Here is a 57671-nt window from a genome sequence, read left to right as displayed (position 1 = left end):
GTCCAAGCTTTGTATCGCGTGTTTCTGATTCATATTCTTCAAGGTGGACAGATGTGTAGACATCGTCTTTAACCAAGCGTTCGCTCATGATAACGGCATCCTCGAAGTTGTAACCTTCCCAAGTCATGTAGGCAACGATTGGGTTTTGTCCAAGCGCCATTTCTCCATTTTCCATAGAAGGTCCGTCAGCGATGAAATCGCCTTTTTCAACGACATCGCCAACTTTAACAAGCGTACGTTGGTTGTAAGCAGTACCTGAGTTTGAACGACGGAATTTTTGGATGTGGTAAACGTCCAATGAACCATCTTCACGGCGTACTTCTACCTTGTCAGCATCTGCGTAAGTAACTTTACCATCATACTGAGCAATCACAGCCGCTCCTGAATCGTGGGCTGCTTGGTATTCCATACCAGTACCAACGTAAGGTGCTTTAGGATTAATCAATGGTACAGCCTGACGTTGCATGTTGGCTCCCATGAGGGCACGGTTGGAGTCATCGTTTTCCAAGAAAGGAATACATGCTGTCGCAACAGCAACTACCTGTTTTGGTGATACGTCCATGTAGTCAACAACATTAGCTGGATACTCTTGGTTGACCCCTTGGTGACGTCCCATGACAACTTTCTCAGCAAATGTTCCATCTTCATTCAGACGAGAATTAGCCTGTGCTACAGTAAATTCATCTTCTTCATCGGCTGTCAACCAAACGATTTCATTCGTAACAACACCTGTTTCACGGTCAACCTTACGGTATGGTGTTTGAACAAAACCATATTTGTTCAAGTGTCCGTAAGATGACAAGTTATTGATCAAACCGATGTTAGGTCCTTCAGGTGTCTCGATTGGACACATACGGCCGTAGTGAGTGTAGTGCACGTCACGGACTTCATATCCAGCACGGTCACGAGTCAAACCACCAGGTCCTAAGGCTGATAAACGGCGTTTGTGAGACAACTCAGAAAGTGGGTTGTGTTGGTCCATGAACTGTGACAACTGTGATGAACCAAAGAATTCTTTAACCGCAGCTGTTACAGGACGGATATTGATAATTTGTTGTGGTGTCAAGACTTCGTTGTCCTGAACAGACATACGTTCACGGACATTACGTTCCATACGAGAAAGTCCAAGACGTACTTGGTTAGCAAGCAATTCACCAACCGCACGGATACGACGGTTTCCAAGGTGGTCGATATCATCTACACGGCCAAGTCCTTCAGCCAAGTTGAGGAAGTAGCTCATCTCAGCAAGGATATCTGCAGGAGTGACGATACGAACCTTGTCATCTGGATTAGCATTACCAATGATTGTTACGACGCGGTCTGGATCAGTTGGTGCAACAACCTTGAATTTTTGAAGAACAACTGGCTCTGTTACTACAGCAGCATCATTTGGAATGTAGACAATCTTATTCAAGTCACCATCCAAATGGCTTTCAATGCTTTCAATTACACTACGAGTCATGATTGTACCAGCTTCGACCAAGATTTCTCCAGTTTCAGGGTCTACCAATGGCTCTGCAATGGTTTGGTTGAGCAAACGTGTTTTAACATTGAGTTTTTTATTGATCTTATAACGACCAACTGCTGCCAAGTCATAGCGACGTGGATCAAAGAAACGAGCCACAAGCAAGCTACGTGAGCTTTCAGCAGTCTTAGGCTCACCTGGACGAAGGCGTTCATAAATTTCTTTCAAGGCTTCGTCTGTACGAGAGTCCATTGGGTTCTTGTGGATATCTTTTTCAACAGTGTTGCGAACCAATTCGCTGTCACCAAAGATATCAAAGATTTCATCATCACCTGAGAAACCAAGCGCACGAACCAAGGTCGTAAATGGAATCTTACGAGTACGGTCGATACGAGTGTAGGCGATATCTTTTGAGTCGCTTTCAAGCTCCAACCAAGCTCCACGGTTAGGGATAACAGTTGAACCGTAGCCCACTTTACCATTTTTATCAACTTTATCGTTAAAGTAAACACCTGGTGAGCGGACCAACTGAGATACGATGATACGTTCACCACCATTGATGATGAAAGTCCCCATTTCTGTCATGATTGGGAAATCACCAAAGAAAACTTCTTGGGTCTTGATTTCGCCTGTTTCTTTATTGATCAAGCGGAAGGTTACAAAAATTGGTGCTGAGTAGCTAGCATCGTGGATACGAGCTTCTTCTAGCGTGTATTTTGGTTCCTTGATTTCATATCCAACAAATTCCAACTCCATTGTGTCTGTGAAGTTTGAAATTGGCAATACATCTTCAAACACTTCCTTAAGACCGTGGTCTAGGAAAGCTTTGAATGAGTCAGTTTGAATTTCAATCAAATTTGGTAAGTCAAGAACTTCTTTAATTCTTGAAAAACTACGACGGGTACGATGTTTCCCGTATTGAACGTCATGTCCTGCCAAGATGATTCTCCTTTGTAAATAAGTTCCAAGCCTTGTCAATCAGGCTTTCTAATCGTCATATGGTTGTAAAACCCCTATCACCGTGTCCCTTTGATAAATTTTCAGAATCTTTAAGTCTTTGTTACAAGTACTCAAAATCCTGAAAAAAAAGCACAAAAAGAGCAGCTAAATCTGACTTTTTCAGAAGATTTAACTGCTGTGAGCCTTGTCTGGACAATATTTCAGACAAAACCTACGACAAATGATTACTCATATTATACCCTATTTAGCTAGATTTTTCAAGGGGATTAACGATTTTTTGACAAAATCTTTTCCTATAAGAAATACTGGCTAAATCGTAGCAAAACCTGTTGCGATTTTCTTTTATTTTAATTTCGAGAAAACGCTTGCATATTATTTTACTACATGCTATACTGATATAGAAATTTATTGATTGGAGAATCATCATGAGAAAAACACCAGCTCAAACTGAGAAAAAAATGGTCTACAGCATCCGTTCCCTCAAAAATGGAACTGGTTCTGTCCTTATTGGAGCAAGCCTTGTCCTACTTGCCATGGCTACACCAACTATCTCAGCCAACGAAAATACTACAACCACTAACGCAAGTAATAGTGAAACTACTACTGCCCTTGCCCAACCTCTTACTGATACAGCAACGAGCTCTGGTAAGAAAGAAAGCGATTTTTCTTCACCTAATAATGCAAACGCTTCCCTAGAGAAAACAGAAGAAAAACCTGCAACAGAGCCAACAACTCCTGTTGCAAGCCCAGCCGATTCAGCACCACAAACTGGACAAGATCGTTCAAGTGAGACAACTACTTCTACGAGTCCAGTAACGACTGAAACTAAGGCAGAAGAGCCAATAGAAGACAACTACTTCCGTATCCATGTCAAAAAGCTTCCTGAAGAAAACAAGGATGCTCAAGGACTATGGACTTGGGACGATGTTGAAAAACCTTCTGAGAACTGGCCTAACGGAGCCTTGTCCTTCAAGGATGCCAAAAAAGATGACTACGGCTACTACCTAGATGTCAAATTAAAGGGAGAACAAGCCAAGAAAATTAGCTTCCTCATCAACAATACAGCTGGGAAAAATCTAACCGGCGATAAATCGGTAGAAAAACTGGCACCAAAGATGAATGAGGCTTGGTTGGACCAAGATCACAAGGTTTTCTCTTACGAGCCACAACCTGCAGGAACTATTCGCGTCAACTACTATCGTACAGATGGCAACTATGACAAGAAATCTCTCTGGTACTGGGGAGATGTGAAAAATCCAAGTAGTGGTGAATGGCCTAACGGAACAGACTTTACGGCTACAGGCAAATATGGTCGCTATATCGATATTCCACTCAAAGATGCAGCTAAAGATCTTGGATTTTTATTACTAGACAGAAAGAAACAAGGAGACGATGTGAAAATCCGTAAAGAAGATTATAAGTTCACAGATTTGAAAAATCATAGCCAAATTTTCCTAAAAGATGATGACGAAACCATCTACACCAACCCCTACTATGTGCACGATATCCGTATGACAGGTGCCCAACACGTAGGAACTTCTAGCATTGAAAGTAGTTTTTCAACACTAGTCGGTGCCAAAAAAGAGGATATCCTCAAACACTCTAACATCACTAATCACCTAGGAAACAAAGTAGCTATTACTGATGTCTCAATCGATGAAGCTGGCAAGAAAGTGACCTACAGCGGAGATTTCTCTGACACAAAACATCCTTATACCGTTAGCTACAACTCTGACAAATTCACTACCAAAACAAGCTGGCGCCTGAAAGATGAGACTTACAGCTATGATGGTAAACTTGGAGCTGAACTCAAAGAAGAAGGAAAACAAGTTGATTTGACCCTTTGGTCACCAAGTGCCGATAAGGTTTCTGTCGTTGTCTACGACAAGAATGACCCTGAAAAAGTGGTTGGAACTGTCGCTCTTGAAAAAGGGGAAAGAGGAACTTGGAAACAAACTCTAGATAGCACAAACAAACTAGGAATCACAAATTTCACTGGATACTATTATCAATACCAAATCGAGCGTCAAGGTAAAACTGTTCTTGCACTCGATCCTTACGCTAAATCCCTCGCTGCTTGGAATAGTGACGATGCTAAGATTGACGATGCCCATAAAGTGGCTAAAGCTGCCTTTGTAGATCCAGCTAAACTAGGACCTCAAGACTTGACTTATGGTAAGATTCGCAACTTCAAATCGCGCGAAGATGCTGTCATCTATGAAGCTCATGTGCGTGACTTCACTTCAGATCCTGCCATCGCAAAAGATTTGACTAAGCCATTTGGTACTTTTGAAGCCTTTATCGAAAAACTAGACTACCTCAAAAACTTAGGTGTAACCCACATCCAGCTCCTTCCAGTCTTATCTTACTACTTTGTCAATGAGTTGAAGAACCACGAACGCTTATCTGACTATGCTTCAAGCAACAGCAACTACAACTGGGGATATGACCCTCAAAACTACTTCTCATTGACTGGTATGTACTCAAGCGATCCTAAGAATCCAGGAAAACGAATCGCAGAATTTAAAAACCTCATCAACGAAATCCACAAACGTGGCATGGGAGCCATCCTGGACGTAGTTTATAACCATACAGCCAAAGTCGATATCTTTGAAGATTTGGAACCAAACTACTATCACTTTATGGATGCTGACGGAACACCTCGAACTAGCTTTGGTGGTGGACGTTTGGGGACAACTCACCATATGACCAAACGCCTCCTAGTTGATTCTATCAAGTATCTAGTTGATACCTACAAAGTTGATGGATTCCGTTTCGATATGATGGGAGACCATGATGCCGCTTCTATCGAAGAAGCTTACAAGGCTGCACGCGCCCTCAATCCAAACCTCATCATGCTAGGTGAAGGTTGGAGAACCTATGCTGGTGATGAAAATATGCCTACTAAAGCTGCTGACCAAGATTGGATGAAACATACCGATACTGTCGCAGTCTTCTCAGATGACATCCGTAACAACCTCAAGTCTGGTTATCCAAATGAAGGCCAACCTGCCTTTATCACAGGTGGCAAGCGTGATATCAACACTATCTTCAAAAATCTGATTGCTCAACCAACCAACTTTGAAGCAGACAGCCCTGGAGATGTCATCCAATACATCGCAGCCCATGACAACTTGACCCTTTTTGACATTATCGCTCAGTCTATTAAAAAAGACCCAAGCAAGGCCGAGAACTATGCTGAAATCCACCGTCGTTTGCGACTTGGAAATCTCATGGTCTTGACAGCTCAAGGAACTCCATTTATCCACTCTGGTCAGGAATATGGACGTACCAAACAATTCCGTGATCCAGCCTACAAGACTCCAGTAGCAGAGGACAAACAACCAAACAAATCTCACTTGTTGCGTGATAAGGACGGCAATCCATTTGACTATCCTTACTTCATCCATGACTCTTACGATTCGAGTGATGCTATTAACAAGTTTGACTGGACTAAAGCTACAGATAGAAAAGCATATCCTGAAAATGTCAAGAGCCATGACTATATGAAAGGGTTGATTGCCCTTCGTCAATCTACAGATGCCTTCCGACTCAAGAGTCTTAAAGATATCAAGGATCGTGTCCACCTCATCACTGTTCCAGGTCAAAATGGTGTGGAAAAAGAGGATGTAGTAATTGGCTACCAAATCACTGCTCCAAACGGTGATATCTACGCAGTCTTTGTCAATGCGGACGAAAAAGCTCGCGAATTTAACTTGGGAACTGCCTTTGCACATCTAAGAAATGCTGAAATTTTAGCAGATGAAAACCAAGCAGGACCAGTCGGAATTGCCAACCCGAAAGGGATTGAATGGACTGAAAAAGGCTTGAAATTAAATGCCCTTACAGCCACTGTTCTTCGAGTCTCTCAAGGCGGAGCCATCGTTGCCCCAGTTGTGGAAGAAAAACCAGAATTTGATCTTTCTAGCTTAACACAAGAGCAAGGTCAAAATAACGGCCAAGACAATATTCCAAACCGAGTAGTCAAACCTGAGCAGCAAACTCCAGCTCCACAAACTAAACCTGATTCTACAAAACCAGATGCAAAAGTAGCGGATGAGGATCATAAACCTAGCCAAGCTACAACTGATTCACAAGCTGAACAACCAGCACAAGAGGCATCTGTAAAAGAGGCGGTTCAAAACGAATCGGTAGAAAATTCTATCAAGGATAATACACCTGCACCCCTAGCTAAACAAGCTGAACTTCCAAATACAGGAACCAAAAAAGATCACAAACTCCTGTTTGCAGGAATTAGTCTCCTCGCCCTTCTAGGTCTCGGTTTCTTACTAAAAAACAAAAAAGAGAACTAAACTAGCCCTCCTATAGAAAAATCCCCCAAGCATTATAGCTCGGGGGATTGATTTTTGCCCTAATAAGCCTATCTATCAAATCATATATTCTACACTATAGGTCGCATCCGAGAGTATTCGTGCCAAAAATTGCTTGGTTCGTTCTTCTTTTGGACGACTAAAGAACTCATGGGCATTATTTTCTTCAACAATTTTCCCACCATCCATAAAAATGACATGGTTGGCTACATCTCTAGCAAATCCCATCTCATGTGTCACTACTACCATAGTAACCCCTTCTTTAGCTAACTGTTTTAAAACATCTAAAACATCCCCTACCAACTCTGGATCCAAGGCCGATGTTGGCTCATCCAATAAAATGACCTCTGGTTTCACAGCGATGGCGCGCGCAATACCGATTCGTTGTTGCTGGCCTCCCGAAAGCTGAGAGGGATAGTAATCTTTATAAGCTAGTAAACCAACTTTTTCTAAGGCAGCTTCCGCACGTTTGATGGCTTCTTCCTTAGGAATTTTCCGAGCAATCACCAGACCCTCTAAAATATTTTCCAAGGCTGTTTTATTGGCGAATAAATTATAATGTTGGAAAACGAAGGCGGTCTTCTGGCGAATTTCTAAAATATCTTTTTTGGTCAATTTGCCAAGATCGTAGTCTTTATCAGCAAGCTTCAAAGAGCCACTATCGGCCTTTTCTAAATGATTGAGACATCTGAGAAAAGTCGTTTTACCTGATCCAGATGGCCCCAATATTACAACCACATCCCCTTGGTTGACCTTGAGATTAACATCTTCCAGGACTTGTCTGTCTCCAAATTTTTTTGCAATATGTTCTACTTGTAACATTGTCTCCTCCTATGCTAAACCTGTACTGGGCACTAGTTGTCCCTTTTCTCTTCGAATATAGCGTTTCTCTAAGATTGAAAAGCCCCATTGAATCAACCCGCAAATAAGAATGTACTGTAAAAAGATCACAAAATAGGATTCAAAATACTGATAACCATAAGACGCTTCAACACGGGCAATGGCTGTAATATCCTTAATGGTCATCACAAAGACCAAAGAGGTTCCTTTCACAATATTTATAACTAGATTAGCCAGATTGGGCAGGGCTGATCGCAAGGCCTGTGGAAAAACAATCCTCACATAAGCCTGACTAGTGGTTAAACCAATCGCTTGTGCAGCTTCTAATCGTCCCTTATCCACAGTCAAAATAGCCGAACGTAAGATTTCTGATAAACTACCTGTTGTCATCAGGTTATAGATAATAAAAGCATAATAGATAGGATTGAGTTTAAAGATGTCAACATCACTTCCTATGCTTTTGAGAAATTGATTGAGCAAACTCGGAAACAAACTATAAAAGAAAAGAATCAGCAAAATCGGAGGTGTTGCTCTTATAAAAGCTAGATACACGAGAGAGAAAGTTCGAACACCTTTTACTTTATATATTTGTCCCAGAGCTAAAAACAAGGCTGGTAGAAAACTTAAGACCATGGCTACAATCATGATAATCAAGGTGGTCGGTACCCCTTTTAAGGTCTCTAAAAAGGTTTTTGCAATATAGTCTAAATCCATATCCTATCTCCCTTTCGTTTCCAAAGATTTTTCTAACAAGCGACTCAAGAAGGAAACAGCCAAGGCCACACCCCAATAAAGAATGGCAACCGCTGTATAGGTTTCAAGAGAGTAATTCCCCAAATTGCGACTGATTAAGAGATTCCCAGCCCCCATGACATCTACAAAACCAATCGTATAGGCTAGGGCAGCGTCCCGCATCAAATTTAGAATGGCGGTCGTCACATTTGGAAGGGCCACTTGAAAAGCCTGAGGAAAAATGATTCTCCAAAATGTCTGACTAGGTGTCAGACCAATACTGACTCCAGCCTCCATCTGACCTTTGGGAATTGCCTGATAAGAAGCCTTAAACACTTCTGCAATGATAGCCGCAAATAGCAAGACCATGGTAAATAAGACGAAGACCGTTTCAGACCAGTTGTTGATATCTAAATTCAGCCACCATTTTAAAAATTCAGGTAAACCATAAAAGACTAAAAACAGTAAGACAATGGGAGGAGTACAGCGAAGAGTGAAAATATAGGCCTTGGAAAAACCTGCAAAAGTCTTGTCTTCTCCCACTTGAGCCCAAGCCAGTAAGCCACCGAAAAGGGAACCGAGGATTGTAGTAAAAAAGAGAATGGACAAGGTCATAGGAAGTGCCTGCCATAAGGTGGGTAAAAATTGGAACACTCTTGAAAAATCATATGAAACCATGTAAACCTCTTTCTAACATGCCTGATTGCTCATCTAATCTTTATCAACATAACTAAAGACATCTTCTTTAAAGTATTTTTGAGAAAGTTTAGCTAGAGTACCATCTTCTTTTAATTCTTTAATAGCCTTTTCATACTCTTTCGCAAACTTCTCACCCTTTTCATCACGGTGAATCAATGGATAGGTTGGTATTCCTTTATAAGGGAACCAGCTAAGTTTGTCCGCATATTGGTGGTAAGAACCATCCTCTGCTGTTACTGCTTTTTCAAAAGACAACTTGATGTCAAAGAAAGCATCATAACGTCCTTCTAAAACCCAAGCATAAGCATCTGCCACTTTGAAGGATTCAGCAGCTGTCAACTCAATCGGTGTATCCTTGTGTTTCTCATTATAACTATTGATAACATTCCACTGAGCATTTTGAGGAGAGATGGGTACTAATTTTCCTTTGTTTTTGGCGAAATCATCAATATTCTTATATTTGGCTTCATCTTCTTTTCTGACAGTAAAACCAATAATACTGGCTCCTACTGGTTCAGATGGAATAATGAATTTCTTAGCCCGTTCATCTGTATACCAAGCACCTTTCGTTCCAATATCGTACTTGCCAGACTCAAGTCCAATCAAGAGATCATCATCACTAGTTCCAGTATACTCAAATTTATAATCTGCTAATTTTTCATCAACCGCCTTTAAAACAGCGACTTCATAACCATCTGATTCCCCTTTTTCGTCAATAAAATCATAAGGGACATAGTTTTGGGTATGGGCAACTTTTAAAGTTGTTACTTGTCCAGACGAAGCTGCATCCGCACCTTTAGCAGATGCTCCTGCTAAAGTTCTACCAATAATTGTTGCTCCAAGCACTGCCACAACCGCAACTCCACCAATAATCCATGTTTTCTTACTCATATTCTTCTCCTTTATTTAGCTAATGCTTCTCTCACCCACTGGATACGCTCCACTGCAATATCGCTCGGAATGGTACAATCTGCTCCCAGTATGAGGCCCTCTTTGCCTGTTTCTTCTATCAATCGTTTGGTTTCAGCTTGGATTTCTTCCTTACTGCCTCGATAGAGAAGACCTTCTTTTCCATTTTCAAATCCTCCCAAAACAGTACGCCCCTTGAAAATCTCACAGCCTTCTTTTAAACTAATCCCTTCTGGACCAACTGCCCAGTTAAAAACATGAGCTGGATAGTCGGCAAAGATATGAATATCGTTTCTAGCTCCTTCATAGCCACAGATATGAAGGATATTTACCCCACCAACCGACTTAGCTGCATTTAAAACAGTCAGTTCACTCGGTGCAATAATCTCCTGATAGGCTTCAACAGAAACACGCGCATCCTGAATACTTTGCACACTGAGATAGATACCGTCTGCTCCTGCATCTCTAATAATGGCTTGACTCAAGCTAGCGATATCTTGCGCAATCACATCGAGGACTTTTTTCAATTTCTGAGGATCTTGAACTAAGAAATCTGCAATGAGATCATCTCCACCAGATACTTCCCCAAGCAACCATTTGAGGTAGGTCACAGGTGCAAAAATATTGTAAATGGCAACAATATCTTCCGTAAACTCCTGCTTAATTTTCTTCACTAACTCTACTTGCTCTCTAATCCACGGATGATCTTCTCCCAGAGGTTGAATCTCTGCCAACTCTTGGAGTGATTGCCCTTTGGCAATAGCTGGATTTGGATAAGCAAAATAGCCATCACTCATCAACTTGATAAAGTCGGGATTTAATTCACGGATAAATTGTTTGTGACCTTGTATATTCTTTTCAATAATCACGGGATTTGAAAATCCCTTTAACCATTCCTCTTCTGATGTAAAGTGGTGCCAAAAACCTACAGGTACACGGTCAACCACTTCTCCTCTAAATGCTTTTAAAACCCATTCTCTTTTTTCTGACATCTCTATTCTCCATTTCTTTCTTTTTCAACTAATAAAACACTGGCAATATCGTTGGTTTGAATAAAGGGAAGACTTCCCTTCTGAAAATCCTGAACTCCATGACATCTTGGCCCTTCCTTACAAGTAAGTCCCTCTGTAAAACTAAACGCAAGTAAGATGATAAAGCCGAGGGCCGTCCCTACCAATAGCCACTTTTTTCTTTTCATAAGGCCCTCCTATTTTAAAACAGCAGCCTGACGAATCCAGTCCAATCTTTCTAATTCAAATTCATCTGGAACCGTGCAATCCGCTCCAAGAAGGACTCCTCTAGTCCCAGCCTCAGCTAACAAGCGTTTGGTTTCCTCTTGTAGTGCAGCCTTTGTACCTCCATAAAGCATGCTCTGCTTCCCATTTTCAAAACCACCCAAGACCGCTTTGCCATGAAATAGCTCCTGACCTTGGGGTAAACTGACTGCTTCATGGTGGGTTGCCCAATTGAAAACCTGGGCTGGATAATCTTTGAAAATAGTCACATTGTTACTGGCACCTTGGAAACCGCAGATATGCAGGATATTTACCCCACCTACCTGATTGGCAGCTTCTAAAACCTTTATGTTGCTTGGCTCAATATAGGTCTGATACAATTCTGCTGTGATGCGCTCATCCTGAATTTCTTGAGTACTGAGATAGATTCCATCTGCTCCACCATCCTGAATGATTTTTTTAGTTAGGATAGCGATATCCTCTGCTATCACGTCTAAAATCTCCCTGAATAACTCTGGATTTTCAAGAAAAAGATCTGCAACCTCCTTATCACCTCTAGAAGCCTCTGTACGAAACCACCTTTTCAAGTAGGAAATCGGAGAAAAGATATTGTAGAATGATGCAATGTCCTCAGTGAAGGTTGCTCGAATAGCTTGTACCACTTCTACTTGTTGCTGAATCCAAGGATGGTTTTCACCAATTGACTCAATAGAAGCCAACTCCTGAATACTTGCAACCAAAGGACTATAGACATTACTTGGATAAATGAAAAAGCCGTCACTCATTATTTTGACAAAGTCAGGATGAATTCTTTCAACGTACTTCCGATGTCCCTCTACACTTTTTTGGAAGATACGTGGATTATTTAAACCTTGCCCTTTTTCCTCCAGTGTTACAAAATGAAACCAAAAGCCTACAGGAACCCGTTCCACTTCTTCTCCTCGGATGGCTCTAAAAACTAGCTCTCTTTTACTTGTCATACTTTTCTCCTTCCATTTGGATTGAAACCATCTTACCACTCCTTTTTGCATTTTCCCAATATATATTGACTATCGACTTGATTGGGATTGTTTATATCAATAACGAAAAAAATCTCTGGAAAGCTTGATTTTATTAGCTTTTCAGAGATTCTTTTCTGTCTTTTACTTTGTTAAAATAGTTGTTATATAGATTTTTTATCAGCCTGATTAGGATTTTTTATTCAGCCTCTTTCATGGCAAAATAAGCCCGTACTTTGGGTGCTACTTGTGTTCCGAAGAGTTCAATAGCTCTTAGGACTTGTTCATGAGGCATGGAACCAAGCGGTAGATGGAGCATGAAGCGGTCCAAGCCTAAATCCTCAATCATGCGAATCAATTTTTCTGCCACCTGATCTGGATTGCCCACAAACATAGCACCATTTGGCCCAACTTGCTCCAAATATTGCTTATAACGCAATTCTTGCCAGTGCGGGCGGTCTTTAGAGATAGCATCCACCACTTGCTTGGTCGGATGGAAATAATCTTTCACAGCCTGCTCACCATCTTCAGCAATCCAACCCCAAGAATGGGCTCCAACCTTTAGTTCATGACTGGCATGACCCGCTTCGCTCCCGATCTCACGATAAGCCTGAATCAACTTTTTAAAATAACGTGGATTGCCACCAATAATGGCATAGACAATCGGTAGGCCTGCCTGAGCAATCTTCACTGTTGATTCGACATGACCACCTGTCGCTATCCACAAGGGTAATTTGTCCTGAACTGGACGAGGATAGACTTCTTTGCCAGAGATTGTTTGAGTCAATCGCCCTTTCCAGTCTAGCCTTGTCTTTTCATTGACTAACTGGAGCAAGTCTAATTTCTCATCAAAAAGGGCTTCGTAGTCTTTCAAATCATATCCAAACAAGGGAAAAGATTCCGTGAAAGAACCCCTTCCGGCCATAATCTCTGCACGTCCATTTGACAAAGCATCGATAGTGGCATACTGTTGGAACAAACGAATCGGATCCATGCTCGAGAGAATGCTGACTGCACTGGTCAAACGGATTTTCTTGGTATTGACTGCCCCAGCTGCCAGGACAATCTCTGGGGCTGATACTGCAAAATCTTTCCGATGATGCTCACCAATCCCATATACATCCAAACCAACCTTGTCAGCCAGCTCAATCTCCGACACCAACTGGCGAATGCGTTCGGCATGACTGTAAGTTTGCCCAGTCTCCTCAAGCACCGTTGTTTCACCAAATGTTGAGATTCCCAATTCTACCATTGTGATACTCCCTGTCTATTTCTGTCCTTCATTTTGAAAAATTATTCTAACACGAATCTTGAGTACAAGCAACCAATTTGCTCACAAGAAAAAGCCTAGATAACTAGACTTTTTTGGCTTATTCTACCGTTACTGACTTAGCAAGGTTACGCGGTTTGTCCACATCAAGTCCACGGTGGAGTGTTGCGAAGTAAGCGACTAATTGCGTTGGCACGACCATTGAAATTGGTGAGAGGTAAGGGTGGACAGTCGTAAGGACGATATCGTCTGTCTCTTTAGCAACATTTTCTTCTGCGATAGTGAGGACTTTGGCACCACGGGCTGCCACCTCTTGGATATTTCCACGAGTGTGGTTGGCAAGGACTGGATCTGACAAGAGGGCCAAAACAGGCGTTCCTTCTTCAATCAAGGCAATAGTTCCGTGCTTGAGTTCTCCTGCCGCAAAGCCTTCACATTGAATGTAAGAAATCTCTTTAAGTTTGAGACTTGCTTCCATGGCTACATAGTAATCTTGACCACGTCCGATATAAAAGGCGTTGCGAGTTATTTCAAGAAGATCACGAACCTTGGCTTCGATGGGTTCTTTCTCTGAAAGAGTTGATTCGATAGATTGAGCTACGATTGACAACTCATGAACTAAATCAAAGGCTTGCGCTTTGGCATTGCCATTTGCTTCTCCGACTGCTTTTGCAAGGAAGGCAAGGGCTGCGATTTGCGCTGTATAGGCCTTGGTTGATGCCACGGCAATTTCAGGACCTGCATGAAGAAGCATGGTATGGTTAGCTTCACGAGAAAGAGTTGAACCTGGTACGTTTGTCACTGTCAAGCTTGGGATTCCCATTTCATTAGCCTTAACCAAAACCTGACGGCTATCCGCTGTTTCACCAGACTGACTGATAAAGATGAAGAGTGGTTTCTTGCTGAGAAGTGGCATACCGTAGCCCCACTCAGATGAGATACCAAGTTCAACTGGCGTATCTGTCAATTCTTCCAACATTTTCTTAGAAGCAAATCCTGCGTGGTAAGAAGTCCCAGCTGCTAGAATGTAGATGCGGTCTGCCTCTTGAACAGCCTTGATGATAGCTGTATCAACCACTACTTGACCAGCCTCATCTGTATAGGCTTGGATCAACTTACGCATCACTGTTGGTTGCTCATCGATTTCTTTAAGCATGTAGTAAGGGTAAGTTCCCTTACCGATATCTGACAAGTCGAGCTCTGCAGTGTAGCTAGCACGCTCACGACTGTTGCCATCATAGTCTTGCACTTCAACACTATCAGCTTTCACGATAACCAACTCTTGGTCATGGATCTCCATGTATTGGTTAGTTTCACGAATCATAGCCATAGCATCTGAGCAGACCATGTTGTAACCATCTCCAAGACCAATCAAAAGTGGTGATTTATTCTTAGCCACATAGATGTCATCTGGATTTTCAGAGTCGATCAAGGCAAAGGCATAAGAACCACGGATGATGTGAAGAGCTTTTTTGAAGGCTTCAAGAACTGACATGCCGTCTTCTTCAACAAATTTTCCAATCAAGTGTACAGCGATTTCTGTATCTGTTTGTCCCTTGAAGTGGTGACCTGCAAGGTATTCTTCCTTGATTTCAAGGTAGTTCTCAATCACCCCATTGTGGACCAATACAAAACGTCCTGTCTCAGAGCGATGTGGGTGAGCATTGTCTTCTGTTGGTTTTCCGTGAGTGGCCCAACGAGTATGTCCAATACCAGTTGTCCCCTCAACGCCAGCAGTTTTAGCAGACAATTCTGCAATACGACCAACAGCCTTCACCAAATGGTTTTCAGCACCACCTAGGACAAAAATTCCCGCAGAATCATAACCACGGTATTCGAGCTTTTCAAGCCCTTGAATCAAAATATCAGTTGCATTTGTGTTTCCAACAACACCAACAATTCCACACATAGTATATACGACACAGACAAGCTGTGCTTTCCCCTTAAATTGGTATAGTCTAATTCTCGCTTTGCAGAATCAGCAAAAACAGTATATACTTGTTTCTTTCACTTGTCAAGAGTAAAAATTGGTATAGTTCAAATTAAGCTCCTGTAAGTAAAAAACTCTGACCAATTAGGACAATTAGTCAGAGTCTTTTTTAAAATCCATTATTATCGCTTAGTTCCTTGAACCAGTGCCCTGATTTTTTCAGACGACGTTCTTGCGTTTTCAGGTCTAATTCAATCAAACCATAGCGATTTTTATAACTATTGAGCCATGACCAGCAATCGATAAAGGTCCAGATTAAGTATCCTTTACAGTTGGCTCCATCTTCAATGGCACGGTGCAGTTCACGAAGATGACCTTTTACAAAGTCAATACGGTAATCATCTTGAATCATTCCATCTTGACGGAACTTTTCCTCTCCTTCAACCCCCATACCATTCTCTGTCAACATCCATTCGATATTACCATAATTTTCCTTGATATTTTGGGCAATGTCATAAATCCCTTGCTCATAAATCTCCCAGCCACGATGAGGATTGATTTTACGTCCAGGCATCACATAAGGCTCGTAAAAATGTTCTGGTAAGAGTGGACTCTCTGGATGCTTAGCAAATCGAGGTGCCATAACGCGTAAGGGTTGATAGTAGTTGACACCAAGGAAGTCCACCGTATTGTCACGAATGAGCTCCAACTCCTCCTCTGTAGCATCAGGCAAGAGACCGTGTTCATGCAAGATTTCTACCAACTCCTGTGGATAAGTCCCCAAAACAGACGGATCTAAGAAGGATTGGGCCTGAAAGAGATCCGCAATCCGAGCTGCTTTGACATCAGCAGGATGCTGACTACGTGGATAAGTCGGTGTCAAGTTTAAAACAATCCCAATCTTAGCATCAGGCAAGAGTTCATGACAGGCCTTGACCGCCCGACTGCTGGCCAATTGTGTATGATAGGCTACTTTAACTGCCGCCTCTGCATCCACCTTATGTGGATAATGGGCATCGTAAAAATAGCCAAACTCTACAGGAACGATGGGCTCGTTAAAGGTAATCCATTGATCCACTAAATCTCCATAAGTCTCAAAACAAAAACGAGCATAGTCTTCATAAGCTGAGACAGTCGCCTTATTTTCCCAACCATCACCATCCTCTTGAAGGGCAAAAGGCAGATCAAAATGATAGAGATTGACTAAAAGACGAATCCCTTTAGCCTTAATAGCCTCAAAAACCTTACGATAAAAATCCACACCTTGAGGGTTGACTTTTCCACTCCCTTGTGGAAAAACCCGTGACCACTGAATAGAAGTCCGAAAGGCCGTGTGACCAGTCTCTAACAAAAGCTCAATATCCTGCTCCCAGTTTTCATAAAAGGTTGATGTTCTATCTGGACCAATCCCATTATAGTAACGATTTGGCTCCACTTGGAACCAGTAATCCCAGAGATTATCTCCCTTACCGTCACCAGCTACACGTCCTTCTGTTTGTGGTCCAGAAGTAGAGGATCCCCAGACAAAATCCTTTGGAAATCTTAGCATACATTTACCTCTTTATCTACTCATTTTTCCCATTATACAGAAAAAACAAGGTAAAAACTAGTTACATTTTTTCCTTGTTTTTCTTCTGATTATAGTTTTTATTTCTTGCTGAGGATTTCAAGCGTTTCAAGCAAGTTATCTGCATGAACCTCGATGGTGTCACCAGTCGCTTTAATCTTAACTTCTACGATGCCATCGGCCGCTTTCTTCCCAACAGTGATACGGATTGGCAATCCAATCAAGTCGCTATCGCTGAATTTAACACCAACACGTTCGTTACGGTCATCTGTCAAGACTTCGTAACCAGCTCCCATCAAACTTGCTTCAAGCTTTTCTGTCAAGGCTTGTGCTTCTTCATCCTTGACATTGACAGTGATCAAGTGCACATCAAATGGTGCCAATTCTTTAGGGAAGTTGATTCCCCAAGCGTAACGGTATTCACCTTTTGGCGTTTTATTAACAAAGAGGCGAGCGTGTTGCTCCATAACTGCTGAAAGGAGACGGCTGACACCGATACCGTAACACCCCATGATGATTGGCACAGCACGGCCATTTTCATCCAAAACATCTGCTCCCATGCTTGCTGAATAGCGAGTGCCGAGTTTGAAGATGTGACCAATTTCGATACCACGGGCAAAGTTAAGGACACCTTGTCCGTCTGGTGAAATTTCACCCTCACGAACTTCACGGATATCCACATATTCTGCAGTAAAATCACGACCTGGATTCACACCAGTCAAGTGGTAGCCATCTTCGTTAGCACCCACAACTGCATTGCGAACATCTTGCACCTTACGGTCTGCAATAATTTTAACATTCTCTGGCAATCCAACTGGACCAAGTGAACCGAATCCTGCTTGAACAAGATTCGCCACTTCTTCTTCGCTAGCAACGTCAAAGAAATCTGCTCCCAAGTGGTTTTTCAACTTAACTTCATTAAGCTGATCATTTCCAACTAGAAGGGCTGCAACAAGCTCACCGTCTGCCATGTAGAAGAGGGTTTTAATCGTTTGTTCTTCAGGAACGTTGAGGAAGGCTGCAACTTCATCAATTGATTTAACATCTGGCGTTGCAACACGAGTCACTTCTTCTTCAGCAACAACACGGTTGCTTGGTTTGTACTCATTTGTTGCCATTTCCAAGTTAGCCGCATAGCTAGACTCACTTGAGTAAGCAATGGTATCTTCACCAGAGACCATCCATTTGAGCAATTCTGCCTTGATTTCTTCTTGCACTTCTGCAGGAATTTCGTCAAATGATGCAACTGACTTATCCAAGACAACCCAGCGGTCAAGGTCTGTACGAGCAGGTGTAATGGCCATAAATTCTTGGCTGTCCTTACCACCCATAGCTCCACCGTCACCAATAATTGCCTTGAAATCTAAACCACTACGAGTGAAAATACGCTCATAAGCAGCCTTGTACTCATCATAAACACTGTCCAAGCTATCATAGTTAGCGTGGAAACTGTAAGCATCCTTCATGATAAACTCACGTGTACGAAGAAGTCCATTACGCGGACGTTTTTCATCACGATACTTAGGTTGAATTTGATAAAGATTAAGTGGCAATTGCTTGTAAGATTTAACAGAATCACGGACAATAGCTGTAAAGGTTTCTTCGTGAGTTGGACCTAGGATAAAGTCTGATTTTTCACGGTTTTTTAGTTTGTAAAGGTCCTCACCATAAGTTTCGTAACGACCTGATTCGCGCCACAATTCTGCACTGAGAAGGGCTGGAGCCAACATCTCAACGGCACCAATCTTGTCGAATTCTTGGCGCATGATATTTTTAGCTTTTTCAATCACACGATTGGCAAGTGGTAGGTAAGAATAAACACCTGCTGAGACTTGACGAACATAACCAGCTCGCAACATAAGAGCATGGCTGATAACTTGAGCATCGCTTGGCATTTCGCGAAGCGTTGGGATAGGCATTTTACTTTGTTTCATAATATTCCTCGATTATCTAAAAAAGAGTCGCATGATGTCATTCCAGGTCACAGCAATCATCAAGACAACCATGATGACCACTCCGGCCAAGGTGACATAAGTTTCAATTTCTTGTTTTAATGGTTTGCGGCGAATTGCTTCCAGGATATTGAGCACAATCTTACCACCATCCAGAGCTGGAATCGGAATAAGATTAAAAATTCCGATATTGATGGAAATTATTGCCAAGAAGTACAAGACATTCTCAATTCCATTTTTAGCGGCATCACTACTTGCCTTAAAGATGGCAACAGGTCCACCCAGCTTGTTCAAATCCGGTTGGAAAATCAGTTTTTTCAGTGCTGATAGGATTCGGAGAGCTGAGTCGGCTGCAGTTGTAAAACCACCTACAAACATGGATAGAAAATCTGACTTAATTCCCGGTTGAACACCTAGAAGGTAACGGCCTTGACTTTCTTCCGGAGTAACCGTAACTTGTTTGTCACTACCCTTTTCAGAAATAGTCACATCCAAGGTCGGGGCCGTCTTATCTTTGGTTTCTGATTCCACAGCCTGAATCAAGCTTTCCCAGTTGTTAATCTCATGTGAACCAATCTTGGTAATCTGTGCTGTTTCTGGCACTCCCACCTTAGCCAAGACCCCTTGAGGCATGACATGAAACTGGTTGGTATCAACATCTCTGACACCACCCTGCATGAAGATTAAAATCCAAAAAACAACGACACCTAAGATAAAGTTGTTCATAGGTCCTGCAAAGTTGGTAATCAGTTTCCCCCAGATAGTTGCATTTTGATATTGAACATCTAAAGGTGCAATCCGAACCTCAGTACCATCTGCTTCCACAACCGTTGCATCGTGATCCACTGCAAATGTTTTTTCTTCTTCCAGAACCAAGCCCTTGATAAAGAGCTTGTCTTCAAAGTCAAACTGAGTCACCTGCATAGGGAGGGCCGTTTGATCCAACTTTTTACCAGAAAGATTGATGCGTTTAACCTTACCGTCGTCAGTAAGGGTCAAACTGACAGGAGTTCCTGTCTTGATTTCAGTTGTGTCATCACCCCAACCAGCCATGCGAACATAGCCCCCAAGAGGCAAGATTCGAATGGTATAGGCCGTCCCATCCTTGCCAATATGAGCAAAGATCTTGGGTCCCATGCCAATGGCAAATTCACGCACTAGAATTCCTGATTTCTTGGCAAAGTAGAAGTGCCCGAACTCGTGCACCACCACAATAATCCCAAAAACCAGAATAAAGGTTAAAATTCCGAGCATAGTATTTCCTCCGTCTTTTGATTAAAAGAGTCCAAACAAGTGCATGATTGGAAATACAAGCAACATACTATCGAAACGATCCAAAACACCACCATGTCCAGGGATAAATTTCCCAGAATCCTTGACACCAAAGTGACGCTTGATCGAACTTTCTAGTAAATCACCAAATTGTCCAGCAATGCTAAAGAAAATAGCAAAGACTGACATCTTGTAAATTCCATATGGAAGAGCAACTGTACTGTCAACTATCATAAAGATGATGGTTACTAAAATAGCGCCTAAAATACCACCCAAGGCCCCCTCAAAGGTTTTATTTGGAGAAACTGTCGGAGCTAATTTTCGTTTACCATAGTTCATCCCAACAAGATAGGCACCACTGTCTGTCGCCCAGACGATACACAAGGCCAAGAGTGCCTTATCTAACCCTGCAATTCTAGCATCTAATAGAGCATTAAAACCAAAGCCCACGTAGAAACTCATAGCAAGAGGGAAAACAGCGTCCTCAATCGTATAAGACTTGCTAAAAACGGTCGTTCCTAACATGATTGAAATCAAAACACTATAGGCAACCACATTCCCATCAACTGGTAAAAAAGTCAGGTAATTCTCCAAGGGAATGGTCAAAGCAAAGGTTGCAAAGAGGGTCAAGAGGCCCTCCATCGTCATGGTCTCTAGACCTCTCATCTTCAAAAGTTCATGCATGGCTAGCATGGCTATGATCCCAATTGCTATCTGAAGCAAGAGTCCCCCAATCATTAAAATCGGTAGGAAAATAGCCAGGGCAATCCCTGCAAACAAGGTTCTTTTCTGTAAATCCTGTGTCATATTTCCTCCTAAACTCCTCCAAATCGGCGATGACGACGATTGTAGGCAAGAATGGCTTCCTGCAAGGCCGCCTCGTCAAAATCAGGCCACAAGGTATCCGTAAAATAGAGCTCACTATAGGCTCCCTGCCATGGAAGGAAATTGCTCAAACGCAATTCTCCACTAGTCCGAATAATCAAGTCTGGGTCTCGTAACTCCTTAGGCAAATGCTGGGTGAAGAGATAGTTGCCAATCAATTCCTCTGTGATGTCACCTGGGTTGATTTTGGCATCTAACACATCCTGGGAAATCAACTTAAGAGCCTGTGTAATCTCAGCACGTCCACCATAGTTGAGGGCAAAATTAAGAATTAATCCTGTGTTATTCTTAGTCAATTCCTCAGCTTTAGTCAGAGCTTCAAAGGTTTGCTTAGGCAGGCGGTCTGTCTCCCCAATCATTTGAATCTTAACATTATTCGCATGCAATTCTGGGACATAATTATCATAAAACTCTACTGGCAAGTTCATGATAAACTTGACTTCCTGATCTGGACGGGTCCAATTTTCCGTAGAAAAAGCATAGACCGTAATCACCTTAACTCCCAGCTTATTGGCTGCCTTGGTCACAGTTTGCAATGCTTCCATGCCCGCCTTATGTCCAAAAACTCGCGGTTGCATACGTTTTTTAGCCCAACGGCCATTTCCATCCATGATGATGCCGATATGAGCAGGAACCTGTGTCGGAACCTCTACTTCCACAGCCTTATCTTTCTTAAAAAATCCAAACATGATCTTATTCCTATTCAAAAATCTATCGTTTCATTATACCATATTTCCCCATTTTCTTCTATCACTAAGCTATTTATACTCTTCGAAAATCAAATTCAAACCACGTCAGCTCTATCTGCAACCTCAAAACAGTGTTTTGAGCAACCTGCGGTTAGCTTCCTAGTTTGCTCTTTGATTTTCATTGAGTATTATTCTCAGGCGCAAAGCCCATTTTTCAAAAAAATAAGTCGCCTGATTGGGCGACTCTATTTTTATAGGGAGATTATTATGAAAAAGTTTTAGGAGTTTAAGTTAAGGTCTTCTTAACTTATGAACTTAGTATACACTTCCTAGCTTAAAGTTTCCTTAAGTATTTTTAAAAATCAAATTTTTCCATTTCTCCTGCCAATTTTTCTTGGATAATCGTGTTTGATAGAGAGCTATTCGGTCTTCATTCTCTAAAAAATGAGGAGTTGGACGAACTTGAAAATTTAAAATATCCTCCAAACCATAAGGTACATAGAGTTCAAAATCTGATTCTTCATTCAAGCGTAGTCCAACAGCCGTACATCGTTCTGGATACTTACTCATAGCATCACAAGAGCTGCTATAGGGAGCAGTATGAGGGCTATGCTGGTGCATATAGACCTGATTTTTCAATTCCCACTGATACTGAGGAAAGTCCTCTCTCAGCTTTTTCTCTAGGGACAAGGTTTCCTCATAAGAAATATCCGGATCAAAGAAAATCACATCTACATCTGTTTCAAGATCAAATGCTGGTCTGTCTGACAAGAGATTCCAGATGAAATTTCTGACAGAACCTGCCGCCAACCAGGAATCTGTCAACTCCAAGTTTCGGATGATAGTCAGAATAGCCATCATATCTGGATTTTTTCTAAAAGCCTCTAGAATTTCTTGCTTATTTTTCATTGTACTCATATCCCAAATGCTCATATGCCTTAGCAGTCGCCACCCGTCCAGACCGCGTCCGCATGATAAATCCTTTTTGAATCAAGTAGGGCTCATACATGTCTTCAACTGTCTCACGCTCTTCTGCTATGTTAACAGAAAGAGTTCCTAATCCGACAGGGCCACCACCGTACATCTCAATCATGGTACGAAGGATTTTCTGGTCCACATAGTCCAGACCTTCATGGTCAACATCCAGCATAGTCAAAGCCTTACCCGTAATAACATCATCGATAACCCCATTCCCCATAATCTGGGCAAAATCGCGCACGCGCTTGAGGAGGCGATTGGCAATACGAGGAGTACCTCGACTACGCAAGGCCAACTCAGATGCTGCCTCATGAGTGATTGCCATCTCAAAAATATCTGCCGTCCGCTCGACAATTTCCGTCAAATCAGCATGGGCATAATACTCCATATGACCTGTAATCCCAAAACGTGCCCGTAGTGGATTTGAGAGCATACCAGCCCGAGTCGTCGCACCAATCAAGGTAAAAGGTGGCAACTCCAAATGAACACTGCGACTGCCTTCACCAGCACCAATCATGATATCAATGTAGAAGTCCTCCATGGCACTATAAAGCACCTCTTCCACCGACATGGGCAAGCGATGAATCTCATCAATAAAAAGGACATCCCCAGGCTCTAAGTCATTCAAAATCGCTACCAGATCTCCGGCTTTTTCAATGACTGGACCCGAAGTCTGCTTAAGATTTACTCCCAGTTCATTGGCAATTACAAAAGCCATGGTCGTTTTCCCCAAGCCTGGAGGGCCAAATAAGAGGACATGATCCAGCGCTTCATCCCGCATTTTGGCAGCCTCGATAAAAATTTGGAGCTGGTCCTTGACCTTGTCCTGCCCAATATATTCACGTAAGTACTGAGGACGGAGCGTGCGTTCTACTAACTCCTCATCCCCCATTATCTCATTATCTAAAATTCTACTCATGGCTCTATTATATCAAAAAACAAAGCCACAAACAAAAAAGCCACTGGATTGGTGCCTCCCGAGTTTAACACTTATGTGGAATAATATTATACGGCACTTCTACACCGCCTACGAAAGGAGGTGAGATAGCCCATGATGGAATTAGTACTCAAAACTATCATCGGACCGATTGTGGTCGGTGTCGTTCTTCGATTAGTCGATAAATGGCTAAACGAGGACAAATAGTGTCAAAAAAGACCCCAAGCTTATTTGGTCGTGAGCTTGGGGTCTTTTCTAGCCTATGATATAGAACTAGTACTCAATTCCTTTTTATTATCCCACAGTTCACAAATTTTGTCAAAGGTTTATATCCTCGGCTTTTCAAGCTTTAACCGCTGGCTAACAATATGATGACTCACTCCTTGACAACCAAGAACATTATTACAGTAGTTCTAGTCCTTCAATTAACAGTCACTTAAATTCAAAGTGAGGTTGAACTTGCTGAAGCGACAACAGACCTATTTCTTACTCATATTCGCTAAAAAGATCCCCGCCAATTCCCCGACCAAAATCCGAAAAATATCGGAAAATGATTTTTAGAATAGTCCCCAAAAGCCTGAAATAGAGCCAAAAAACTCCACAAAAAACTCCACCTGATTGGGTGACTCCCGAGTTTAGCACTTATGTGGTATAATATTGTTCGGCACTGCTACACCGCCTACGAAAGGAGGTGAATTAGCCCATGATGGATACAATACTTAAAACTATCATCGGACCAATTGTGGTCGGTGTCGTTCTTCGATTAGTCGATAAATGGCTAAACAAGGACAAATAGTGTCAAAAAGACCCCAAGCTTATTTGGACGTGAGCTTGGGGTCTTTTCTAGCCTATGATATAGACACAATACTTAATTCCCTTTTATTATCCCATAGTTCACAAAATTTGTCAAAGGTTTATATCCTTTATATCCTCTTGAACCTCTGTACTACAAGACGTTCAAGATTAAGCGAAAGCTATCGGAAAATGATGTTTAGAAAACTCCCGAAAAGCCTGAAATAGAGCCAAAAAACTCCACCTAATTGGATGACTCCCGAGTTTAGCACTTATGTGGTATAATATTCTACGGCACTGCTACACCGCCTACGAAAGGAGGTGAGATAGCCCATGATGGAACTAATCCTTAAAACTATCATCGGACCAATTGTGGTCGGTGTTGTTCTTCGCTTAGTCGATAAATGGCTAAACAAAGATAGATAGTGTCAAAAAGACCCCAAGCTTAATGTGGAAGTTAGCTTGGGGTCTTTTCTAGTCCATGATATAGAACTAATCCTTAATTCCTCTCCATTATCCCACAGTTCACAAAATTTGTCAAAACTTTACATCCTCAGCTTCTCAAGCTTTAACCGCTTTACAACAAGACTTTCAAGTTTAAGAGAAAATTAGGGATTCTATCAATTTCATAGAAATTTTGATTTAGTAAACGAAGAGACAATCTTATATGTCACTTCTCATTTAATACGCCACTACTAGACAAGCAAAATCATTATTACAGTAGTTCCAGTCCTTCAATTAACAGTCACTTACATTCAAAGTGAGGTTGAAGTAGCCGAAGTAACAGCAAACCTATTTCTTAGTCATATTCGCTAAAAAATCCCCGCCAATTCCCCGACCAAAATCCGAAAAATACCGAAAAATATCGAAAAATGATTTTTAGAATAGTCCCAAAAAGCCTGAAATAGAGCCAAAAAACTCCACCTGATTGGGTGGAGTTAAGGGAGATTATTATGAAAAAGAAAAGTTTAGGATTTTATTAAATAAAGTTAGGAGGTCTTTATTTAATAACTATATGATACAAGACAAAGCTTAAAACTAGCTTAACTTTTTTCAAATTCTACCATTTTTCAAAAAATTTCTATTACCATCACCTTACCCCACAAAAAAGCCACCTGATTGGGTGGCTTCATTAGGAGATTATGATGAAAAAAGTTTTAGGATTTCATTAAATAAAGTTAGGAGGTCTTTATTTAATGATTATATAATACTAGACCAGTCTTAAATTTTGCTTAAGAAAAACAAGTTTTATTATTTTTCTCGATTCATCCAAGTCATCCCTATACAATTATAGGTGGATAAGATTTCAAAGCCCATAGAACGATAGAATCCCAAGGTTCTTTCTGTCTGGTCTGTCACCAGCTGGACTTGATAGGCATCTTTGTAATCCTCTAAAGCCTCTTTTATCAAGGCACTACCAATCCCTTTACGCTGATAGATTGGTAAAACAATTAAATCCTGAACCAATACTGATGAGAATCCATCTCCAACCAAACGAATCAAGCCCACCACAGCATCGCCATCAAGTGCCACATAAATCGCTAATGAATGAGATAAGGCCTGCTCCAGCATCTGAGGTTGATGGGTATAATTTGTCCAACCGACAGCCTGATAGAGATGCAAAACATCCTCTAGCTTGACAATTTCTTGCTTTTTAATAGTAATCATCTCAACTCCTCTTAAAGTTCTCTCAAGCTCTTGTACTGTCGTCCATTTTGGTCAAAATTTTCAGGACGCAACCATGTTTCCAAACGAGATTTGACTTGGGGCCAGTCCTTATCAATCATAGACAACCAATCCGTATCCCTCGTACGCCCCTTATAAACCACTGCCTGACGGAAGGTTCCTTCGTAGACAAATCCCAAACGCTCCGCAGCTCGTCTTGATGGCAGGTTAAGAGCATCGCATTTCCATTCATAGCGACGATAGTTAAGCTCCTCAAAGACATAGCGAGCTAGGAGATACTGGGCTTCTGTTCCTATCCATGTCCCTCTGAGCTCTGGAGAAAAAGTGACTGCTCCGACTTCTATTACTCGGTTATTCTGGTCAATGCGCATGAGAGAAAAAGTTCCCAAAGCCTTACCAGTTGCCTTGTCTATGATTGCATAGTAAAAACGGTCCTTACGAGCCAACATCTGATTTAAAAGGCTGACCAGTTCCTCCATGTCTGCTACTGGCTCCTGAAAGAGGTAAGTCCACATCTCCCGAGGCGTATCAGGGCCATAAACAGCTAATAAATCCTCCGCATGCTTTTCCACCGAAAGAGCTTCTATTCGAGCATAACGCCCTTCTAAGAAACCAATAGAAGGCAATTCACCTGGTGTATAACCTTCCATTGACTCCCCAATCATCTGACCATATTCATTTACTGGCATAGCTTTCTCCTTATTCACTTATTGAATATAGTATAACATATCTCAATGAAAATTTTAGGAAACACTTGGTTTTCTATTCAATAATGCAAACTCCTCTTATAAAAATCATCCATCCACTTTATGGAGGAATAATCAAATATGGGAACGAGTGAGTTAATGTCCCTTATGCTTCTCTCTATTTTTTACTGTTTGTATTCAAATTTCTCTTGTTTTAGTGTTTGCTTTTGTAGACTGGACTACCAACCAGAACTGTGTTTTTATCTTAGTTAGGACTATTATAGTACGGTTCAGCACTATCTACAAATTCTTCAGATGTGTATCAAAAAAATTTATCGTAACAAGCCAAGAGTCTACACTTTCTTTCATTAATAGGCGCCAATCTTTTCGATAACGATGATTCGGTTGATAAGCAACCGTCAACATATGCCCTGTTTCATGGTATTTTTTAAACAAAATGGATTCCCCTTTATAGTGTGAAATAATATCATCTATCGCGGATGATGCATTCCATATTTCATCAACATCACTTCCTAGTAATAATAAAGGAGAGAAAATTTTACTCACATCAATCTGAGCCCTACTATCTTCAGGAATATGTTTTCCAAAAAACTTGTTTAACAAATAATCTCCTAACTGAAATTTTTGATAAGGAAGTTCCTTTTGTAAATATGTCCAAGAAGATGAATTAGAATTGAGTTTTCCCTTTATTCCCTCCAATATTACATTTGAGGGAGAATTGAGTACTAAACATTGCACATCATCCAAAATACTTTGTCCAGCCAGAACAAGCTCTGCTCCTTTAGAGCGACCATATATTCCTATTTTTGTATTATCAACTTGAGGATGATGATATAGAAAATCTTTCGCTTCCTCCAGACATTCTATTGGAATTCGTTCTAAATTTTGGGGTAATCCCTCTAAACCAAAATAAGCTATCGCAAGACAAATATAGCCCCTAGAAGATAAAAGTTGGGCAATATTCTGAGCTTTTTCAATTCTTCCCTCACTACCGCTAACAATAATCACGGCTGGCGCCCTTCTTAACTTTTCATCATAAAATAATCGACCTTGAAAATGCTTGTCATAGATATCTTGATATCTTACTCCCAGATTCATATAACGCCTTACAAAACTTTGCTTCGCGACCACATCTTTCCCCAGCCTGATTTTAATTTCAACACCAAAATAATCTCGCAATGGAATTCTATCAAGAGAATTGGGTAATCTCCTTTTCCTACTCTTCAACGGTTTCGCATTAAAGAACAAACCCATTTCTGAAATTCCTTTATAAGATCCCGAAATAGATGCTGTTTGAGAGATGTCAATCATACCGTCCTGATCAGATAAAAAAATGGCAGTTGATTTCCACATAACATCATGATCTAAAAGTAAGGGAGCATTTATACAGTAATAATCAGACAGGTACATTTCTACACAATACCTTGTCCTTGGTTCTAAACCATTGATAGTAATATAAAAAGATTCATCCGCTAAATCTGTTTGTGAAATCAGTTCTATGTTTACAGTCATATCTTCTCCTTTTTGTTAATTTTCTTAACAATTATATTTGAAATTTACCGTGACTTTTACCACGGTAATTCTCCCCACACCTTTTCAATATCATCCATCAATTTCACAACTGTTTTAAGTTCCACCTCGCTATAGTTGTTTAAAACTGAAAAGATTGATTTTTCAATATATGCTTGTTGCTCCTTATGGATTTTAAAAATTTCGATGCCTTTTTCAGATAATCTCAAATATTTATTTTTCCCATTATTCGGATCAAAATCAAAAACAACTAAATTTTTTTGAAGCAATCTTCTAACACTTTGAGTTATTGCACTTCTCGAAACTTCTAATAATTCAGATAATTTTACTAGATTCAAGGGCTGATTTTTTCCAATCACAACAATCAAATGTACCTCATTCAACGTAATGGATTTGTCAACACCACTTTTATGTTGATTTTTTTTTAACTGGTCAAACGCTAAAATAAATCTATTGAAACGATTATTAAATGCAATAAATTCTTTTTTATCCATAATCTCTCTTTTCTTTGTTAATCATATTAACAAAATAGAAACTTCCTGTCAAATAAAAAATCCTCCAGATTCTACTCTGAAGGATTCCTATCTTATTTCACAACAATATTAACCAATTTAGTTGGCTTCAATAGTCCAGTGGACTATTGAAGGTGGCAGATAGAGCTAATAAACTCGTTATTTAACGACGATATTAACGAGTTTGTTAGGTACTGCAATCACTTTCACGATTTCCTTACCGTCAATTTCTGCTTTGACTTTTTCATCAGCGAGAGCAATCTCTTGCAATTCTTCGCGTGATAGATCTTTGGCTACCATCAATTTGGCACGGACTTTACCTTTGATTTGGACGACGATTTCGATTTCGTCTTCAACCAATTTGCTTTCGTCCCATGTTGGCCAAGCGACATAAGAAATTGATTCACCTGTTGCTGCCACTGTTTGCCAGAGTTCTTCTGCCAAGTGAGGCGCAAATGGGGCGATCAATTGGATAAAGCCTTTAGCGTAGTCCACATAGAGCTTGTCTTCCTTGTTAGCGGCGTTGACAAAGACCATAAGTTGGGCAATAGCTGTGTTGAATTTCATGGATTCGATTTGCTCAGTGACAGATTTAACGGTTTCGTTATAAACCTTGTCAAGATCACCATTATTTTCCGCAACGATTTCTTTACTTGTAATCAAACGGTAAACACGGTCAAGGAACTTACGGCTTCCTTCCAGACCTTCTTCTGACCAAGCAATTGAAGCATCAAGTGGGCCCATGAACATTTCATAGACGCGAAGGGTATCGGCACCGTATTGTTCCACTACGTCATCTGGGTTGACAACGTTCTTAAGAGATTTAGACATCTTGGCTGGTGCTTGCTCCAACTCTTCTCCTGTTTCCACATGGAAGAAGGAACCGTCACGTTTTTCAACCTTGTCAGTCGCCACAAGAGCCCCACGGTGGTCACGGTAGCTAGTTCCCAAAATCATTCCTTGATTAAAGAGTTTTTGGAATGGCTCTTTAGTAGGTACAACACCGAGGTCATAGAGGAATTTGTGCCAGAAACGAGCGTAGAGCAAGTGAAGAACAGCATGCTCTGCACCACCAACGTAGATATCTACTGGCAACCATTGTTTTAGGAGGTCCTCATCAGCCAATTTCTCAGTATTATGTGGATCAATATAACGGAGGTAATACCAGCTTGAACCTGCCCACTGTGGCATGGTATTTGTTTCACGACGACCCTTGACACCATCTTCACGAGTCACTTCAAGCCAGTCTGTCAAGTTAGCTAGTGGACTTTCACCAGTACCTGAAGGGCGGATATCCTTAGTTACAGGCAAGACAAGTGGCAATTCATTTTCAGGAACAGCTGTTGAAGTTCCATCTTCCCAATGAATGATTGGAATTGGCTCACCCCAGTAACGTTGACGGCTAAAGAGCCAGTCGCGGAGACGGTAGGTAACCTTCTCTTGACCACAGCCGTTTTCTTCCAACCAAGCCACAATCTTAGCAATAGCATCTTCTTTGTTCAATCCATCTAGGAAGTCTGAATTGACATGAAGCCCATCTTCTGTGTAGGCAGCTTCTGCTACATTTCCACCTTCAAGTACTTCTACGATTGGAAGGTCAAATTGTTTGGCAAATTCCCAGTCACGTTGGTCATGGGCAGGTACAGCCATTACCGCTCCTGTTCCATAACTAGCAAGAACATAGTCTGCAATCCAGATTGGAATTTCCTTGCCGTTTACAGGGTTGATGGCATAAGCACCAATCCAAACTCCTGTTTTTTCTTTAGCAAGATCTGTACGAGCCAAGTCAGACTTGAGACTAGCTTGGTGTTTGTAGTCTGCTACGGCTTCTGCTTGCTCTGGGCTTGTGATAGCATCAACCAAGTCATGCTCAGGAGCCAAGACTGTGAAAGTCGCACCGAAAAGGGTGTCAGGACGAGTCGTAAATACTGTGAATTCCTTATCTGTTCCCTTAACTTTAAAAGTTACATTAGCACCAGTTGATTTACCAATCCAGTTACGTTGCATATCCTTGATAGACTCTGGCCAATCAAGCTCGTCTAAGTCATTGAGCAGACGCTCTGCATAGGCCGTAATTTTAAGCATCCATTGACGCATTGGCTTGCGGACAACTGGATAACCTCCACGCTCAGAAGTTCCGTCAGGAAGAACCTCTTCGTTGGCGATGGCAGTTCCCAATTCTTCAACCCAGTTTACTGGCACTTCCGCTTCATAGGCCAAGCCTTTTTCGTAAAGCTTAGTGAAAATCCATTGAGTCCACTTATAGTAGTTTGGATCTGTTGTATTGACTTCACGATCCCAGTCGTAAGAAAATCCAAGCGCATTAATTTGGCGTTTGAAGTTAGCAATGTTCTCAGCTGTAAATTCTGCTGGATCATTACCAGTATCCATAGCATATTGCTCTGCAGGCAAACCAAAAGCATCCCAACCCATTGGGTGAAGGACATTGTAGCCTTGCGCACGTTTGTAACGACTGAGAATATCGGTTGCAGTGTAGCCTTCTGGGTGTCCTACGTGCAGACCCGCTCCAGATGGATAAGGGAACATATCAAGAGCATAAAACTTCGGTTTTGATGCATCTGTTCCTGTCTTAAAGGTATGATGTTCTGCCCAGTAGCCCTGCCACTTAGGCTCAATTTCTTTATGATTATAAAAACTCATGGTCTCTCTCCAATTTTGTGATGTTACTATTATACCATTTTTGAGGGAATTTGGTCTCGTTCTATTTTATACTTTTCTATTTTACCTTGCTCTAGAATTTTTAAACTGCTATACTTATAACAGAAAACCCTTCCAAGGAGGTAGCGGATGTCTCATTCCTTTAAAAAATCTCTCCAAAAAGAAATTCTCCATAGAAGCTCTATCGCAGCCTTTGTGACCTCTCTTTTACTACTCATTTTACTTTTTGGTTTTTCCTATTTTTTACAAGAGCAACAACTCTCCAAAGATACGAGACAGATTGTCAAACAGGTTCAAGGGATGAAAGAAGCCAATAATGAGCTCCTGACTACTATGAACCATAAAATGATTCCAGGATTTTTGGATGGCAAACACACAGAGCGAGAAGTTTTTAGCTTATTTTACGAGACAAAAGCTAGACTGAAGCTTAGTTCTGACCTCATTATCCTAAGCGATACAGGTGAATTACTATTTAGTACCAATCGAAATCACCAAGAAAGTATTTTATCACCCTACTATCTAAAACTGCTCATTCAAAATCCTTCTCAAGATAAAGTTACAGAAAAAATTGCACTCTCTTCAGATAAGCAACATTACACACTCTTTATCAAACCACTACTTCAAAACCAACGAGTTAAGGCATATACTATTGCTTTCGTAAATGAGAATGATTTCATCTCAAGTTTCCCAATGATCAATTCCAAATACATCATTACCGATAGCTTTGGAAATATGTTTTCCAACAATACAAATCAGTTTACTCGTTCCACTCTTGAAAAATTTGATGAAAAACTCCTACACTCTCGCACCCACTGGTATGCGAATGAACCGCTTATTGTTCAAAAAGAAAAAGTCGGTGCTATTTTTTCAATCTATACTTTTCAATCCTTTTTTCCCATTCCTAGCTTACTTGGTCTAGCCTCCATTCTCACCTTATGTATATTCTTCCTCTACTTCTGGCAAGCAAGGCGAATTGCTCATAAGATTGCCACACACAATGCTGTTCCTATTGAAAGTTTGGTTTACCAACTTCAAGAAATTCCTAAACAAGCAGAAAAAAGGCTTTCTCTACAAACAGGTGATGAGTTTGAGTTTATGGCAGAAAAAATCAACAATATGTTGTACGAATTAGATCAACTTCATCAAAAAATGCTAACCATAGAAAAAGAAAAGTGGATTTTTGAAAGAAAAATGCTGGAAGCTCAGTTCAATCCTCATTTTCTCTACAATACGCTTGAGACAATTAAAATTACTTCTTTAATGGATGCAGCTCTAACACAAGACCTGATTCAAAATCTCACGCGCATTCTTCGCTACAGTATCACTGATTTAGAAAAAGAAACAACTATTTGTCAGGATTTAAAAATTATAGAGGATTACCTTATTATTCATAAAATTCGTTTCGAGCACTTTTCCTATAACATTGTATGTCCAGAAACTGTTGATAATCAGCCTATTCCTAAACTTTTCTTGCTTCCTCTAGTAGAAAATGCTATAAAATATGGGATGCAATACCGTATTGATCTTCATATAGATATCCAAATTACCTTAGAATCAGATTCTCTGACTTTTTTAGTCAAGGATAATGCTGGTGGACTCACAAAACAAGAGCGACTCTCTATTTTAGACTCTTTAGAAAGTCCTCATACCCAGCATGGCATCGTTAACAGCTATAAACGATTGAGTAATTTCTTTTCTGATGTCCAGCTAGATTTAGGAGTCAATCGCCAAGGAGAAACTTGGGTCAAATTTATAACGAAAGGACTAACTCATGTTTAAGCTCATTATCGTAGAAGACGAACACCTCATTCGAAAATGGCTAGAGATTGCCGTAGACTACTCTGCCTTAGGTATCCAAGTAGTAGGAACTGCCAGTCACGGTCAAGAGGGAATGAAACTCATCCAAGAAAAAGAACCTCATATTGTCTTAACAGACATCACAATGCCAATTATGGATGCTTTTATGATGTTCGAAGCCACTCGTACCCTTTCTTATGAAAAAGTTATCTTATCAGGCTATAACGATTTTCAAAATGCCAAAAAAGCCATGCAATATGGAGCAGTTGATTTCTTATCCAAACCAATTGATACCAAGGAGTTGACAGAATGTCTTCAAAAAATTGTTTTGCGATTAAGAGTTAGCACTTATCAAGAAACTCCTTTTTTAGAAGAATATCAAACTTTACTCACCTCTATCCAACAAGTTGATACACAAAACCAAATCATTCAGCAAATTCTTGAATTTGTGCACCAACACTACTGCATGCACTTTACCATTTCTACCATTGCAGATAATCTAGGATACAGTGAAAGCTATCTATATAAGGTTATCAAAGAAGACTTCCCAATGACACTAAATGAATATATCTTACGCTACCGCCTCAAGCAAGCTATAGATAAAATAGCTGAGTCCCCCAATTCCCCCCTAAGCGATATCTCTGAACAAGTTGGATTTTCAGATTATAAATATTTTGCCAAAGTTTTTAAAAAGTATCTCCATATTTCTCCAAAAGAATTAAAACTTATGGATAAAAACCATTAATGTAAAAGGATTGCTCAGTTCAGGCAATCTTTTTATTTTATACTTATACTAGAGCAAACTAGGAAACTCGCTACAAGCTGCTCAAATCATAGCTTTGAGATCACAGATAAAATGACGTGCTTTGAAGAGGATTACCATCGAAATCCCAGTTACAGTGTACCCATCCTTGCTCTAGGAACTCATTCCCTATTTTTCGTTTTAGATTTCTTTAAGGTTTTTATTATATCCTGTAGGATTCTACAATTTAAAAACATTAATAATCTAGGTAGAGAAAATGTTCGTAAAAAAGGAGATACTTATGAAAAAAATACTATTCTTTCTCTCTTTTAGCTGGATATTCCTTTCTTTATCAGGATGTTCTTCACCTATAGAAGCGGAAACTAGCACTGAAAAAGATTCAGATAACACTTTGGTTGTCTACTCGCCTAACCCTGAAGACCTTATCGAAGAAACAGTCCCAGCCTTCGAAGAAAAATATGGTATTAAGGTTGACTTAGTACAAGCCAGCACTGGTGAATTGTTCAAAAAAGCTGAGGCCGAAAAAGAATCCCCTGTAGCTGATGTCATTTTCGGAGGCTCCTACGCCCTCTTCTCTTCTAACGAAAATCTTTTTGAACCTTATATTTCCCAAGAAAACGACCAGATAATCCCTGAATATCAAAATAAAACAGGATTCTACACACCTTATACACTGGATGTCAGTGTTATCATTGCCAATTCAGCCCTTACAAAAGATATAAAAATTGAAGGTTACAATGATCTACTCAATCCTAAATTAAAAGGAAAAATTGCTACTGCTGATCCTAGTAATGCTTCTAGCGCCTTTGCACAATTAACAAACATGCTTGTAGATCAAGGTGGATACGAAAATGAACAAGCTTGGACCTATGTGAAAAATCTATTTACTCTAGTAGATGGAAAAATTGCATCTAGCTCTTCAAATGTTTACAAAGCTGTCGCCGATGGGGAAATGGCTGTTGGACTCACCTATGAAGACCCTGCCTTAAAACTCTTAAATGATGGAGTTGATGTAAAAGTCATTTATCCAAAAGAAGGAACCGTCTTTTTACCTGGTAACGCGGCTATCGTCAAAAATGCCAAACACATGGAAAATGCCAAGAAATTTATCGATTTCCTCCTTTCTCAAGAAATCCAAGATAAGCTAGGAACTGAAACTACAATCAGACCCATTCGTAAAAATGCTAAAACCAATAAAAATATGAAGGCTATGACAAAAATCAATATTGCCACTGAAGATTCCGATTATGTCATTAAAAATAAATCTGCTATTCTTAAAAAGTACAATGACATTTTTACAGATATCCAATCTAAAAAATAAAATTTGACTTAACAGTGATTAACTGTCAAACCCTGCTATAAAATCAAAAGATTACTTCCGTTTTTGTAGAGAATTTTACTCTAATAGAATAGAATTATCGGTTTTAAAAACGCTTACATTGTTTTAAAATAAACTTAAATAACACAACGGAGGTATCCATCATGAAAAAGAAATGGATGTATTATGCTGCTTGCGGACTAGCTCTTTTTGGTCTTGCTGCTTGTTCTTCTAATGAATCTGCCGATGGCGGTTCATCTGATAAAGGAGACGGCGGTTCGCTAGTCGTTTATTCACCAAACTCAGAGGGCTTAATCGGAGCAACTATTCCTGCCTTTGAAGAAAAATATGGTATCAAAGTAGAACTGATTCAAGCTGGTACTGGAGAACTTTTCAAAAAACTAGAGTCAGAAAAAGAAGCTCCTGTAGCCGATGTCATCTTTGGTGGTTCTTATACACAATATGCTACCCACGGAGAACTCTTTGAAAACTATACTTCAAAAGAAAATGATAATGTTATCAAAGAATATCAAAACACGACTGGCTACTCTACTCCTTATACACTAGATGGTAGTGTTTTAATCGTCAACCCTGATTTAACTAAAGGGATGAATATCGAAGGATATAGCGACCTTCTCAAACCTGAACTAAAAGGAAAAATTGCAACTGCTGACCCAGCAAACTCTTCTAGCGCCTTTGCTCAATTAACAAATATGCTACAAGCTCAAGGTGGTTACAAAGACGATAAAGCCTGGTCTTATGTAAAAGATCTCTTCACACTTATTGATGGGAAAATCGGTTCAAGTTCATCTGGTGTCTATAAAGCAGTCGCTGACGGAGAAATGGCTGTTGGGCTCTCTTATGAAGATCCAGCAGTTAAACTCTTAAATGACGGAGCTAACATTAAGGTAGTCTATCCAAAAGAAGGAACCGTCTTCCTACCTGCTAGTGCCGCTATCGTTAAAAAAGCTAAAAACATGGAAAATGCCAAGAAATTTATCGATTTTATTATCTCTCAAGAAGTACAAGATACACTTGGTACAACCACTACTAACCGTCCTGTTCGTAAAAATGCTAAAACAAGCGAAAATATGAAACCAATTGACAAAATCAAAACACTCACTGAAGATTATGATTATGTCATCAAGAATAAATCAGATATTGTTAAGAAATACAACGAAGTCTTTACAGATATCCAATCTAAACAGTAAAAGAGGTTCACTATGAGTGAGATCAAAATTATTAACGCCAAAAAAATCTACCACGACGTCCCTGTTATTGAGAATTTGAACATTACAATTCCAAAAGGAAGTCTCTTTACCCTTCTTGGACCTTCAGGATGTGGCAAAACGACTCTTCTTCGTATGATTGCAGGTTTCAACAGTATCGAAGGCGGAGAATTTTACTTCGATGATACAAAAATCAATAATATGGAACCCAGCAAACGCAATATTGGCATGGTTTTTCAAAACTACGCTATTTTCCCACATTTGACTGTCCGAGATAATGTTGCTTTTGGTCTTAAGCAAAAGAAGGTTCCAAAAGAAGAATTGGTACAACAGACCAATAAATATCTTGAACTCATGCAAATTGCTCAATATGCGGATCGAAAGCCCGATAAACTTAGTGGTGGACAACAACAACGTGTCGCCTTGGCACGTGCCTTAGCGGTTAATCCAAGTGTTCTCCTCATGGACGAACCACTTAGTAACCTAGATGCCAAACTTCGCTTGGATATGCGTCAAGCTATTCGAGAAATCCAACACGAAGTGGGTATTACAACTGTTTATGTGACCCACGACCAAGAAGAAGCTATGGCTATTTCAGACCAAATTGCTGTTATGAAAGACGGAGTCATCCAACAAATCGGTCGACCAAAAGAACTCTATCATAAACCAGCTAATGAGTTTGTAGCAACCTTTATCGGACGCACAAATATTATCCCTGCCACTCTTGAAAAACGGAGCGACGGCGCTTATATCGTCTTTTCAGATGGCTATGCCCTTCGAATGCCAGCCCTTGATCAGGCTGAAGCACAAGCTATTCATGTAAGCATCCGTCCTGAAGAGTTTATCAAAGATGAATCTGGAGATATTGAAGGAACTATTAGCGATAGCGTCTATCTTGGACTAAATACGGAGTATTTCATCGAAACAGGATTTGCCTCAAAAATTCAGGTTAGCGAAGAATCAACTTTTGAAGAAGATCTACAAAAAGGCGATCGTATTCGCCTACGAATCAATACTCAAAAATTAAACGTCTTTTCTGCAGATGGTTCGCAAAACCTGATAAAAGGAGTCAACCATGGAACGTAAAAAACTAAATATTTGGACAGCCTCCTCTTTCTTCATATTTCTTACCTATCTTGTCTTTCTGGTTTATCCTATCGTTACCGTGCTCAAGCAAGCACTCATACATGAGGGACAATTTTCACTAGCTAATTTTGTTACTTTCTTTAGTAAAGCCTACTACTCTGAGACACTTGTCAACAGTTTCAAGGTCTCCATTACCGCTACTGTCACTTCCTTAGTCGTAGGAACCTTATTAGCTTATCTCTTCTCTATGTATGACTTCAAGGGAAAGAAATTTCTACAAATATTAATTATCATTGCTTCTATGTCAGCTCCGTTCGTGGGAGCCTACTCCTGGATTCTCTTGCTGGGACGAAATGGGGTCATTACTAAATTCCTGACAAATGCTCTTCATCTTCCAGCTATTGATATTTATGGATTCAAAGGAATTGTACTTGTCTTTACACTTCAACTATTCCCACTGGTATTTCTATACGTTGCTGGGACAATGAAGAGTATTGACAATTCTCTACTTGAAGCTGCTGAAAGCATGGGTTCCTTCGGATTTAAGCGTATCGTAACGGTTGTTTTGCCTCTCCTAGTTCCAACCTTACTAGCAGCTGCCCTACTTGTATTTATGAGAGCATTCTCAGACTTTGGAACGCCTATGTTGATTGGTGAAGGATATCGGACTTTCCCCGTCTTGATTTATACCCAATTTATTAGCGAGGTTGGAGGAAATTCTGCCTTTGCATCTGCTTTAGCAATTATGGCGATTATCATTGCCTTGGCAATTTTCCTTATCCAAAAATACATTTCAAATCGCTACAGTTTCAGTATGAATTCGCTCCACCCAATTGAACCTAAAAAAACCACAAAAGGAAAAATGGTTGCCATTTATGCAACAGTCTACGGAATTATCTTGTTCTCTGTTCTACCTCAAGTCTACTTGATTTATACTTCTTTCCTAAAAACATCAGGTATGGTATTTGTCAAAGGTTATTCTCTAAACAGTTACAAGGTAGCTTTCAATCGTATGGGATCTGCTATTTTCAATACCATTCGTATCCCTTTGATTGCCTTAGTTCTAGTTGTCCTATTCGCAACATTTATCTCCTACCTAGCCGTTAGAAAACGGAATTTGTTTACAAACTTAATTGACAGCCTCAGTATGGTCCCTTATATTGTACCAGGAACCGTTCTAGGGATTGCCTTCATTTCTTCCTTCAATACCGGTCTATTTGGAAGTGGATTTCTTATGATTACAGGGACAGCTTTCATCTTAATTATGTCCCTATCTGTCAGAAGATTGCCGTATACTATTCGCTCATCTGTTGCTAGCTTGCAACAAATAGCACCAAGTATTGAAGAAGCTGCTGAAAGCTTAGGAAGTAGCCGTCTCAATACCTTTGCCAAGATTACAACTCCAATGATGCTATCTGGTATTATTTCTGGAGCCATCCTATCTTGGGTCACAATGATTTCAGAACTCTCTACTTCTATCCTCCTCTACAATGTCAAAACAAGAACAATGACTGTAGCCATTTATACAGAGGTTCTCAGAGGAAATTACGGTGTTGCGGCAGCCTTGTCAACTATCCTAACTGTTCTAACAGTAGGTTCCTTGCTCTTGTTTATGAAAATATCTAAAAGCAATAGCATTACACTTTAGTTTTCCCCATCAAAAACAGCCGAAAGAATTCTCGGCTGTTTTTTCTTATCTTGATATTCTTATCAAATTCCTAGCTCATGGCAAGCAAGTCTAGACTGATTAAATGGAGACTTCCTCCATCTTCTCACGTCCTAGTTCTCGGTAACTACGATCGCCGACGACTTCAACGCTAAACTGGCCGTCCTCATATTCAAGGATTGTCACGCTACCATTATCGAGACCATGCGGATGCATACCATTAATCAGATAAACAATGGTTCCAATGGTCATTCCATGGCTGACAACGAGAGCGTTGCCCCCACCTTGTTCTTCCATTTCTTTGGCAATCGCTTCAAAACCTTCTTTGATGCGGCCACTGAGTTTTTCCCATCCTTCAGCCCAACCAGCTGTATCGACCTCTACCAAACCCTCAGCCAGTTCAGCATAAGACAATTGGTGAACGTGGTCCACATTAAAGATACGAGGAATAATACCCATGAAAAGATCACCGTCGTAGGCTCCGTCAAAGCTACCAAAACACCATTCTCTGATACGCTTGTCCATGCGATAAGGGATTTTCCCCTGCAAACCAAGTTCATCAAGGATGATTCCCATAGTCTGAATGGTGCGACCAGAATCACTCGAATAAGCACGCTCAAACTGTAGACCAGATTCCCGCAAGCCGATTCCTAACTCTTGAATCCCTCGTTCACCTTCAGCTGTTAAGGGAGTATCGCTCCAACCTTGCGCTCGACCAATCGTGTTAAACATAGTCTTGCCATGACGTACCAAATACAATCGTACTTTTACCATTTTCCGTCCTCCGTTTGTTTCTATTATATCATGGATGATAAAACAAAAGCCACCCATACAGGCGACTTTTGCAGGAGATTATTATGAAAAAGTTTAGGAGTTCATTAAATAAAGATATTAGATGAAAATCAAATTCAAACTAAATCAGTGTTATCTGTTTCAAATAATATTAGGAGGTCTTTATTTAATGACTATAGTATACACACCTAACCTTAAATAGAACTTAAAAAATTATACCCATTCACCTTTTTCATTTACTTTATAGCCGTTAATGGTCATATTTTTTGCCAATTTCCCATCAGCTAACAAGTAATACCACTTATCCCCATCCTTAATCCATTGGTTACGAGCGTACTTACCATCTTGGTTCAGATAATACCAACTATCATACTGAGAATCAAATACCCACTCACTCTTAGCCATGTAACCGCCACGTTTTAGGTAGTATTCGCCCTGCCAAGCTTTCTCCACATAACTACCAGTTGAATCTACATAAAACCAGCTCTTATAATCTTCATCATAAATCCATTCGCTTGCAGCCATTGAAGCATCTGCTTTTAGATAATAACGGCCTACCCAACGATTTCTTACAAGATTGCCAGAGAGGTCATTGTAGTACCATTTCCCAGACTCTTTAAACCACTTACTTGCTTGATGATCTTTCTTAGTCTCTCCATTAGAGGTAACGGTAGATTGAGTTGAAGTTGAAACTGAGGATGAAGTTCCAGTAGAAACTGCTTGAATAGCCTCTTCTTTTGTCACCTTAGGCTTAGCTTTGCCTTGGTAAACATCTTCGATACGCTTAGTAAAGACAGATAACTCTTCAGGGGATAGCATTCGACTATTTTTGTAATTACCATCCTCATGTATATCCGCTTCTGTTTTGATCTTTTTAACAGCTTCTTCTACTATGTCATCAATCTTACTAAACATAGAAACTTTATCTGCTTTCGAAAGTGAATCATCATTACTAATGGCCGTCTTCTCCATAAAGGCAACAGCATTAACTTCTCTGATATTCTTTTCAGTAGGTGCTAATGAAAATGCTTGAAAATCGTCAGACAACATAGAAACTATTTTTTTAGTATATATATTTACATCTTCATTTACATCAGAATATGAAGGCAAATATATAGAAATCCATCTAGGCCCACCTGGACCGTCGTAACTATTATATGCTAATGAAGCTTCTTTTAGCATGTTTTCTCTCTCGACATTTGTATAATATGGATTGTTAGTTATTTGTGAAATGATGCGCTCTTTCTTTTTTAGAACTGCAATATGGAAAATCACTCCGTTAATGTCTCTCCTAAGCACTTTCAGCAATGCTTCATTTCTTTCAAGTGGAACAATATCATATAATCTAGATTTCCAATCTGGAAAATGAGGATAATTTGCAATTTCCTCTTCTTGTCTCTTCAAAGATTCGAACATCCATTGATTACGATTTGACAATATTTCAGGGATTTTGTTCTTGATTTCTTTTACATCATCCTGAGAAAAAGAAATTATCTTCCAATCAATTTGCTCAATCTCATTTAATAGCTTCTGCTTATTCTTATCCTGTAATTCTATATAAGATTTTTTAATTTTATCTATTTCTTTCTTAATCTCTTCTGGACTCACACTAGTGGTAGTTTCATGGCTTTCTTCCTGCGCATAAACTACTTGATTGGCAAACGTTGGTACTAGTAAAGTCGACAGTCCCAAAGCTACTAAAGCATGTTTCATTTCTTTTTTCATCATTTTCTCCTATTTTCTTAATTTTTAAAACTATGAATTGGTGCTGGGATTTGTCCTCCACGAGAGATGAAATCGAAAGACGAAGCCCCATTGACCTTCATAACAGGCGCAGTTCCTAATAGGCCACCAAATTCAATCATATCGCCTTCTTTTCCTTTTGGAATAATACGAACAGCTGTTGTTTTCATGTTAATGACACCAATTGCAGCTTCATCTGCAATCATAGCCGCAATGGTTTCAGCAGGTGTATCTTCTGGAATGGCAATCATATCCAAACCAACAGAACAGATAGCCGTCATGGCTTCTAGTTTTTCCAAATTAAGAGAGCCATTTTGCACTGCAGCAATCATTCCTTCATCCTCTGAAACAGGGATAAAGGCACCAGACAAACCACCGACTTGGTTGCAGGCCATCACTCCGCCCTTCTTAACTTGGTCATTCAAAAGAGCCAAGGCAGCCGTTGTTCCATGCGTACCAACTGTTTCTAGCCCCATTTCCTCAAGGACACGTGCTACAGAATCTCCAACCGCAGGAGTTGGCGCCAAACTCAAGTCCACAATACCAAATTCCACACCCAGTCTCTCACTGGCCATTTGGCCAACCAATTGACCGATACGAGTGATTTTAAAGGCAGTTTTCTTAACTGTTTCGGCTACTACATCAAAGCTCTGTCCACGAACTTTTTCCAAGGCACGTTTCACCACACCAGGACCGGAAACTCCAACATTGATGATAACATCTGCTTCCCCAACACCATGGAAGGCACCCGCCATAAATGGATTGTCCTCAACCGCATTAGCAAATACAACCAGCTTAGCTACCCCCATATCTGAAAGATTTGCCGTTTCCTTGATAACTCGTCCCATATCTGCGACAGCCGTCATATTGATACCAGACTTGGTTGAGCCGATATTGACTGACGAGCAGACCTTGTCCGTTTCAGCCAAAGCACGAGGAATAGAATTGATGAGAATCTCATCTCCCTTTTGATAACCTTTTTGTACCAAGGCAGAGAAACCACCAATAAAATCCACACCGATTTCTTTCGCAGCCTTATCAAGCGCTTTTGCCAAAACTACATAGTCTGCGGCATCTGTCGCTGCCCCAATCAGAGAAATGGGAGTCACCGATACACGCTTATTAACGATAGGAATTCCCAACTCAGCTGCAATTTCATCCCCCACAGCCACTAAATTAGCCGCCTTGGTCGTAATCTTTTGATAAATTTTCTCCGCAGCACGATTGATATCTGGATCGATACAGTCCAAAAGGGAAATCCCCATGGTAATGGTTCTGATATCGAAGTTCTGCTCCTCAATCATGGCGATGGTTTCAGTAACTTGTCTAATATCCATGTGCACCTCCTAGATATTATACATAGCTTCGAAAATCGCTGCACTCTGAATATTGATTTTCACATTCAAAGTTTGCCCAAAAGCTTCAAATTCATTACGAAGATAGGTAAAATCTTGCTTTTCATCGCTAGAGACGACAGCCATCATCGTAAAATATTCATCCAAAACAGTTTGAGAAATATCGTCTATGTTCAAACCCAATTCTGCAATTTTACTAGAAACACCTGCAACAATTCCAGATTTATCTTTACCAACAACAGTTATAATCGCTTTCATAAGCAAACTCCAATTCTTCTTTTAATAGGAAACCTGAACATTAAACAGGATTCTTTTCAATTAGTATAGCATAATTCTAACGAAAATACTCAAAAACGCCTGCTTACGAAGTTGTTCTTAAGAAAAAAACAATTTCGTAAACAAGCGTCTACTATCCCAACTTATGATGAGTGTTCCCGCTAGGACCGAAATCCTAGCGGTAGACCAGAGCTAGACTAAGAGCACAAGACTCCATCATCATAACACTCAACAAAATTGATGATTTTATACTAATTCGATGATCGCCATTGGTGCTGCATCACCACGACGTGGTTCAGTTTTAAGGATACGAGTGTATCCACCGTTACGTTCAGCATAACGAGGTGCGATTTCTGAGAACAATTTTTGAAGTGCTGTAGTAGAAGTGTACTTGTCAGTTGCTTCATCATAGTTTTCAGATGCGATTTCATTACGTACGAAAGCAGCTGCTTGACGACGTGCATGCAAATCACCACGTTTACCTAGAGTAATCATTTTTTCAACAGTTTTACGGATTTCTTTAGCACGAGCTTCAGTTGTCACGATTGATTCGTTGATCAAAAGGTCAGTTGTCAAATCGCGAAGCATTGCTTTACGTTGTGAGCTAGTGCGTCCTAGTTTACGGTAAGCCATGTATTCCTCCTTTATTTATCTTTTAATCCAAGACCCAAATCAATGAGTTTGAGTTTCACTTCTTCCAAACTCTTGCGTCCAAGATTTCGTACTTTCATCATCTCTGCTTCAGATTTTTCTGTCAAATCATGCACAGTATTGATACCGGCACGTTTCAAACAGTTGTATGAACGCACAGACAAGTCCAGTTCCTCAATCGTACGATCCAAAATACGATCGTCAGATTCAGTATCAGCTTCTTTCATCACTTCAGTTGACTTAGCAATCTCAGTAAGATTTGTAAACAAATCAAGATGTTCTGTCAAAATACGTGCTGAAAGCCCTAAAGCATCTTCTGGAATAATTGTTCCATTTGTCAAGATTTCAAGGGTTAGTTTGTCAAATCCATCATTGCTACCTACACGAGCAGGTTCCACTTGATAGTTGACTTTTGTAACTGGTGTATAAATAGAATCTACAGCAAGTGTTCCAACTGGTGCATTATCCTTTTTATTTTCATCAGCAGGTACATATCCACGACCACTGTTAACAGTCATAGTCGCTTTTAGGGAAGAACCTTCACCGATTGTAAAGAGATAATGATCTGGATTTACAATTTCAATATCGCTATCTGTCAAAATGTCACCAGCTGTTACTTCAGCAGGACCTTCAACATCTAGTTCGATGATTTTTTCGTCTTCAACGTACGATTTCACTGCAATTCCTTTAATGTTCAGAATGATTTGCATCACGTCTTCACGAACACCTGGAACTGTGTCAAACTCATGTAACACACCATCAATATTGATAGATGTCACAGCTGCTCCTGGTAGAGAAGCTAGAAGTACACGACGAAGAGAGTTACCAAGAGTTGTACCGTAGCCACGTTCAAGTGGTTCGATTACAAACTTGCCATAATCTTTATTTTCATCAATTTTTGTTATATTTGGTTTTTCAAACTCGATCATTTAGTTACTCCCTCTTAAACGAAAAGCAGTGTAATGCGATGATTATACACGGCGACGTTTTGGAGGACGAGCACCATTGTGTGGCACTGGAGTCACATCACGAATTGCTGTTACTTCAAGACCAGCGGCAGCAAGCGCACGAATAGCTGACTCACGACCAGAACCTGGACCTTTTACAGTAACTTCAACTGATTTAAGACCGTGTTCTTGTGCAGATTTAGCAGCAGCTTCAGAAGCCATTTGAGCAGCGAATGGTGTAGATTTACGAGAACCTTTGAAACCAAGAGCACCAGCTGATGACCAAGCAATTGCATTACCATGCACATCAGTAATCATAACAATAGTGTTATTAAATGTAGCGTGAATATGAGCAATACCAGATTCGATATTCTTTTTCACACGACGTTTACGTGTTGGTTTAGCCAAGACTTTTACCTCCTATATTATTTTTTCTTACCAGCAATCGCAACAGCTTTACCTTTACGAGTGCGAGCGTTGTTTTTAGTGTTTTGTCCACGGACAGGAAGTCCACGACGGTGACGGATACCACGGTATGAACCGATTTCCATCAAACGTTTAATGTTCAAGTTTACTTCACGACGAAGGTCACCTTCAACTTTGATTGCATCCACTTCACGACGGATAGCATCTTCTTGATCTGATGTCAAATCACGTACACGAACATCTTCTGAGATTCCAGCAGCAGCCAAAATTTTCTTAGATGTTGCAAGTCCGATACCATAAACATAAGTCAATGAGATTACTACGCGTTTGTCATTTGGAATGTCAACTCCAGCAATACGAGCCATGTTTTCTCCTTTCTATCTTATCCTTGACGTTGTTTGTGTTTTGGATTTGCTGGGCAAATTACCATAACACGACCATTACGACGAATAACTTTACAGTATTCGCAAATTGGTTTGACCGATGGTCTTACTTTCATTTCTTATCCCTCCAAGTTTTTCGATTATTTAAAGCGGTAAGTGATACGTCCACGTGTCAAGTCATATGGACTCATTTCGACAGTAACACGATCTCCCGCTAAAATACGAATATAGTTTTTACGAATTTTACCAGAAACTGTTGCTAAAATCTGATGTCCATTTTCAAGTTCAACCGTAAACATTGCATTCGGCATTGTATCAACTACTTTGCCTTCAACTTCAATCACATCGTCTTTTGCCACGCAAAAGCACCTCCATAAATTTCGATTCGATGCCTCTAGACACAGAGACAACAATTATAAGTCAGACTATCTCAGTATAACATTTGTAGCGGATTTTTGCAAGTGTGAAAAACGCTTTATTTCAAATTTGTCAATACTTTTTCGATATCTGAGAAGACATCATTGATATCTTGATTACCTTCGATGTTATGAACCAAACCTTTGGCACGGTAGTGAGCAATGATTGGTTCTCCTTGAGCAATATTCACATCCAAACGACGTTTCACTGTCTCAGGCTTATCATCTTCACGTTGGTAGTAATCTTCTTCTTTATAGTCAACTGGTGGGTTAAAGACCTTGTGGAAAGTTTCTCCAGTTACGCGGTGGATGATACGACCACTCAAACGTTCCAAGAGGCTGTCAGGATTTACTTCAATGTTGATGACACCTTCTAGTTCAATGCCAAGTTCAGCCAATGTTTTGTCCAAGGCATGAGCTTGTTCGATTGTACGTGGATAACCATCCAACAAGAATCCTGTTTCTTTAATATCATCTTGTGAAAGACGTTCTTTTACGATTCCATTTGTAACTTCGTCAGGAACCAATTCACCCTTGTCAATGTATGACTTAGCAAGAACACCCATTTCAGTTTGATTTGCCATTGCAGCGCGGAACATATCACCTGTTGAGATATGTGCAACATGGAATTGTTCTACAATTTTTGCTGCTTGAGTTCCCTTACCTGCACCAGGTAAGCCCATAATCAAAAGATTCATGATTTGATCTCCTTATTTTATTTTTAAATAGAAGCAAAAAATCTTTTCACCCCTATTTAAAAACAAAATAGAAGAGGGGAGACCAAACTCTCACAAATGTTAGAGTTAAACCTCCACTCCCTCAGTAATTACTGATTCAGTAATTACTTTTATTCTGTTCTGTCCATGAAACCAACATACTTACGTTTCAATAGGTAACCTTCCAATTGTTTGATTCCTTCAATACCTGTAGAGATAATGATCAAAAGACTGGTTCCTCCAAAAGCAACTGCTTCTGAAAGTCCGAAAACATCTTTTGCTACGATCGGTAAAATAGAAATCACACCAAGGAAGAGAGAACCAACAGTTGCAAGACGACGAAGAAGTTTAGACATATATTCTTCTGTCCCTTTACCAGGACGAACTCCGTGGATATAGGCACCGCTCTTTTGTAGGTTTTCTGCCGCTTTTTCAGGATTAATCTGTACAAACGTATAGAAGAATGTAAAGAGAATAATCAACAAAGCATACATGGCAATACCAGTTGGTGAAGTTGTTGCCAACATTTCTTGTGCTGTTCTTACCCAAGCCCAATCATGACCTGTAGCGCTCAAAAACTGAAGAATAGCCGCAGGCGCTGCAGTAATCGAACTTGCAAAGATAACAGGGATAACTCCAGCAGGGTTTACCTTCAAAGGAAGGTAAGAGCTAGATGGAGCACCTTGTGCAACCTTGGTATATTGGATTGGAATTTTGTATTCTGCTTGTTGAACATAAGTTGTAAAATAAATGATCAACAATACAGTAATAATCAAAATGATTACGAAAATGATAGATGAGTTGATACGGCTACTTGGGACGTTCACAAAGTAGTCTACATAGATGCCCTGAATCATCTCTGGAATTGAGGCAACAATCCCGGCAAAGATAATCATAGAAACACCATTTCCGTATCCCTTATCTGTAATCTGCTCTCCCAACCAAGTCACAATCATACTACCAGCTGTTAAGATGATACCAATCATGATAAAGACTTGTGGAGTAAGAGCTGTTTTCAATAATTGAGCTCCAGCCAAAGTATTAAAACCAGCTGTAATCCCGATAGATTGCACAAAGGCTAAAACAAGAGCAATATAACGAGTAGCTTGATTTAATTTTCTTCGACCTACTTCCCCTTGTTTACCCCACTCTACAAACTTGGGTAAAATATCCATTTGCAAGAGTTGGACAACGATAGAGGCCGTAATGTAGGGACTAACACCAAGAGCAAAAACTGAGAAGTTTTTCATGGCATTCCCTGACACCAAGCTCAACATGTTTAAGAAGGATAATCCACTTAAAGCATTCAAGCTATTGGCATTCACACCAGGAACTGTAATACTAGTTCCGATACGAAAGACCAAAACGATAAAAATTGTAAATAAAATTTTTGATCGAACTTGCTTGACTTTAAGAGCTTCTCTTAATAATTTAAAAAACATAGGTCACCTCTCTTAGATGACTTCTACTGAACCACCTTTAGCAGTGATAGCTTCTTCAGCTGATTTAGAGAATTTAGCTGCTTTCACAGTCAATTTCTTAGTCAACTCACCGTTACCAAGAACTTTAATACCTGATTTTTCAGCTTTAACAATTCCTGCTTCGATAAGAACAACTGGAGTAACTTCAGCACCATCTTCAAAGACGTTCAATTGATCAAGATTCACAATTGCGTATTCTTTAGCGTTGATGTTAGTGAATCCACGTTTTGGAAGACGACGGAACAATGGAGTTTGTCCACCTTCAAAACCAAGGCGAACTCCGCCACCGCTACGAGCTTTTTGACCTTTTTGACCACGACCAGATGTTTTACCGTTACCTGATGAAGTACCACGACCAACGCGGTTACGTACTTTACGAGAACCTTCTGCAGGTTTCAATTCATGAAGTTTCATTTTTATTTTCTCCTCTTTTGTAAAATGCTAGCGCCGATAAGGGAGAAAAGGTTGTCTCCCCCATCAACTCGCCTATACAACATCATCATAGATGACTATATCTAGTTTTAGGGGATGGTATAGTGCACATCCCCTAAAAATTCATTAGTTTACTTCTTCAACTGTTACCAAGTGAGATACTGCTGTGATCATACCACGGATAGCAGCGTTATCTTCCTTAATAACAGAGCTGTTCAATTTGCCAAGTCCAAGTGCTACAACAGTTTTACGTTGTGATGGAATGCGTCCGATTGGAGACTTAGTCAAAGTAATTTTAATTTGAGCCATTTTATCCCCTTTCTTATGCCAAATCAGAAACTGAAATACCACGAAGGGCAGCAACTTCTTCAGCGCGTTTCAATTGTTTCAAACCTTCAACAGTTGCACGAACAATGTTGATTGGAGTGTTAGAACCAAGTGATTTAGATGTAATATCTGCCACACCTGCCAATTCCACAACGGCACGAACTGCACCACCAGCGGCAACTCCAGAACCTTCTACAGCAGGTTTCAACAATACTTTAGCTCCACCGAATTCTGAAAGAACTTCGTGTGGGATTGTTGTTCCAACCATAGGAACTTCGATCAAGTTTTTCTTAGCATCATCTACTGCTTTACGGATTGCTTCTGGAACTTCTTGAGCTTTACCAGTACCAAATCCTACGCGACCGTTGTGGTCACCAACAACAACAAGAGCTGCGAAACGAAGACGACGTCCACCTTTAACAACTTTTGTAACACGGTTGACAGCAACTACGCGTTCTTCTAATTCAACTGCATTGTCTTTAAATGCCATTTTCTAGTGTCCTCCTATTAGAATTTCAATCCGTTTTCACGAGCTGCATCAGCCAAAGCTTTCACACGTCCGTGATATAGATATCCACCGCGGTCGAACACCACTTCTGAAATACCTTTAGCGTTTGCACGTTCTGCAACGAGTTTACCGACAGCAACGGCTTGTTCAGTTTTAGTTCCTTTTGAAACTTCTTTGTCAAGAGTTGAAGCACTTGCGAGCGTTACACCCGCTACGTCATCAATCACTTGAGCGTAGATGCCTGTATTAGAACGGAATACGTTCAAACGTGGGCGATCAGCAGTTCCAGAGAGTTTTCCGCGAACGCGACGGTGGCGTTTTTGGCGGAGTTTGTTTTTATCTGGTTTTGAAATCACAGTTTTCACCTCTTTAGTTTTAAATCGTGTGCTATGCACAAAGTTGGAAAATAGGTTGGTGTTTGAGAATCAACCACTCAACATTATTTACCTGTTTTACCTTCTTTACGGCGAACGAATTCACCAACATAACGGATACCTTTACCTTTATATGGTTCTGGTGAACGAAGGCTACGTACGTAAGCAGCTGTTTGACCAACTACTTCTTTTGAAATTCCGCTAACAACGATTGTTGTTGGGTTTGGAAGTTCAAAAGTAATTCCTTCTGGAGCTTCAACTTCGTCTGGATGAGATTTACCAACAGCCAAAACAAGTTTAGATCCTTGAAGTTGTGCACGGTAACCAACCCCGCGCATTTCAAGTTCTTTCTTGAATCCTTCTGATACACCAACAACCATGTTGTTCAAAAGGGCACGAGTAGTTCCGTGAATAGTTTTCATTTCTTTTGAATCGTTTGGACGGTGAAGAGTTACTTCAGTACCTTCCACACGGATTTCAATATCTTTTGAGAACTCACGAGTAAGTTCTCCTTTAGGTCCTTTTACAGTTACAACGTTGTCATTGTTAGTGATTTCAACACCAGCAGGCAACACGATAACTTTATTACCAATACGTGACATGTTTATTTTCTCCTGTTAAATTGTCAGGCCAGAACGGCCAGTTTTCACGGGGTTAAGATACTTATTTAGTTCAAGAGCTGAACTGAACACGCTCTAACGAGCTTTGTATCTTGATTTGAGTTCGAGCTAAGAATTTGGTGAAAAAGATAAGTTTGTCTTGGAGCATCGCTCCGGCTACAAACTTCCTATTTTCACTGCATTCTTTTAACGCTCTCACATCATCAATTACCAAACGTAAGCGATAACCTCACCACCAACATTCTTTTGGCGTGCTTCTTTATCAGTAAGCAAACCTTCAGAAGTTGAAAGGATAGCAATTCCAAGTCCGTTAAGAACTTTTGGAAGGTCTTCACGTTTTTTGTAGACACGAAGTCCTGGTTTAGAAACACGTTTCAAGTTAGTGATAACTTTTTCACCGTTTGGTCCGTATTTAAGGAATACACGGATGATGCCTTGTTTGTCATCTTCGATGATTTCAACGTTTTTTACAAAACCTTCGCGTTTAAGGATTTCAGCAATCCCTTTTTTGATGTTTGATGCAGGTACTTCAAGTACTTCGTGTTTCGCTTGGTTAGCGTTACGAATACGAGTTAGGAAGTCTGCGATTGGGTCAGTCATAACCATTTTGTTTTTCTCCTCTTACTAGTAGTTTGCAAGTTGCACTTGCTAGTTAATACATGATACAAAGAGCGTATCAGCAAGAGCAAAAATAGGCAATTTGATGCAGGAGCGATGCTCCAAAGCAAATTGGTCTTTTTTGCCAAAGCTGTAGCTCGTGTTCAAATTGGCAAAACCAACTGAACCCGGGCTAAACTCTGTGTGAAAAAGATAAACTTTCCTAGAAACTTCAGTTTCTTCGTCAAGTTTCCTATTTTCACTTAGAGTTTTGACGCCCTTGATATCTTAAATTACCAAGATGCTTTTGTTACACCAGGAATTTGTCCTTTGTAAGCTAATTCACGGAAGCAAACACGGCAAAGTTTAAATTTGCGGTAAACTGAATGTGGACGACCACATTTTTCACAACGAGTATAAGCTTGAGTAGAGAACTTCGCTGGACGTTTGTTCTTAGCAATCATTGATTTTTTAGCCATTAGATTTACCTCCTATATTATTTTGCAAAAGGCATTCCAAGGCCTGTAAGCAATGCACGTGACTCTTCGTCAGTGTTAGCAGTTGTTACGATAACGATGTCAAGACCACGAGTTTTGTCAACGTCATCGAAGTTGATTTCTGGGAAGATCAATTGTTCTTTCACACCAAGTGTGTAGTTTCCGCGTCCATCAAATGATTTTGTTGGAACACCGTGGAAGTCACGTACACGTGGAAGTGAAACTGAAACCAATTTATCCAAGAATTCGTACATACGTTCACCACGAAGGGTAACTTTTGCACCGATCGCAACACCTTCACGAAGACGGAAGCCGGCGATTGATTTTTTAGCTTTAGTGATAAGTGGTTTTTGACCTGAGATAAGTGCCAATTCTTCAGCAGCTTTTTCAAGGCTTTTAGCGTTTGATACAGCTTCACCAACACCCATGTTCAAAACGATCTTATCTACTTTAGGCACAGCCATCACTGATGAGTAGTTGAATTGTTCTGTCAAAGCAGGAACTACTTCATTAAGATATTTTTCTTTTAAACGATTTGCCATTATACTTCTCCTTTCCTTCGTGATTAATCAAGCACTTCGCCTGATTTTTTGTTGTAGCGAACTTTTTTACCGTCTACAAATTTGTAACCAACACGACCAGCTACACCATTTTTGTCCAAAACTTGAACGTTTGATACGTGGATAGCTGCTTCTTTCTCGATGATACCACCTTGAGGAAGCTCGTTAGTTGGACGTTGGTGTTTCTTAACGATGTTAACACCTTCAACGATAACTTTGTTTACTTTTGGAAGGGCAGTAAGGACAACAGCTTCTGTTCCCTTATCTTTACCAGCGATTACGCGAACTTTGTCGCCTTTTTTTACAAACATTAGGTTTCTCCTTGATTTTTCTTACGCCCATAAGGGCACCCTGGAGGTAAATCCAGGGGACTAGTTTGTTTCTAAAAATTAAAGTACTTCTGGAGCAAGTGACACGATCTTCATGAAGCCACCTTCACGCAATTCACGTGCAACTGGTCCAAAGATACGTGTTCCGCGAGGAGTTTTGTCTTCACGGATGATAACTGCTGCGTTTTCGTCAAATTTGATGTATGAACCATCAGCACGACGAGCACCTGATTTAGTACGAACGATAACTGCTTTAACAACGTCACCTTTTTTAACCGCACCACCAGGAGTAGCTTGTTTTACAGATGCCACGATAACATCACCGATGTTTGCAAATTTACGTCCTGAACCACCAAGAACTTTGATAGTCAAGATTTCGCGAGCACCGCTGTTGTCTGCGACTTTCAAACGAGTTTCTGTTTGAATCATTTCAGTTTTCTCCTTTCAGGTTTGATTAGATGATGACCGCTTCTTCAACAACTTCTACAAGACGGAAACGTTTTGTAGCTGAAAGCGGACGAGTTTCCATGATACGTACGATATCGCCTTCTTTGGCAACATTGTTTTCATCATGAGCTTTGTATTTTTTAGAGTAGTTAATACGTTTACCATAGACTGGGTGGTTACGTTTTGTTTCAACTACAACTGTGATTGTTTTGTCCATTTTGTCAGATACAACACGTCCAACAAGAACTTTACGATTATTGCGTTCCATTGAAATTTCTCCTTCCCTAGTCTATTATTTCGCTTCAGATTGAACTGTTTTGATACGAGCGATTTGTTTTTTAACTTCTTTCAGGCGAGCTGTTTGTTCCAATTGACCAGTAGCAGCTTGGAAACGAAGTTCAAACAATTCTTTTTTCAATTCGTTTTCGCGCTTCGCGAGTTCTTCTTGAGAAAGACCACGAAGTTCTTTAACAAATTCTTTTACTTCATTAAGTTTCATGCCTTCTCCTTATTCTGCTTCACGTTTTACGAATTTACATTTAACTGGCAATTTGTGGCTAGCAAGACGAAGCGCTTCGCGAGCGATCTCTTCAGATACACCAGCGATTTCGAACATCACTTTACCACGTTTAACTGGTGCTACCCAACCTTCAGGTGCCCCTTTACCAGATCCCATACGCACACCGATAGCTTTAGCAGTGTATGATTTGTGTGGGAAGATTTTAATCCAAACTTTACCACCACGTTTCATGTAACGAGTCATGGCGATACGAGCAGCTTCGATTTGGCGGTTAGTGATCCAGTGGCTAGTTGTAGCTTGAAGACCGTATTCACCGAATGCTACTTCTTTTCCACCTTTTGCTTCACCGCGCATTTTTCCACGGAATTCACGACGGTGTTTAACACGTTTAGGTACTAACATTGGTTATTTACCTCCTTTAGTGTTTTTGCGAGCTGGAAGAACTTCACCACGGTAGATCCATACTTTAACACCAAGTTTACCGTATGTAGTATCTGCTTCTTCCCAAGCGTAATCGATATCTGCACGAAGTGTGTGAAGTGGAACAGTTCCTTCAGAGTATCCTTCAGCACGGGCAATATCTGCACCGTTCAAACGACCTGATACTTGAGTTTTGATTCCTTTAGCTCCAGCACGCATTGCACGTTGGATTGCTTGTTTTTGTGCACGACGGAAAGCTACACGTTGCTCCAATTGACGAGCAATTCCTTCACCTACAAGGTGAGCATCCAAATCAGGTTGTTTGATTTCGATGATGTTGATGTGTACTTGTTTTCCAGTCAATTTGTTAAGTTTCGCACGGAGTGCATCAACGTTAGCACCACCTTTACCGATAACCATACCTGGTTTAGCAGTGTGAAGTGAAACGTTAACTTTGTTTACTGCGCGTTCGATTTCGATAGTTGAAACTGCTGCGTCAGCAAGTTCTTTTTGAACGAATTTACGGATTGCAAGATCTTCATGAAGGTAATCCGCGTATTCTTTTTCAGCATACCATTTGGCATCCCAATCACGGATGATGCCGACACGCATACCAATTGGATGTACTTTTTGACCCACGATTTTACCTCCTTATTTTTCTGCAACAGCTACAGTGATGTGAGCTGTACGTTTGTTGATTGGTGAAGCTGAACCTTTCGCACGTGGACGGAAACGTTTCATAGTTGGTCCTTCGTTTGCGAATGCTTCGGATACTACCAAGTTAGCTTTATCCAAACCAAAGTTGTTTTCAGCGTTAGCTACTGCTGAGTTCAAAACTTTCAAGATGATTTCAGCAGCTTTGTTTGGTGTGAATGTCAAGATTGCAATTGCATCGGCTACGCTTTTACCACGAATGTTATCAAGAACAAGACGTGATTTACGAGGTGAAACACGTACTGTACGAGCCATTGCTTTAGCTGAAGTAATTTCTGCCATTTATGTTCTCCTTATTTTCTACGTGTTTTCTTGTCGTCTGCAGCGTGACCTTTGTAAGTACGAGTTGGTGCAAATTCACCAAGTTTGTGACCTACCATGTCTTCTTGGATGTAAACAGGTACGTGTTTACGTCCGTCATAAACTGCAATAGTGTAACCAATGAAACTTGGGAAGATCGTTGAACGACGTGACCAAGTTTTAATAACTTTTTTCTTTTCGTCGTTAGCTTGAGCTTCAACTTTTTTCATCAAATGCTCATCGACGAAAGGTCCTTTTTTAAGACTGCGTCCCATTTTTATATTTTCTCCTTTAAATGTTGTACCACAGCGGCTTGCGCTCCTATGGAGCGCTACCGAGCTGGCGGATTTACTAGTTGCTTAGGCGACTAGTTTAATATTATTTCTCGTTGCGACGACGAACGATAAGTTTGTCAGATTTCGCTTTCTTATTACGAGTTTTAAGACCAAGAGCAGGTTTGCCCCATGGAGTAGATGGTGCTTTACGACCAACTGGTGCTTTACCTTCACCACCACCGTGTGGGTGATCGTTAGGGTTCATTACAGAACCACGAACTGTTGGGCGGATACCTTTCCAACGGCTACGTCCTGCTTTACCAAGGTTTACAAGTCCATGTTGTTCGTTTCCGACGACACCAACTGTAGCACGGCAAGTTCCAAGAATCATACGAACTTCACCTGATTGAAGACGAACAAGAACGTATTTACCTTCAGAACCCAATACTTGAGCAGATGCTCCAGCAGCACGTACCAATTCACCACCACGACCTGGTTTCAACTCGATGTTGTGGATCAAAGTACCAACTGGGATGTTAGCAAGTGGAAGAGCGTTTCCGACTTTGATATCTGCTTCTGGACCTGAAACGATACGTTGACCTACTTCAAGACCTTTTGGAGCGATGATGTATGCTTTCACACCGTCAGTGTAGTGTACAAGAGCGATATTTGCAGAACGGTTTGGATCGTACTCGATTGTTTTAACAACTGCTTCAACGTTGTCTTTGTTACGTTTGAAGTCAACCAAACGGTAGAAACGTTTGTGTCCACCACCTTGGTGACGAACTGTGATACGACCGTTGTTGTTACGACCAGCCTTGCTCTTCAATGCAACAAGCAATGATTTTTCAGGAGTGCTTGTTGTGATTTCAGCGAAATCCAAAGAAGTCATATTACGGCGACCGTTTGTTGTTGGTTTATAAACACGAATTCCCACGATATTTCCTCCTTAGATTATTCAGCTTCAGCAGCAAACAACTCGATTGCTTTAGAATCAGCTGTAAGTGTGATGATAGCTTTTTTAGTTTTGTTAGTAAAACCAGTGTAACGTCCAACACGTTTAGCTTTTGGTTTTACGTTGATTGTGTTAACATTAGCAACTTTAACACCTTCGAAAGCAGCTTCAACAGCTTGCTTGATCAAAAGTTTGTGTGCACGAGTGTCAACTTCAAATACATATTTGCCTGCTTCAAGTTGAGCCATTGAGCTTTCAGTGATTACAGGTTTTTTGATAACATCATACAAATTCATTATGCAAGAACCTCCTCGATTTTAGAGATAGCTGCTTGTGTGACAAGAAGTTTGTCGCTATTTGCGATGTCAAGAACACTTGCAGTTGTAGCAGTTGCAACTTTCACGTTTGGAAGGTTACGAGCTGAAAGAGCTGCGAATTCATTTCCTTCTTCAAGGATAACAAGAACTTTAGAATCGATGCTCAATGCTGCAAGAACTTTTGCAAATTCAGCAGTTTTTGGAGCTGTAAATGAAAGAGCGTCTACAGCTACGAATTTGTTTTCAGCAACTTTTTCAGAGTAAACTGATTTAAGAGCTAGGCGACGAACTTTTTGTGGAAGTTTGTAGCCGTATGAACGTGGAGTTGGTCCGAAGACAACACCACCACCACGCCATTGTGGTGAGCGGATAGAACCTTGACGAGCACGTCCAGTTCCTTTTTGACGCCATGGTTTGCGTCCACCACCTGATACTGCAGAGCGGTTTTTAACAGCGTGTGTTCCTTGACGAAGGCTTGCGCGTTGGCTGATGATCACATCAAACACAACTGATTCATTTGGTTCGATACCAAATACTGCATCGTTAAGAACAACTTGGCCAGCTTCTTTACCAGTTTGGTCAAATAATGTTACGTTTGCCATTGTGACTGATTTCCCCTTTCTTTATTATTTACCAGCTTTAACTGCTGATTTGATAGTGATAAGAGATTTCTTAGCACCTGGTACGTTACCTTTGATAAGGATAACGTTCTTTTCTGGAACAACTTGTACAACTTCAAGGTTTTGAATTGTTACGCGGTCGCCACCCATACGTCCTGCAAGGTTTTTACCTTTGAATACGCGGTTAGGTGCAACAGGTCCCATAGAACCTGGACGACGGTGGTAACGAGAACCGTGAGCCATTGGTCCACGTGATTGT

The 57671-nt window shown here is 40.5% G+C and carries 64 protein-coding genes (2 of these 64 running past the window's edge); 10 read left to right on the top strand and 54 right to left on the bottom strand.

All coding sequences use genetic code 11. The features are described from left to right. On the bottom strand, positions 1-2404 hold the 5' portion of the coding sequence (gene rpoB / locus K4Z77_RS00935) for a DNA-directed RNA polymerase subunit beta (protein WP_224218164.1). 1208 nt of this gene lie to the left of the window's left edge; 2404 of the gene's 3612 nt are visible here — the first part of the coding sequence; its start codon is at positions 2402-2404; its stop codon lies off the left edge, out of view. A 446-nt stretch (positions 2405-2850) separates the two neighbouring features. On the opposite strand from rpoB, the gene K4Z77_RS00930 reads away from it, so the two are divergent. Next, the gene (locus K4Z77_RS00930) at positions 2851-6738 is read left to right on the top strand and encodes a pullulanase (protein WP_224218163.1); all 3888 of its coding nucleotides are present in this window, start codon (positions 2851-2853) and stop codon (positions 6736-6738) included. A 75-nt stretch (positions 6739-6813) separates the two neighbouring features. On the opposite strand, the gene K4Z77_RS00925 is transcribed toward K4Z77_RS00930, so the two are convergent. The 16 genes from K4Z77_RS00925 to ruvB all read right to left on the bottom strand — a co-directional run bounded on the left by K4Z77_RS00925 (position 6814) and on the right by ruvB (position 23631). Further along, entirely contained in the window at positions 6814-7578 is a 765-nt protein-coding gene (locus tag K4Z77_RS00925) for an amino acid ABC transporter ATP-binding protein (protein ID WP_224218162.1), read from the bottom strand. 9 nt (positions 7579-7587) lie between these two features. Next, complete coding sequence (locus K4Z77_RS00920) at positions 7588-8310, bottom strand: amino acid ABC transporter permease (RefSeq protein WP_224218161.1); 723 nt, start codon at positions 8308-8310, stop codon at positions 7588-7590. Positions 8311-8313: 3 nt separating this feature from the next. After that, positions 8314-9006, bottom strand: coding sequence for an amino acid ABC transporter permease (locus K4Z77_RS00915; RefSeq protein ID WP_224218160.1), 693 nt, complete (start codon positions 9004-9006; stop codon positions 8314-8316). Between the two features lie 33 nt (positions 9007-9039). Beyond that, positions 9040-9918, bottom strand: coding sequence for a transporter substrate-binding domain-containing protein (locus K4Z77_RS00910; protein WP_045605076.1), 879 nt, complete (start codon positions 9916-9918; stop codon positions 9040-9042). 11 nt (positions 9919-9929) lie between these two features. After that, positions 9930-10928, bottom strand: coding sequence for a uroporphyrinogen decarboxylase family protein (locus tag K4Z77_RS00905; protein ID WP_224218159.1), 999 nt, complete (start codon positions 10926-10928; stop codon positions 9930-9932). 2 nt (positions 10929-10930) lie between these two features. Next, a complete protein-coding gene (locus K4Z77_RS00900; RefSeq protein WP_224218158.1) occupies positions 10931-11134 on the bottom strand; it encodes a hypothetical protein in 204 nt (67 codons plus the stop codon). A 9-nt stretch (positions 11135-11143) separates the two neighbouring features. Beyond that, a complete protein-coding gene (locus K4Z77_RS00895) occupies positions 11144-12151 on the bottom strand; it encodes a uroporphyrinogen decarboxylase family protein (protein ID WP_224218157.1) in 1008 nt (335 codons plus the stop codon). Between the two features lie 217 nt (positions 12152-12368). Next, positions 12369-13421 carry an LLM class flavin-dependent oxidoreductase gene (locus tag K4Z77_RS00890; RefSeq protein ID WP_224218156.1) on the bottom strand — a complete coding sequence of 351 codons (1053 nt, stop codon included), beginning with the start codon at positions 13419-13421 and terminating at the stop codon, positions 12369-12371. Between the two features lie 118 nt (positions 13422-13539). Continuing rightward, positions 13540-15348, bottom strand: coding sequence for a glutamine--fructose-6-phosphate transaminase (isomerizing) (gene glmS, locus K4Z77_RS00885; protein ID WP_224218155.1), 1809 nt, complete (start codon positions 15346-15348; stop codon positions 13540-13542). A gap of 190 nt (positions 15349-15538) precedes the next feature. After that, complete coding sequence (bglA, locus tag K4Z77_RS00880) at positions 15539-16918, bottom strand: 6-phospho-beta-glucosidase (RefSeq protein WP_224218154.1); 1380 nt, start codon at positions 16916-16918, stop codon at positions 15539-15541. A 98-nt stretch (positions 16919-17016) separates the two neighbouring features. Then, entirely contained in the window at positions 17017-18870 is a 1854-nt protein-coding gene (locus tag K4Z77_RS00875) for a proline--tRNA ligase (RefSeq protein ID WP_084890918.1), read from the bottom strand. Between the two features lie 12 nt (positions 18871-18882). Then, positions 18883-20142 carry an RIP metalloprotease RseP gene (gene rseP / locus K4Z77_RS00870; protein WP_224218153.1) on the bottom strand — a complete coding sequence of 420 codons (1260 nt, stop codon included), beginning with the start codon at positions 20140-20142 and terminating at the stop codon, positions 18883-18885. Positions 20143-20163: 21 nt separating this feature from the next. Next, entirely contained in the window at positions 20164-20967 is an 804-nt protein-coding gene (locus K4Z77_RS00865) for a phosphatidate cytidylyltransferase (RefSeq protein WP_049524343.1), read from the bottom strand. 8 nt (positions 20968-20975) lie between these two features. Continuing rightward, on the bottom strand, positions 20976-21734 hold the full coding sequence (uppS, locus tag K4Z77_RS00860) for an undecaprenyl pyrophosphate synthase (RefSeq protein WP_000466722.1): 759 nt from the start codon (positions 21732-21734) through the stop codon (positions 20976-20978). Between the two features lie 345 nt (positions 21735-22079). Further along, entirely contained in the window at positions 22080-22652 is a 573-nt protein-coding gene (locus K4Z77_RS00855) for a nucleotidyltransferase family protein (RefSeq protein ID WP_224218152.1), read from the bottom strand. Next, positions 22633-23631 carry a Holliday junction branch migration DNA helicase RuvB gene (ruvB, locus tag K4Z77_RS00850; protein ID WP_153226253.1) on the bottom strand — a complete coding sequence of 333 codons (999 nt, stop codon included), beginning with the start codon at positions 23629-23631 and terminating at the stop codon, positions 22633-22635. The genes K4Z77_RS00855 and ruvB overlap by 20 nt, the downstream gene beginning before the upstream one ends. Positions 23632-23763: 132 nt before the next feature. Here ruvB and K4Z77_RS00845 point away from each other — a divergent pair, with 132 nt between their 5' ends. The 3 genes from K4Z77_RS00845 (at position 23764) to K4Z77_RS00835 (ending at position 24867) form a co-directional block, all read left to right on the top strand. Further along, positions 23764-23856: a type I toxin-antitoxin system Fst family toxin gene (locus K4Z77_RS00845; protein WP_101782132.1), complete on the top strand. Its 93-nt coding sequence runs from the start codon at positions 23764-23766 to the stop codon at positions 23854-23856. 496 nt (positions 23857-24352) lie between these two features. Further along, positions 24353-24445, top strand: coding sequence for a type I toxin-antitoxin system Fst family toxin (locus tag K4Z77_RS00840; protein WP_000969509.1), 93 nt, complete (start codon positions 24353-24355; stop codon positions 24443-24445). A gap of 329 nt (positions 24446-24774) precedes the next feature. Next, a complete protein-coding gene (locus tag K4Z77_RS00835) occupies positions 24775-24867 on the top strand; it encodes a type I toxin-antitoxin system Fst family toxin (RefSeq protein WP_000970296.1) in 93 nt (30 codons plus the stop codon). Positions 24868-25692: 825 nt separating this feature from the next. On the opposite strand, the gene K4Z77_RS00830 is transcribed toward K4Z77_RS00835, so the two are convergent. The 5 genes from K4Z77_RS00830 to leuS all read right to left on the bottom strand — a co-directional run bounded on the left by K4Z77_RS00830 (position 25693) and on the right by leuS (position 31537). Further along, the gene (locus K4Z77_RS00830) at positions 25693-26109 is read right to left on the bottom strand and encodes a GNAT family N-acetyltransferase (protein WP_033685576.1); all 417 of its coding nucleotides are present in this window, start codon (positions 26107-26109) and stop codon (positions 25693-25695) included. 11 nt (positions 26110-26120) lie between these two features. After that, a complete protein-coding gene (locus K4Z77_RS00825) occupies positions 26121-26816 on the bottom strand; it encodes a GNAT family N-acetyltransferase (RefSeq protein ID WP_224218151.1) in 696 nt (231 codons plus the stop codon). A gap of 297 nt (positions 26817-27113) precedes the next feature. After that, positions 27114-28346, bottom strand: a complete 1233-nt coding sequence (locus K4Z77_RS00820) for an acyl-CoA thioesterase/BAAT N-terminal domain-containing protein (RefSeq protein WP_224218150.1) — start codon at positions 28344-28346, stop codon at positions 27114-27116. Between the two features lie 56 nt (positions 28347-28402). Next, positions 28403-28858 (bottom strand): MarR family winged helix-turn-helix transcriptional regulator, encoded by a 456-nt coding sequence (locus K4Z77_RS00815; protein ID WP_060805951.1) that lies wholly within the window; start codon positions 28856-28858, stop codon positions 28403-28405. A 177-nt stretch (positions 28859-29035) separates the two neighbouring features. After that, positions 29036-31537 (bottom strand): leucine--tRNA ligase, encoded by a 2502-nt coding sequence (gene leuS / locus K4Z77_RS00810; protein WP_060805950.1) that lies wholly within the window; start codon positions 31535-31537, stop codon positions 29036-29038. 147 nt (positions 31538-31684) lie between these two features. Between leuS and K4Z77_RS00805 the strand changes: the two genes are divergently transcribed. From K4Z77_RS00805 to K4Z77_RS00780, 6 genes are all read left to right on the top strand, one after another. Continuing rightward, complete coding sequence (locus K4Z77_RS00805; protein WP_224218149.1) at positions 31685-33334, top strand: sensor histidine kinase; 1650 nt, start codon at positions 31685-31687, stop codon at positions 33332-33334. Beyond that, a complete protein-coding gene (locus K4Z77_RS00800) occupies positions 33327-34097 on the top strand; it encodes a response regulator transcription factor (protein ID WP_224218148.1) in 771 nt (256 codons plus the stop codon). Before K4Z77_RS00805 ends, K4Z77_RS00800 begins: the two co-directional genes overlap by 8 nt. A gap of 298 nt (positions 34098-34395) precedes the next feature. Continuing rightward, positions 34396-35436: an ABC transporter substrate-binding protein gene (locus tag K4Z77_RS00795; RefSeq protein ID WP_224218147.1), complete on the top strand. Its 1041-nt coding sequence runs from the start codon at positions 34396-34398 to the stop codon at positions 35434-35436. Between the two features lie 161 nt (positions 35437-35597). Beyond that, entirely contained in the window at positions 35598-36644 is a 1047-nt protein-coding gene (locus K4Z77_RS00790; protein ID WP_000731166.1) for an ABC transporter substrate-binding protein, read from the top strand. A gap of 12 nt (positions 36645-36656) precedes the next feature. Next, positions 36657-37748 carry an ABC transporter ATP-binding protein gene (locus K4Z77_RS00785; RefSeq protein ID WP_049521551.1) on the top strand — a complete coding sequence of 364 codons (1092 nt, stop codon included), beginning with the start codon at positions 36657-36659 and terminating at the stop codon, positions 37746-37748. After that, entirely contained in the window at positions 37738-39396 is a 1659-nt protein-coding gene (locus tag K4Z77_RS00780; RefSeq protein WP_203175604.1) for an ABC transporter permease, read from the top strand. Before K4Z77_RS00785 ends, K4Z77_RS00780 begins: the two co-directional genes overlap by 11 nt. 99 nt (positions 39397-39495) lie before the next feature. Here the strand turns inward: K4Z77_RS00780 and K4Z77_RS00775 are convergent, their stop codons facing one another. The 32 genes from K4Z77_RS00775 to rplC all read right to left on the bottom strand — a co-directional run. Further along, positions 39496-40188 (bottom strand): histidine phosphatase family protein, encoded by a 693-nt coding sequence (locus K4Z77_RS00775; RefSeq protein ID WP_000241549.1) that lies wholly within the window; start codon positions 40186-40188, stop codon positions 39496-39498. A gap of 231 nt (positions 40189-40419) precedes the next feature. After that, complete coding sequence (locus K4Z77_RS00770) at positions 40420-41931, bottom strand: N-acetylmuramoyl-L-alanine amidase family protein (RefSeq protein WP_000711930.1); 1512 nt, start codon at positions 41929-41931, stop codon at positions 40420-40422. A 17-nt stretch (positions 41932-41948) separates the two neighbouring features. Continuing rightward, on the bottom strand, positions 41949-43286 hold the full coding sequence (locus K4Z77_RS00765) for a PFL family protein (RefSeq protein WP_224218146.1): 1338 nt from the start codon (positions 43284-43286) through the stop codon (positions 41949-41951). 9 nt (positions 43287-43295) lie between these two features. Further along, the gene (locus K4Z77_RS00760; protein ID WP_031233450.1) at positions 43296-43562 is read right to left on the bottom strand and encodes an ACT domain-containing protein; all 267 of its coding nucleotides are present in this window, start codon (positions 43560-43562) and stop codon (positions 43296-43298) included. A gap of 264 nt (positions 43563-43826) precedes the next feature. Then, complete coding sequence (gene rplQ, locus K4Z77_RS00755) at positions 43827-44213, bottom strand: 50S ribosomal protein L17 (RefSeq protein ID WP_000331493.1); 387 nt, start codon at positions 44211-44213, stop codon at positions 43827-43829. A gap of 11 nt (positions 44214-44224) precedes the next feature. Beyond that, complete coding sequence (locus tag K4Z77_RS00750; RefSeq protein WP_000568988.1) at positions 44225-45160, bottom strand: DNA-directed RNA polymerase subunit alpha; 936 nt, start codon at positions 45158-45160, stop codon at positions 44225-44227. 42 nt (positions 45161-45202) lie between these two features. Beyond that, the gene (gene rpsK / locus K4Z77_RS00745) at positions 45203-45586 is read right to left on the bottom strand and encodes a 30S ribosomal protein S11 (protein WP_001118385.1); all 384 of its coding nucleotides are present in this window, start codon (positions 45584-45586) and stop codon (positions 45203-45205) included. A gap of 17 nt (positions 45587-45603) precedes the next feature. Continuing rightward, positions 45604-45969 carry a 30S ribosomal protein S13 gene (gene rpsM, locus K4Z77_RS00740; RefSeq protein ID WP_000090781.1) on the bottom strand — a complete coding sequence of 122 codons (366 nt, stop codon included), beginning with the start codon at positions 45967-45969 and terminating at the stop codon, positions 45604-45606. Between the two features lie 17 nt (positions 45970-45986). Continuing rightward, positions 45987-46103, bottom strand: a complete 117-nt coding sequence (gene rpmJ, locus K4Z77_RS00735) for a 50S ribosomal protein L36 (protein ID WP_001808836.1) — start codon at positions 46101-46103, stop codon at positions 45987-45989. 24 nt (positions 46104-46127) lie between these two features. After that, the gene (gene infA / locus K4Z77_RS00730; protein ID WP_001029883.1) at positions 46128-46346 is read right to left on the bottom strand and encodes a translation initiation factor IF-1; all 219 of its coding nucleotides are present in this window, start codon (positions 46344-46346) and stop codon (positions 46128-46130) included. Positions 46347-46462: 116 nt separating this feature from the next. Beyond that, positions 46463-47101 carry an adenylate kinase gene (locus tag K4Z77_RS00725; RefSeq protein WP_224218145.1) on the bottom strand — a complete coding sequence of 213 codons (639 nt, stop codon included), beginning with the start codon at positions 47099-47101 and terminating at the stop codon, positions 46463-46465. Between the two features lie 149 nt (positions 47102-47250). Next, the gene (gene secY, locus K4Z77_RS00720) at positions 47251-48561 is read right to left on the bottom strand and encodes a preprotein translocase subunit SecY (RefSeq protein WP_000465403.1); all 1311 of its coding nucleotides are present in this window, start codon (positions 48559-48561) and stop codon (positions 47251-47253) included. A gap of 12 nt (positions 48562-48573) precedes the next feature. Beyond that, positions 48574-49014 carry a 50S ribosomal protein L15 gene (rplO, locus tag K4Z77_RS00715; protein ID WP_000766088.1) on the bottom strand — a complete coding sequence of 147 codons (441 nt, stop codon included), beginning with the start codon at positions 49012-49014 and terminating at the stop codon, positions 48574-48576. 144 nt (positions 49015-49158) lie between these two features. Beyond that, complete coding sequence (gene rpmD, locus K4Z77_RS00710; RefSeq protein ID WP_000057241.1) at positions 49159-49341, bottom strand: 50S ribosomal protein L30; 183 nt, start codon at positions 49339-49341, stop codon at positions 49159-49161. A gap of 13 nt (positions 49342-49354) precedes the next feature. Further along, positions 49355-49849, bottom strand: coding sequence for a 30S ribosomal protein S5 (gene rpsE / locus K4Z77_RS00705; protein ID WP_000874202.1), 495 nt, complete (start codon positions 49847-49849; stop codon positions 49355-49357). Between the two features lie 17 nt (positions 49850-49866). Then, a complete protein-coding gene (rplR, locus tag K4Z77_RS00700; protein WP_000624044.1) occupies positions 49867-50223 on the bottom strand; it encodes a 50S ribosomal protein L18 in 357 nt (118 codons plus the stop codon). Between the two features lie 83 nt (positions 50224-50306). After that, positions 50307-50843, bottom strand: coding sequence for a 50S ribosomal protein L6 (gene rplF, locus K4Z77_RS00695; RefSeq protein WP_000086626.1), 537 nt, complete (start codon positions 50841-50843; stop codon positions 50307-50309). A 225-nt stretch (positions 50844-51068) separates the two neighbouring features. Continuing rightward, entirely contained in the window at positions 51069-51467 is a 399-nt protein-coding gene (rpsH, locus tag K4Z77_RS00690; RefSeq protein ID WP_000245504.1) for a 30S ribosomal protein S8, read from the bottom strand. Between the two features lie 284 nt (positions 51468-51751). Then, a complete protein-coding gene (locus K4Z77_RS00685; RefSeq protein ID WP_001085697.1) occupies positions 51752-51937 on the bottom strand; it encodes a type Z 30S ribosomal protein S14 in 186 nt (61 codons plus the stop codon). Positions 51938-51954: 17 nt separating this feature from the next. Next, on the bottom strand, positions 51955-52497 hold the full coding sequence (gene rplE, locus K4Z77_RS00680; protein WP_000013542.1) for a 50S ribosomal protein L5: 543 nt from the start codon (positions 52495-52497) through the stop codon (positions 51955-51957). A gap of 23 nt (positions 52498-52520) precedes the next feature. Then, positions 52521-52826: a 50S ribosomal protein L24 gene (gene rplX / locus K4Z77_RS00675; RefSeq protein ID WP_000497691.1), complete on the bottom strand. Its 306-nt coding sequence runs from the start codon at positions 52824-52826 to the stop codon at positions 52521-52523. A 78-nt stretch (positions 52827-52904) separates the two neighbouring features. Next, a complete protein-coding gene (gene rplN, locus K4Z77_RS00670) occupies positions 52905-53273 on the bottom strand; it encodes a 50S ribosomal protein L14 (RefSeq protein WP_000616545.1) in 369 nt (122 codons plus the stop codon). 25 nt (positions 53274-53298) lie between these two features. After that, positions 53299-53559 (bottom strand): 30S ribosomal protein S17, encoded by a 261-nt coding sequence (gene rpsQ / locus K4Z77_RS00665; RefSeq protein WP_000440801.1) that lies wholly within the window; start codon positions 53557-53559, stop codon positions 53299-53301. 24 nt (positions 53560-53583) lie between these two features. After that, positions 53584-53790: a 50S ribosomal protein L29 gene (rpmC, locus tag K4Z77_RS00660; protein WP_000772918.1), complete on the bottom strand. Its 207-nt coding sequence runs from the start codon at positions 53788-53790 to the stop codon at positions 53584-53586. 9 nt (positions 53791-53799) lie between these two features. Continuing rightward, on the bottom strand, positions 53800-54213 hold the full coding sequence (rplP, locus tag K4Z77_RS00655; protein ID WP_000960946.1) for a 50S ribosomal protein L16: 414 nt from the start codon (positions 54211-54213) through the stop codon (positions 53800-53802). Positions 54214-54216: 3 nt separating this feature from the next. Next, on the bottom strand, positions 54217-54870 hold the full coding sequence (rpsC, locus tag K4Z77_RS00650; protein ID WP_000529936.1) for a 30S ribosomal protein S3: 654 nt from the start codon (positions 54868-54870) through the stop codon (positions 54217-54219). 12 nt (positions 54871-54882) lie between these two features. Further along, complete coding sequence (gene rplV / locus K4Z77_RS00645) at positions 54883-55227, bottom strand: 50S ribosomal protein L22 (protein ID WP_000818137.1); 345 nt, start codon at positions 55225-55227, stop codon at positions 54883-54885. An 11-nt stretch (positions 55228-55238) separates the two neighbouring features. After that, entirely contained in the window at positions 55239-55520 is a 282-nt protein-coding gene (rpsS, locus tag K4Z77_RS00640; protein ID WP_000533766.1) for a 30S ribosomal protein S19, read from the bottom strand. 103 nt (positions 55521-55623) lie between these two features. Beyond that, entirely contained in the window at positions 55624-56457 is an 834-nt protein-coding gene (rplB, locus tag K4Z77_RS00635) for a 50S ribosomal protein L2 (RefSeq protein WP_000512911.1), read from the bottom strand. A 17-nt stretch (positions 56458-56474) separates the two neighbouring features. Continuing rightward, complete coding sequence (locus K4Z77_RS00630) at positions 56475-56771, bottom strand: 50S ribosomal protein L23 (RefSeq protein WP_001055347.1); 297 nt, start codon at positions 56769-56771, stop codon at positions 56475-56477. Next, positions 56771-57394, bottom strand: coding sequence for a 50S ribosomal protein L4 (gene rplD, locus K4Z77_RS00625; protein WP_000024537.1), 624 nt, complete (start codon positions 57392-57394; stop codon positions 56771-56773). The genes K4Z77_RS00630 and rplD overlap by 1 nt, the downstream gene beginning before the upstream one ends. 24 nt (positions 57395-57418) lie before the next feature. Further along, positions 57419-57671, bottom strand: partial view of a 50S ribosomal protein L3 gene (rplC, locus tag K4Z77_RS00620; RefSeq protein ID WP_000160197.1) — the 3' end only. 374 nt of this gene lie beyond the right edge of the window; 253 of the gene's 627 nt are visible here — the last part of the coding sequence; its start codon lies off the right edge, out of view; its stop codon occupies positions 57419-57421.

The organism is Streptococcus mitis subsp. hohhotensis (assembly GCF_020089495.2).
Taxonomy (GTDB): domain Bacteria; phylum Bacillota; class Bacilli; order Lactobacillales; family Streptococcaceae; genus Streptococcus; species Streptococcus hohhotensis.
Note: the sequence above shows the minus strand (reverse complement) of the source record. Positions and strands in the feature narration are given on the sequence as shown.

Excerpts from the sequence above, each read along its gene's own strand:
- K4Z77_RS00790 (WP_000731166.1), top strand. The coding sequence starts at position 35,598 with ATGAAAAAGAAATGGATGTATTATGCTGCTTGCGGACTAGCTCTTTTT.
- K4Z77_RS00825 (WP_224218151.1), bottom strand. The coding sequence starts at position 26,816 with ATGCCAGTAAATGAATATGGTCAGATGATTGGGGAGTCAATGGAAGGT.
- K4Z77_RS00770 (WP_000711930.1), bottom strand. The coding sequence starts at position 41,931 with ATGAAAAAAGAAATGAAACATGCTTTAGTAGCTTTGGGACTGTCGACT.
- rpmD (WP_000057241.1), bottom strand. The coding sequence starts at position 49,341 with ATGGCTCAAATTAAAATTACTTTGACTAAGTCTCCAATCGGACGCATT.
- K4Z77_RS00900 (WP_224218158.1), bottom strand. The coding sequence starts at position 11,134 with ATGAAAAGAAAAAAGTGGCTATTGGTAGGGACGGCCCTCGGCTTTATC.
- K4Z77_RS00830 (WP_033685576.1), bottom strand. The coding sequence starts at position 26,109 with ATGATTACTATTAAAAAGCAAGAAATTGTCAAGCTAGAGGATGTTTTG.
- uppS (WP_000466722.1), bottom strand. The coding sequence starts at position 21,734 with ATGTTTGGATTTTTTAAGAAAGATAAGGCTGTGGAAGTAGAGGTTCCG.
- K4Z77_RS00855 (WP_224218152.1), bottom strand. The coding sequence starts at position 22,652 with ATGAGTACAATGAAAAATAAGCAAGAAATTCTAGAGGCTTTTAGAAAA.
- K4Z77_RS00775 (WP_000241549.1), bottom strand. The coding sequence starts at position 40,188 with ATGGTAAAAGTACGATTGTATTTGGTACGTCATGGCAAGACTATGTTT.
- K4Z77_RS00915 (WP_224218160.1), bottom strand. The coding sequence starts at position 9,006 with ATGGTTTCATATGATTTTTCAAGAGTGTTCCAATTTTTACCCACCTTA.
- K4Z77_RS00840 (WP_000969509.1), top strand. The coding sequence starts at position 24,353 with ATGATGGATACAATACTTAAAACTATCATCGGACCAATTGTGGTCGGT.
- K4Z77_RS00895 (WP_224218157.1), bottom strand. The coding sequence starts at position 12,151 with ATGACAAGTAAAAGAGAGCTAGTTTTTAGAGCCATCCGAGGAGAAGAA.
- ruvB (WP_153226253.1), bottom strand. The coding sequence starts at position 23,631 with ATGAGTAGAATTTTAGATAATGAGATAATGGGGGATGAGGAGTTAGTA.
- rseP (WP_224218153.1), bottom strand. The coding sequence starts at position 20,142 with ATGCTCGGAATTTTAACCTTTATTCTGGTTTTTGGGATTATTGTGGTG.
- K4Z77_RS00805 (WP_224218149.1), top strand. The coding sequence starts at position 31,685 with ATGTCTCATTCCTTTAAAAAATCTCTCCAAAAAGAAATTCTCCATAGA.
- K4Z77_RS00930 (WP_224218163.1), top strand. The coding sequence starts at position 2,851 with ATGAGAAAAACACCAGCTCAAACTGAGAAAAAAATGGTCTACAGCATC.
- rplO (WP_000766088.1), bottom strand. The coding sequence starts at position 49,014 with ATGAAACTTCATGAATTGAAACCTGCAGAAGGTTCTCGTAAAGTACGT.
- K4Z77_RS00905 (WP_224218159.1), bottom strand. The coding sequence starts at position 10,928 with ATGTCAGAAAAAAGAGAATGGGTTTTAAAAGCATTTAGAGGAGAAGTG.
- K4Z77_RS00890 (WP_224218156.1), bottom strand. The coding sequence starts at position 13,421 with ATGGTAGAATTGGGAATCTCAACATTTGGTGAAACAACGGTGCTTGAG.
- K4Z77_RS00875 (WP_084890918.1), bottom strand. The coding sequence starts at position 18,870 with ATGAAACAAAGTAAAATGCCTATCCCAACGCTTCGCGAAATGCCAAGC.
- K4Z77_RS00925 (WP_224218162.1), bottom strand. The coding sequence starts at position 7,578 with ATGTTACAAGTAGAACATATTGCAAAAAAATTTGGAGACAGACAAGTC.
- rpsH (WP_000245504.1), bottom strand. The coding sequence starts at position 51,467 with ATGGTTATGACTGACCCAATCGCAGACTTCCTAACTCGTATTCGTAAC.
- rplE (WP_000013542.1), bottom strand. The coding sequence starts at position 52,497 with ATGGCAAATCGTTTAAAAGAAAAATATCTTAATGAAGTAGTTCCTGCT.
- K4Z77_RS00765 (WP_224218146.1), bottom strand. The coding sequence starts at position 43,286 with ATGGATATTAGACAAGTTACTGAAACCATCGCCATGATTGAGGAGCAG.
- K4Z77_RS00835 (WP_000970296.1), top strand. The coding sequence starts at position 24,775 with ATGATGGAACTAATCCTTAAAACTATCATCGGACCAATTGTGGTCGGT.
- K4Z77_RS00845 (WP_101782132.1), top strand. The coding sequence starts at position 23,764 with ATGATGGAATTAGTACTCAAAACTATCATCGGACCGATTGTGGTCGGT.
- K4Z77_RS00920 (WP_224218161.1), bottom strand. The coding sequence starts at position 8,310 with ATGGATTTAGACTATATTGCAAAAACCTTTTTAGAGACCTTAAAAGGG.
- rplP (WP_000960946.1), bottom strand. The coding sequence starts at position 54,213 with ATGTTAGTACCTAAACGTGTTAAACACCGTCGTGAATTCCGTGGAAAA.
- rpsQ (WP_000440801.1), bottom strand. The coding sequence starts at position 53,559 with ATGGAACGCAATAATCGTAAAGTTCTTGTTGGACGTGTTGTATCTGAC.
- bglA (WP_224218154.1), bottom strand. The coding sequence starts at position 16,918 with ATGCTAAGATTTCCAAAGGATTTTGTCTGGGGATCCTCTACTTCTGGA.
- K4Z77_RS00685 (WP_001085697.1), bottom strand. The coding sequence starts at position 51,937 with ATGGCTAAAAAATCAATGATTGCTAAGAACAAACGTCCAGCGAAGTTC.
- rplF (WP_000086626.1), bottom strand. The coding sequence starts at position 50,843 with ATGTCACGTATTGGTAATAAAGTTATCGTGTTGCCTGCTGGTGTTGAA.
- rplV (WP_000818137.1), bottom strand. The coding sequence starts at position 55,227 with ATGGCAGAAATTACTTCAGCTAAAGCAATGGCTCGTACAGTACGTGTT.
- rpmC (WP_000772918.1), bottom strand. The coding sequence starts at position 53,790 with ATGAAACTTAATGAAGTAAAAGAATTTGTTAAAGAACTTCGTGGTCTT.
- K4Z77_RS00785 (WP_049521551.1), top strand. The coding sequence starts at position 36,657 with ATGAGTGAGATCAAAATTATTAACGCCAAAAAAATCTACCACGACGTC.
- K4Z77_RS00760 (WP_031233450.1), bottom strand. The coding sequence starts at position 43,562 with ATGAAAGCGATTATAACTGTTGTTGGTAAAGATAAATCTGGAATTGTT.
- glmS (WP_224218155.1), bottom strand. The coding sequence starts at position 15,348 with ATGTGTGGAATTGTTGGTGTTGTTGGAAACACAAATGCAACTGATATT.
- rplD (WP_000024537.1), bottom strand. The coding sequence starts at position 57,394 with ATGGCAAACGTAACATTATTTGACCAAACTGGTAAAGAAGCTGGCCAA.
- K4Z77_RS00795 (WP_224218147.1), top strand. The coding sequence starts at position 34,396 with ATGAAAAAAATACTATTCTTTCTCTCTTTTAGCTGGATATTCCTTTCT.
- K4Z77_RS00780 (WP_203175604.1), top strand. The coding sequence starts at position 37,738 with ATGGAACGTAAAAAACTAAATATTTGGACAGCCTCCTCTTTCTTCATA.
- K4Z77_RS00815 (WP_060805951.1), bottom strand. The coding sequence starts at position 28,858 with ATGGATAAAAAAGAATTTATTGCATTTAATAATCGTTTCAATAGATTT.
- K4Z77_RS00910 (WP_045605076.1), bottom strand. The coding sequence starts at position 9,918 with ATGAGTAAGAAAACATGGATTATTGGTGGAGTTGCGGTTGTGGCAGTG.
- K4Z77_RS00820 (WP_224218150.1), bottom strand. The coding sequence starts at position 28,346 with ATGACTGTAAACATAGAACTGATTTCACAAACAGATTTAGCGGATGAA.
- rplQ (WP_000331493.1), bottom strand. The coding sequence starts at position 44,213 with ATGGCTTACCGTAAACTAGGACGCACTAGCTCACAACGTAAAGCAATG.
- K4Z77_RS00750 (WP_000568988.1), bottom strand. The coding sequence starts at position 45,160 with ATGATCGAGTTTGAAAAACCAAATATAACAAAAATTGATGAAAATAAA.
- leuS (WP_060805950.1), bottom strand. The coding sequence starts at position 31,537 with ATGAGTTTTTATAATCATAAAGAAATTGAGCCTAAGTGGCAGGGCTAC.
- K4Z77_RS00865 (WP_049524343.1), bottom strand. The coding sequence starts at position 20,967 with ATGACACAGGATTTACAGAAAAGAACCTTGTTTGCAGGGATTGCCCTG.
- rplX (WP_000497691.1), bottom strand. The coding sequence starts at position 52,826 with ATGTTTGTAAAAAAAGGCGACAAAGTTCGCGTAATCGCTGGTAAAGAT.
- rpsS (WP_000533766.1), bottom strand. The coding sequence starts at position 55,520 with ATGGGACGCAGTCTTAAAAAAGGACCTTTCGTCGATGAGCATTTGATG.
- rpmJ (WP_001808836.1), bottom strand. The coding sequence starts at position 46,103 with ATGAAAGTAAGACCATCGGTCAAACCAATTTGCGAATACTGTAAAGTT.
- K4Z77_RS00630 (WP_001055347.1), bottom strand. The coding sequence starts at position 56,771 with ATGAATTTGTATGATGTTATCAAAAAACCTGTAATCACTGAAAGCTCA.
- K4Z77_RS00800 (WP_224218148.1), top strand. The coding sequence starts at position 33,327 with ATGTTTAAGCTCATTATCGTAGAAGACGAACACCTCATTCGAAAATGG.
- K4Z77_RS00725 (WP_224218145.1), bottom strand. The coding sequence starts at position 47,101 with ATGAATCTTTTGATTATGGGCTTACCTGGTGCAGGTAAGGGAACTCAA.
- rplN (WP_000616545.1), bottom strand. The coding sequence starts at position 53,273 with ATGATTCAAACAGAAACTCGTTTGAAAGTCGCAGACAACAGCGGTGCT.
- rpsE (WP_000874202.1), bottom strand. The coding sequence starts at position 49,849 with ATGGCATTTAAAGACAATGCAGTTGAATTAGAAGAACGCGTAGTTGCT.
- rpsM (WP_000090781.1), bottom strand. The coding sequence starts at position 45,969 with ATGGCTCGTATTGCTGGAGTTGACATTCCAAATGACAAACGCGTAGTA.
- secY (WP_000465403.1), bottom strand. The coding sequence starts at position 48,561 with ATGTTTTTTAAATTATTAAGAGAAGCTCTTAAAGTCAAGCAAGTTCGA.